The 57671-nt window shown below is 71.1% G+C and carries 37 protein-coding genes and 1 pseudogene (2 of these 38 cut by a window edge); 14 read left to right on the forward strand and 24 right to left on the reverse strand.

Features of this window, described 5'->3' with window-relative positions; translation table 11 throughout:
- A protein-coding gene (locus LZ198_RS30390) for a carbohydrate-binding family 9-like protein (RefSeq protein ID WP_253975605.1) crosses the window boundary here: on the reverse strand, nucleotides 1–1185 show its 5' portion. Its footprint begins 18 nt before the window's first position; the window shows 1185 of its 1203 coding nt (coding positions 1–1185); the start codon lies at nucleotides 1183–1185; the stop codon falls past the left edge of the window.
- Nucleotides 1186–1422: 237 nt separating this feature from the next.
- Here LZ198_RS30390 and LZ198_RS30395 point away from each other — a divergent pair, with 237 nt between their 5' ends.
- Together LZ198_RS30395 and LZ198_RS30400 are read left to right on the forward strand one after the other, a co-directional pair.
- Nucleotides 1423–2193: a YqjF family protein gene (locus LZ198_RS30395; protein WP_253975606.1), complete on the forward strand. Its 771-nt coding sequence runs from the start codon at nucleotides 1423–1425 to the stop codon at nucleotides 2191–2193.
- A 131-nt stretch (nucleotides 2194–2324) separates the two neighbouring features.
- The gene (locus LZ198_RS30400) at nucleotides 2325–3215 is read left to right on the forward strand and encodes an FHA domain-containing protein (protein WP_253975607.1); all 891 of its coding nucleotides are present in this window, start codon (nucleotides 2325–2327) and stop codon (nucleotides 3213–3215) included.
- A gap of 47 nt (nucleotides 3216–3262) precedes the next feature.
- Here the strand turns inward: LZ198_RS30400 and LZ198_RS30405 are convergent, their stop codons facing one another.
- Genes LZ198_RS30405 through LZ198_RS30420 form a run of 4 tightly spaced genes read right to left on the reverse strand, consistent with a single transcriptional unit; the run spans nucleotide 3263 to nucleotide 8300 of the window.
- Nucleotides 3263–5293: an NADPH-dependent 2,4-dienoyl-CoA reductase gene (locus tag LZ198_RS30405; RefSeq protein ID WP_253975608.1), complete on the reverse strand. Its 2031-nt coding sequence runs from the start codon at nucleotides 5291–5293 to the stop codon at nucleotides 3263–3265.
- Entirely contained in the window at nucleotides 5293–6048 is a 756-nt protein-coding gene (locus LZ198_RS30410; protein WP_253975609.1) for an SGNH/GDSL hydrolase family protein, read from the reverse strand. The genes LZ198_RS30405 and LZ198_RS30410 overlap by 1 nt, the downstream gene beginning before the upstream one ends.
- 54 nt (nucleotides 6049–6102) lie before the next feature.
- Nucleotides 6103–6534: a nuclear transport factor 2 family protein gene (locus LZ198_RS30415; RefSeq protein ID WP_253975610.1), complete on the reverse strand. Its 432-nt coding sequence runs from the start codon at nucleotides 6532–6534 to the stop codon at nucleotides 6103–6105.
- Between the two features lie 50 nt (nucleotides 6535–6584).
- Nucleotides 6585–8300, reverse strand: a complete 1716-nt coding sequence (locus LZ198_RS30420) for an AMP-binding protein (protein ID WP_253975611.1) — start codon at nucleotides 8298–8300, stop codon at nucleotides 6585–6587.
- 85 nt (nucleotides 8301–8385) lie between these two features.
- On the opposite strand from LZ198_RS30420, the gene LZ198_RS30425 reads away from it, so the two are divergent.
- Nucleotides 8386–8985, forward strand: coding sequence for a TetR/AcrR family transcriptional regulator (locus LZ198_RS30425; protein WP_256560047.1), 600 nt, complete (start codon nucleotides 8386–8388; stop codon nucleotides 8983–8985).
- 37 nt (nucleotides 8986–9022) lie between these two features.
- On the opposite strand, the gene LZ198_RS30430 is transcribed toward LZ198_RS30425, so the two are convergent.
- The 5 genes from LZ198_RS30430 to LZ198_RS30450 all read right to left on the reverse strand — a co-directional run bounded on the left by LZ198_RS30430 (nucleotide 9023) and on the right by LZ198_RS30450 (nucleotide 19542).
- Nucleotides 9023–9457, reverse strand: coding sequence for a PH domain-containing protein (locus tag LZ198_RS30430; RefSeq protein WP_253975613.1), 435 nt, complete (start codon nucleotides 9455–9457; stop codon nucleotides 9023–9025).
- A gap of 63 nt (nucleotides 9458–9520) precedes the next feature.
- Nucleotides 9521–11101 carry a tetratricopeptide repeat protein gene (locus LZ198_RS30435; RefSeq protein ID WP_253975614.1) on the reverse strand — a complete coding sequence of 527 codons (1581 nt, stop codon included), beginning with the start codon at nucleotides 11099–11101 and terminating at the stop codon, nucleotides 9521–9523.
- Nucleotides 11102–11305: 204 nt separating this feature from the next.
- Nucleotides 11306–12616, reverse strand: a complete 1311-nt coding sequence (locus LZ198_RS30440; protein WP_253975615.1) for an adenylosuccinate synthase — start codon at nucleotides 12614–12616, stop codon at nucleotides 11306–11308.
- Between the two features lie 12 nt (nucleotides 12617–12628).
- On the reverse strand, nucleotides 12629–16291 hold the full coding sequence (locus tag LZ198_RS30445) for a UvrD-helicase domain-containing protein (RefSeq protein WP_253975616.1): 3663 nt from the start codon (nucleotides 16289–16291) through the stop codon (nucleotides 12629–12631).
- Nucleotides 16288–19542: a PD-(D/E)XK nuclease family protein gene (locus LZ198_RS30450; protein ID WP_253975617.1), complete on the reverse strand. Its 3255-nt coding sequence runs from the start codon at nucleotides 19540–19542 to the stop codon at nucleotides 16288–16290. Before LZ198_RS30450 ends, LZ198_RS30445 begins: the two co-directional genes overlap by 4 nt.
- A 174-nt stretch (nucleotides 19543–19716) precedes the next feature.
- Here LZ198_RS30450 and LZ198_RS30455 point away from each other — a divergent pair, with 174 nt between their 5' ends.
- Nucleotides 19717–21264, forward strand: coding sequence for a J domain-containing protein (locus LZ198_RS30455; RefSeq protein ID WP_253975618.1), 1548 nt, complete (start codon nucleotides 19717–19719; stop codon nucleotides 21262–21264).
- On the forward strand, nucleotides 21261–22997 hold the full coding sequence (locus tag LZ198_RS30460; RefSeq protein ID WP_253975619.1) for an Hsp70 family protein: 1737 nt from the start codon (nucleotides 21261–21263) through the stop codon (nucleotides 22995–22997). The genes LZ198_RS30455 and LZ198_RS30460 overlap by 4 nt, the downstream gene beginning before the upstream one ends.
- Nucleotides 22998–23024: 27 nt before the next feature.
- Here LZ198_RS30460 and LZ198_RS30465 read toward each other — a convergent pair whose 3' ends face one another.
- A complete protein-coding gene (locus LZ198_RS30465; RefSeq protein ID WP_253975620.1) occupies nucleotides 23025–23939 on the reverse strand; it encodes a LysR family transcriptional regulator in 915 nt (304 codons plus the stop codon).
- Between the two features lie 88 nt (nucleotides 23940–24027).
- Here LZ198_RS30465 and LZ198_RS30470 point away from each other — a divergent pair, with 88 nt between their 5' ends.
- Entirely contained in the window at nucleotides 24028–25080 is a 1053-nt protein-coding gene (locus LZ198_RS30470; protein ID WP_253975621.1) for an alkene reductase, read from the forward strand.
- A 28-nt stretch (nucleotides 25081–25108) separates the two neighbouring features.
- Here the strand turns inward: LZ198_RS30470 and LZ198_RS30475 are convergent, their stop codons facing one another.
- The 5 genes from LZ198_RS30475 to LZ198_RS30495 form a co-directional block, all read right to left on the reverse strand.
- Nucleotides 25109–26584: a M48 family metallopeptidase gene (locus LZ198_RS30475; protein ID WP_253975622.1), complete on the reverse strand. Its 1476-nt coding sequence runs from the start codon at nucleotides 26582–26584 to the stop codon at nucleotides 25109–25111.
- The gene (locus LZ198_RS30480; RefSeq protein WP_253975623.1) at nucleotides 26572–28671 is read right to left on the reverse strand and encodes a hypothetical protein; all 2100 of its coding nucleotides are present in this window, start codon (nucleotides 28669–28671) and stop codon (nucleotides 26572–26574) included. Before LZ198_RS30480 ends, LZ198_RS30475 begins: the two co-directional genes overlap by 13 nt.
- Before the next feature lie 142 nt (nucleotides 28672–28813).
- Complete coding sequence (locus LZ198_RS30485; protein WP_253975624.1) at nucleotides 28814–29635, reverse strand: GNAT family N-acetyltransferase; 822 nt, start codon at nucleotides 29633–29635, stop codon at nucleotides 28814–28816.
- Nucleotides 29636–29850: 215 nt separating this feature from the next.
- Nucleotides 29851–31179: an FHA domain-containing protein gene (locus LZ198_RS30490; protein ID WP_253975625.1), complete on the reverse strand. Its 1329-nt coding sequence runs from the start codon at nucleotides 31177–31179 to the stop codon at nucleotides 29851–29853.
- Between the two features lie 3 nt (nucleotides 31180–31182).
- Nucleotides 31183–33489 (reverse strand): thioredoxin domain-containing protein, encoded by a 2307-nt coding sequence (locus LZ198_RS30495; RefSeq protein ID WP_253975626.1) that lies wholly within the window; start codon nucleotides 33487–33489, stop codon nucleotides 31183–31185.
- Between the two features lie 125 nt (nucleotides 33490–33614).
- Here LZ198_RS30495 and LZ198_RS30500 point away from each other — a divergent pair, with 125 nt between their 5' ends.
- Entirely contained in the window at nucleotides 33615–34535 is a 921-nt protein-coding gene (locus tag LZ198_RS30500) for a phosphatase PAP2 family protein (protein WP_253975627.1), read from the forward strand.
- Here the strand turns inward: LZ198_RS30500 and LZ198_RS30505 are convergent, their stop codons facing one another.
- The 3 genes from LZ198_RS30505 to LZ198_RS30520 form a co-directional block, all read right to left on the reverse strand.
- On the reverse strand, nucleotides 34536–35471 hold the full coding sequence (locus LZ198_RS30505; protein ID WP_253975628.1) for a metallophosphoesterase family protein: 936 nt from the start codon (nucleotides 35469–35471) through the stop codon (nucleotides 34536–34538).
- A 218-nt stretch (nucleotides 35472–35689) separates the two neighbouring features.
- Nucleotides 35690–38632 (reverse strand): choice-of-anchor D domain-containing protein, encoded by a 2943-nt coding sequence (locus LZ198_RS30510; RefSeq protein ID WP_267145493.1) that lies wholly within the window; start codon nucleotides 38630–38632, stop codon nucleotides 35690–35692.
- A 269-nt stretch (nucleotides 38633–38901) separates the two neighbouring features.
- Complete coding sequence (locus LZ198_RS30520) at nucleotides 38902–39807, reverse strand: DMT family transporter (RefSeq protein WP_253975629.1); 906 nt, start codon at nucleotides 39805–39807, stop codon at nucleotides 38902–38904.
- Nucleotides 39808–39994: 187 nt separating this feature from the next.
- Between LZ198_RS30520 and uvrA the strand changes: the two genes are divergently transcribed.
- Nucleotides 39995–42895 carry an excinuclease ABC subunit UvrA gene (uvrA, locus tag LZ198_RS30525; protein ID WP_253975630.1) on the forward strand — a complete coding sequence of 967 codons (2901 nt, stop codon included), beginning with the start codon at nucleotides 39995–39997 and terminating at the stop codon, nucleotides 42893–42895.
- 423 nt (nucleotides 42896–43318) lie between these two features.
- On the forward strand, nucleotides 43319–44764 hold the full coding sequence (locus LZ198_RS30530; protein ID WP_253975631.1) for a POT family MFS transporter: 1446 nt from the start codon (nucleotides 43319–43321) through the stop codon (nucleotides 44762–44764).
- A gap of 148 nt (nucleotides 44765–44912) precedes the next feature.
- Here LZ198_RS30530 and LZ198_RS30535 read toward each other — a convergent pair whose 3' ends face one another.
- From LZ198_RS30535 to LZ198_RS30550, 4 genes are all read right to left on the reverse strand, one after another.
- Nucleotides 44913–46310 carry a peptide MFS transporter gene (locus tag LZ198_RS30535; RefSeq protein ID WP_253975632.1) on the reverse strand — a complete coding sequence of 466 codons (1398 nt, stop codon included), beginning with the start codon at nucleotides 46308–46310 and terminating at the stop codon, nucleotides 44913–44915.
- Between the two features lie 159 nt (nucleotides 46311–46469).
- Nucleotides 46470–49388: a sensor histidine kinase gene (locus LZ198_RS30540; RefSeq protein ID WP_253975633.1), complete on the reverse strand. Its 2919-nt coding sequence runs from the start codon at nucleotides 49386–49388 to the stop codon at nucleotides 46470–46472.
- On the reverse strand, nucleotides 49385–50173 hold the full coding sequence (locus tag LZ198_RS30545) for a methyltransferase domain-containing protein (RefSeq protein WP_253975634.1): 789 nt from the start codon (nucleotides 50171–50173) through the stop codon (nucleotides 49385–49387). The genes LZ198_RS30540 and LZ198_RS30545 overlap by 4 nt, the downstream gene beginning before the upstream one ends.
- A complete protein-coding gene (locus LZ198_RS30550) occupies nucleotides 50170–52590 on the reverse strand; it encodes a PilZ domain-containing protein (RefSeq protein WP_253975635.1) in 2421 nt (806 codons plus the stop codon). The genes LZ198_RS30545 and LZ198_RS30550 overlap by 4 nt, the downstream gene beginning before the upstream one ends.
- 369 nt (nucleotides 52591–52959) lie before the next feature.
- Here LZ198_RS30550 and nadA point away from each other — a divergent pair, with 369 nt between their 5' ends.
- From nadA to LZ198_RS30565, 3 genes are all read left to right on the forward strand, one after another.
- The gene (gene nadA / locus LZ198_RS30555; RefSeq protein ID WP_253975636.1) at nucleotides 52960–53892 is read left to right on the forward strand and encodes a quinolinate synthase NadA; all 933 of its coding nucleotides are present in this window, start codon (nucleotides 52960–52962) and stop codon (nucleotides 53890–53892) included.
- 78 nt (nucleotides 53893–53970) lie between these two features.
- Nucleotides 53971–54570, forward strand: coding sequence for a zinc-ribbon domain-containing protein (locus LZ198_RS30560; protein WP_253975637.1), 600 nt, complete (start codon nucleotides 53971–53973; stop codon nucleotides 54568–54570).
- Between the two features lie 75 nt (nucleotides 54571–54645).
- Nucleotides 54646–55458, forward strand: a complete 813-nt coding sequence (locus tag LZ198_RS30565; protein ID WP_253975638.1) for a methyltransferase domain-containing protein — start codon at nucleotides 54646–54648, stop codon at nucleotides 55456–55458.
- On the opposite strand, the gene LZ198_RS30570 is transcribed toward LZ198_RS30565, so the two are convergent.
- Nucleotides 55451–55828: a metallothionein gene (locus LZ198_RS30570; protein WP_253975639.1), complete on the reverse strand. Its 378-nt coding sequence runs from the start codon at nucleotides 55826–55828 to the stop codon at nucleotides 55451–55453. The two genes, LZ198_RS30565 and LZ198_RS30570, sit on opposite strands and share 8 nt — an antisense overlap.
- A gap of 180 nt (nucleotides 55829–56008) precedes the next feature.
- On the opposite strand from LZ198_RS30570, the gene LZ198_RS30575 reads away from it, so the two are divergent.
- Together LZ198_RS30575 and LZ198_RS30580 are read left to right on the forward strand one after the other, a co-directional pair.
- A complete protein-coding gene (locus LZ198_RS30575; protein ID WP_253975640.1) occupies nucleotides 56009–57574 on the forward strand; it encodes a hypothetical protein in 1566 nt (521 codons plus the stop codon).
- An 88-nt stretch (nucleotides 57575–57662) separates the two neighbouring features.
- Nucleotides 57663–57671, forward strand: a pseudogene (locus tag LZ198_RS30580) (hypothetical protein); its annotated part runs 369 nt beyond the window's last position; the annotation flags it as partial.

Genomic DNA, 57671 nt, shown 5'->3' on the forward strand with positions numbered 1-57671 from the left:
GCCGAAGCGCGGCAGCGCGTGGAAGTCGCCGACGAAGAGCGGCGAGAACGACTGCCCCTCGACGTTGCGCCGGTCGAGGTGCTCCAGGCGGTACAGGTTGAAGCGCCACCGGTCTCCCGGGCGCGGCGGGATGTGCGGCACCTCGGCGAGCTTCGCGAAGGGGATGCGCATCTCCGCGGACCAGCCCTCGTCCTTGTCGGACGGGTCGTCCAGCGTGCCGCGGACCTTCACCGCCGTCGTCATCCCCGAGTCCCACGACAGGTCCATGCCCTGCCGACGCGCGGGGAAGTAGGCGTCGAAGATGACGTTGTGCGGAGACACCTGGAGCTCGTTGTAGGTGCGCCCGTCCGCGTTCGCGTCGAGGAAGACCTCCACCACCTCCTGCTCGTAGATGGGGTCGTCGCGCTTGCGCAGCGTGCCCCAGATGTCCGGGTCCTCGCTGTCGAAGGCGACGTAGAGGAACTCGTCGTCGCGGACGATGCGCGCCTCGGTGCGCAGCCGGGGCTCGCGACCGTCGAAGCTGCCGCGCAGCACCACCGGCGTCGCGGACTTCCACGCCGCGTCGTCGAGGGCCCCATCGATGGTGGGCGCCTTGTCGACCCGGTGGACGACGTACTCGGGCAGCTCCGGCGCGGCGCCTCCCAGACGGGGCCCCTGCATGCGATGGCTGCCGTCGTGCGCGTTCGGGTCATCCACCGGGAGCCGGTCGTCCCCCCGCCAGAAGCCGAGCACCACGCGGGCGGGCACGCTCGGCATGGGCACGGAGTGCACATCCTCGATGACCTTGCCCACCGGCCAGGTCGCCAGCGGCGCCGCGCCGTCCTGCACCTCGTGGTCGGCGTTGACGAGCATGCCCCCGGAGGCGGCATCCACCACGTGGACGAAGAACCCGAAGCCCTGCGGCGGCGTGCTCCTCGCCTGGAAGTAGTGCGCCAGCCGGACCTGGGTGCCGGGCGCGGCCTGGGCCGGCGTCACCTTCGACCCCAGATACACCACGGAGCCGCCCGCGAACGTCGCGCCGCTGCGGAAGGTGAGGTCCGTCGGCGCGGCGTCCAGCATCCGGGCCTGCGCGGGCGCGGGAACGCTGGAGACCCGGGGCTTGGGCCCCGCCTGTTCGTCTCGACACGAGACGGCGAGGCAGGAGAGCGTCAGCAGCGGAACGAGGACGGTGGCGGAGGTGCGCATCGAGGCCGGGCATCCTAGCGGGCTTCCTCGGGATTGGGCCATGCGCGGCATCCCGCCCCCGGCCATCCCTCCGTCCGCCCGCGCCCTCGCCGGGGGTGCCGACGACGCCGGAGCGCGCCAATCCCGAGAGAAGCAGCAGCCACCGGCACAACCCCCGCTACCAAGTCCCTTAAGCCGAGTTTCCAGCGCCCGCTCGTAAGCCCGACGTGCCGCGCAAAGCCACGTTACGAACCCACCATGCGCCCCTTCCTGACGGCGACGTGGCGGTACCTCGCGATGCTGAACTACGAGGTGGATCCAGAGGTGCTCAAGCCCCTGGTGCCCCGAGGCACCGAGCTCGACACCTGGCAGGGCAAGACGTTCGCCAGCATGGTGGGCTTCCGCTTCCTCGACACGAAGGTGAAGGGGCTCGTCGTCCCGTTCCACCAGAACTTCGACGAGGTGAACCTCCGCTACTACGTGCGCTTCCGCGGGCCGGAGGGCTGGCGGCGCGGCGTCGCCTTCGTGCGCGAGCTGGTCCCCCGCCGGGCCATCGCCACCGTGGCGCGGGTCGTCTACAACGAGCCGTACCTCGCGCTGCCCATGCGCCACAGCGTGCGGATGGACGACGCGGAGAAGGGCGCACCCGGACAGGTGGAGTACGCGTGGAAGTTCGGAGGGCGGTGGCATTCCCTGTCGGCGCGCACGCGCGGCGCCCCCGCCTCGAGCACGGAGGGCTCCCAGGAAGAGTTCATCACCGAGCACTACTGGGGCTACACGCCGCAGCGGGACGGCGGCTGCGCGGAGTACCGCGTGGAGCATCCCCGCTGGTCCGTCTGGCAGGTGGACGACATCGGCTTCGACTGCGACGTCGCGGGCCTCTACGGGGAGCGGTTCGCGCCGTTCCTCCGGGGGACGCCCGCCTCCGCGTTCGTCGCGGACGGCTCCACCGTCTCCGTGTACCCCGGCACGCGGCTCGTCCTCGACGGGCGCGCCCCCACCACACCGGACGTGTCTTCCGCGGCCTGAGGTTCCGTCCCGGGTAGGACGGCCGTCCCACGACCCGGATGGTCCGCTCGCGACCTGGGACACTCCGCCGGCATAACCGCGCGAAATGCGGTGTCCCACCGCGGGTCCGGGGGTTGCTCGCACGCGGGGGCATGCGCTTCGAATTCGAGCACCTCGGGACCACCACCCCCTTCGAGCTCTCCGAGGGTCACCATCAACTGGGCGGCGGCCCCGACGACCACGTCCGACTGGAGGCCCTGCCCCCGGGCCTGCTGAGCCTCCGCATCGAATCCCAGCGGCTGATGGTGGAGGCGACACGGACCTTCGCCGTCGACGGCGTGCTGGTGCCCCAGGGCGTGGCGAGGCTCGTCCTGCCCGGTGAAGTCCTCGGCCTCCCTGACGACATGTGCCTGCGGGTGCTGGCGGAGACGACGGAGGAGCGCACCCAGGGCACCCTGGCCATCCTCAAGGGCCTGCTCACGGGGCTGGAGGATTCCGCGCCATCCCGCGCGGCCACCCTCACCTGCCTCACCGGGCTGGACGTGGGGCGCGTCCATGCCCTCGCCGACGCGCGCACGCAACTGGGCCGCGGCAGCGAGGCGACGCTCCGACTCAGGGACCGGGCCGTCTCCCGCAATCACGCCTGCATCGTGCAGGACAGCGCCCGCTTCCTCCTGGAGGACCTGGGTAGCCCCAACGGCGTGTACCTCAACGGCCAGCGCCTCCAGGAGCCCACGGCCCTCTCGGACGGAGACGTCATCGAGTTGGGGAGGACCCTGCTTCGCTTCCAGGCGGCCCTCGAGGAGCCTCCACCGCCGCCACCCACGCCCGACGGAGGTGTCCTCCCGCCTCCCGACGGGGAGGTCAGCCCCGCCGAGCCCGCCGCTTCCGAACAGGAACCGTCATCGACGGCCCCCCGCGCGGACGCCGTCTCCACGCCGGCGGAGGCGCCTCGGACGAGGTTGGAGTGGTGGCTGCTGGGCCTGGGGGTCGCGGCGGCGCTGGTGGGCCTGCTCGTCACCTACGCGTTGGCGACGGCCTAGGAGGGAGTCCGGGCGGCGCGCCTCGGCGAGCACGAGGCGCCCATCGGTCAAAGGCTCGCGGCGAGGCGCGTTCCCTGATCGATGGCGCGCTTGGCATCGAGTTCGGCGGCGACGTCCGCGCCGCCGATGGCATGCACCTTCACGCCCGCCGCGACGAGCGGTTCGAACAACTCGCGCGCAGGCTCCTGCCCCGCGCAGATGACGACGGTGTCGACGGCGAGGACTCGCGGCACACCTGCGACACGGACGTGAAGGCCCTCGTCGTCAATCCGGGTGTACTCCACCGCGTTCAGCATCTCGACGCCCCGCCGCTGGAGCGTGGCCCGGTGAATCCAACCAGTCGTCTTGCCGAGCCCCTCACCGACCTTGGAGGCCTTGCGCTGCAGCAACGTCACCCTCCGTTCAGGGGGCTGCGTGGTCGCCGTCACGCCCTCGATACCTCCGCGGGCCTCGAGCTTCGGATCGATCCCCCAGGCTCGCCAGAACGCCTCGCTCGACAGGCTCGTGCTCGGCCCGGCGTGGGAGAGGAGCTCGGCGACGTCGAAGCCGATGCCGCCCGCGCCGATGATGGCGACGTGGGCACCAATCGGACGCGTCCCGAGAATGGCGTCGACGTAGCCCACGACCATCGGGTGGTCGATGCCGGGAATGTCCGGCCGGCGCGGCGCGACACCTGTCGCGATGATGACTTCGTCGAACCCACCGTGTTTCACCTCGTCGAGCGTCGCGCGTGAGCCCAACCGCAACGCGACCCCCGTCGCGGCGAGCCTCCGTTCGAAGTACCGCAGCGTCTCGGCGAACTCCTCCTTGCCAGGGATGCGCCTGGCGAGGTTGAACTGGCCGCCGATCTCCGAGGCCGCCTCGTAGAGCGTCACGCGGTGACCTCGCTCGGCGAGCGTCGTCGCTGCCGCGAGCCCCGCGGGCCCCGCGCCGATGACGGCCACCCGCTTCACGGTCGTCGCGGGCTCGATGCGCAGCTCCGTCTCGTGGCATGCGCGAGGGTTGACGAGGCAGCTCGTGATCTGGAGCTGGAACGTGTGGTCGAGGCAGGCCTGGTTGCAGCCGATGCACGTGTTGATCTGATCGGCCCGTCCATCGCGGGCCTTCTGGACGAAGTCCGCGTCCGCCAGGAAGGGGCGCGCCATCGACACCAGGTCCGCGTCGCCCTCGGAGAGGATGCGCTCGGCGAGTTCGGGGGTGTTGATGCGGTTGGTGGCCACCAGCGGAATCGTCACCGCGCCGCGCAGCTTCGCCGTGACCTTGCTGAACGCGCCACGGGGAACCCTCGTGGCGATCGTCGGGATTCGCGCTTCGTGCCAGCCGATGCCGGTGTTGAGAATGTTCGCGCCGGCCGCCTCGATGGCCTTCGCCAGCGTCACGATCTCGTCCCAGGTGCTCCCTCCCTCGACGAGGTCGAGCATCGACAGTCGATAGATGATGATGAAGTCACGCCCCACCGCCTCGCGAATCCGACGCACCACCTCGACGGCGAGCCGCATGCGGTTCTCGTAGGGACCGCCCCAGCGGTCGCTGCGTTGGTTGACGCGCGCGACGAGGAACTGGTTGATGAAGTACCCCTCCGAGCCCATCACCTCGACGCCGTCGTAACCCGCGCGCTGCGCCAGCTTCGCGCACCGCGCGAAGTCGGCGATCTGCTTCTCGATGCCTTCCTCGTCGAGGGCGCGGGGCGTGAAGGGGTTGATGGGCGCCTTCACCGCGCTCGCGGAGACAGACTCCGGGTTGTACGCGTAGCGACCCGCGTGGAGGATCTGCATGCAGATCTTCCCGCCCGCCTCGTGCACGGCCCGTGTGACGACCGTGTGCTCCTCGGCCTCGGCCTCGGTCGTGAGCTTCGCCGCGCCCAGCGCGACGGCGCCTTCTTCGTTCGGCCCGACGCCGCCCGTGACGATGAGGCCCACGCCGCCACGCGCTCTCTCGGCGAAGAAGGCCGCCAGTCGCGCGAAGCCACCGGGCGCCTCCTCGAGCCCGGTATGCATGGACCCCATGAGCGTGCGGGTTCGGAGCGTCGTGAAGCCGAGGTCGAGGGGCGCGAGGAGATGGGGATACGGCGCGTTCATCAGGAGGCTCCCAGGGTCAGGGCCGACGGTGGGTGCAGCAGTTGGATCTCCGAGGCCGCGCACTCGGCCCAGGCGGCGTAGACAGGCGCGCCTGGATGGAAACCATCGGACGCCATGGCACTCCGAGCGTCGAGGCCGGGCGTGCCCGACGCGAAAGGCGAATCGAGCAGCGTGCAGTCCCGGCGCCCCTCGGAGAACGCCGCGAGGGCGGCGTTGTAGACGGCGGCGCGTCGCCCCACGAACCCACGCAGTGGCTCCGGCAGCGCCGGGAACTCCTGGAATGGCGGCAGGGGCGAGAGCACCGTATGGGCGATGCCGAAGCGCGTCCCCAGCACATCCACCAGCCGATGGAGCGCGCGGATCCACCGCTCGATGGGGATGCGCTGCGTGAGGTCGTTCGCTCCCGCGGCCACCACCGCCACGTCGAATGCGCTCGGGTTGCTCTGTTCGACCAGCTCGACGATCTCCGCCGTCGTGAGCCCGCTCCTGGCCACGAGGCGCCAGCCCACGGTGCGCCGTTGCCCGAGGCGCGAGACGAGCTGCCCGGTGAGCGCGTCAGCCTGCGTGCCCACGCCGACGCCCGCGGCCGAGGAGTCGCCCACGACGAGCAACCGCAAGGGCGCCCCCTCGCCGAAGAGCCCCTCGCGAGGGCCCTCCGGTTCGGGGAGGCGGGGGGTCGTCCTTCGTACGCGCAGGCTCTGCATCCAGTACAGCGGCAGGAGCGTGGCGTCGGCAATCCACTGGAGGTGGGTCATCACGATCTCCCCGTCACGAGGCGCACCCGTCCCCTGGACCGGTGCGCAGCCCTGTCACTTCGCCTTCTGTGCTTCGAGATATGGGGCGAGCCGCTGGGCCATCTGCTCGCCCAGCGCCTGGAGGCCGCTCATCGGGCGCACCATCACCTCGAAGTCGACGATCTTCCCCTGCTCGTCGAAGCGGATGAAGTCGATCCCCTTGAGCTGCCGCTTGCCGACGTGGGCGCTGAACTCGAGCACGACGCTCGTCCCGTCCGCCGTCACCAGTTGTCGGTGGTACGCGAAGTCCTCGAAGACCGTCAGCACCGTGTTCAGGATCACCGAGACCACCGGCGGCGAGGGATACGGGTGGTAGGCCATGGGGGAGCGGAAGACGACCTCTGGCGCGAGGAGCTCTGACACCGCGCCGAGGTCCTTGTGCTCCACCATGTCGTGCCATCGGCGGAGGGTGAGTGCGGCCTGGGGAGGGAGCTTCAGTTCGGACATGGGCGTGCTCCTGTCGGTGGGTCATTTCGCCGGACGTCGAAGCCGTGGCGTCACGGGCTCTCTCTCAACGCGCGCCGCAGCACCTTGCCGACGTTGCTCTTCGGCAGCGCAGCGCGGAACACGATCTCCTTGGGTCGCTTGTAGCCCGTGAGGTGCTCTCTCAGGTACGCGAGCAGCTCTTCAGCCGTGAGCGATTCATCCCGCTTGACGACGAAGAGCCTGGGAGCCTCCCCTGACTTCTCGTCCCGCACGCCGATCGCACCGGCCTCGGCGACCTTCGGGTGGCGCATGGCCACGTCCTCCAGCTCGCTGGGGTACACGTTGAAGCCCGAGACGACGATGATCTCCTTCTTGCGATCGACGATCTGGATGTACCCGTCGGCGTCGACCCTCGCGATGTCTCCGGTCAGCAGCCACCCCTCCGGGGTGATGACCTTCGCGGTCTCCGCGGGCTGCTTCCAGTAGCCCTGCATCACCTGCGGGCCGCGGACCGCCAGCTCACCGGATTCGCCGGCGGGGACCGGCTTCAGCGCGTCGTCGAGGATCCGCACCTCGGTGCCCGGGAGCGGGACGCCGATGGTGCCGACACGCGGAGGCAGATGCGGAGGATTGACGGAGACGACCGGTGACGCCTCCGTGAGGCCGTAGCCCTCGAGGATGTCCTTGCCCGTCACCTCGCGCCAACGTCGAGCGACGCTCGTGCGGAGCGCCATGCCGCCGGCGACGGTGACCTTCAGGTCGCGCAGGTCGAGGGCCCTGAACTCCGGATGCTCGAGCAGCGCCCCGGCCAGGGTGCTGACCACGGTCAACGCCGCCGGGCGCGTCGCCGCGAGCGTCTTGATGAAACCGGAGACGTCGCGTGGGTCCGTGACGAGGACGTTGTGGACTCCGAAGCGGAAGAAGCCGAGGCAATTCACGGTCAACGAGAACACGTGATAGAGCGGCAGCGCGGCGATCGCGGTCGCGTGGCCATCTCCCAGCACCGAGCGGATGAGCCCCATGAACTGCGCCTGGTTCGCGAGCAGGTTGCCGTGCGTGAGGGTCGCCGCCTTGGTGCCGCCCGTCGTGCCGCCGGTGTACTGGAGGAACGCGACGTCTCGAGGACTCAACGCGGGGGGCTTGAACCCCTGGGCGCCGCCACGAGCCAGGGCGCGGCGGAAGTCGATCGCCGCCGGCAGGGTGTAGCGGGGGACGAGCTTCTTCACCTTCGCCGTCACGAAGTCGACGAGCTGCCGCTTTCCGAACGGGAGGAGGTCCCCGACGTGGGTCACGACCACATGCGAGACGGTCGAGCCCTCGAGTGCCCGCTCGACCTTGTCGGCGAAGTTGGCGAGGACGACGAGCGCGCGCGGCTCCGCGTCGGCGAGGACCTTCTTCATCTCGTCGACCGTGTAGAGCGGGTTCATGTTCACGACGACGAGCCCCGCCTTGAGCGCGCCGAACATCGCCACCGGGTACTGCAACAGGTTCGGCATCTGGATGACGATGCGGTCGCCCTTCTCCAGCCCCAGGTGCTGCAGGAAACTCGCGAACCGGGTCGAGAGCGTGTCGACCTCGCGGAACGAGAGCGCCGTCCCCAGGTTGGAGAACGCGGCTCGCGCACCGAAGCGGGCAGCCGCGGAGGTGACCATCTCCGCGAGCGATGCCTCCGCGACGGCCTCGACCGCGCCCGTCACGCCCGGGGGATAGAACCTGACCCAAGGCCTCGCGTCACCCGCAGCCTCGCTCGCCGGGCCGCCCACGAGGTTGTCGTCCGACTGGGACATGCCTTCGACTCCAAATGTTGACACGAGCAACATATGGCCCGATGTTTCTCTTGTCAATATCGTGCACCGGTGTGAAGTTGCCGGGATGACTCGCCGGCCCCAGAAGAAGCCGTACCACCACGGCGACCTGAGGCGAGTGCTCGTCGAGACCGCGGAGACGATGCTGCGCGAGGACGGGCGGTTTCAGTTCACGCTGCGCGAGGTCGCCAGGCGCGCGGAGGTCAGCCACGCGGCCCCCTACAATCACTTTCCGGACAAGAGCGCCCTGCTGGCCGAGCTCGGAATGGTCGGCTTCGACCGGCTCCGCGAGGCGCTCGTCGCATCGCGCCCGAAGAAGGTCCCCACGCTGCGCGAAGAGTTCGTCGAGATGTCTCGCGCCTACGTCTCCTTCGGCGTCGAGAACCCAGCACTCTATCGGCTGATGTTCAGTCCCGACGTGGGCAGCGACGTCCACCTCAGCGAGCGCGCGGTCAGCGCCTTCAGGGTGCTGGTGGAGCTCCTCGAGCGCGGACAACAGGACGGCGTCGTGAGGAAGGGCGCGGCGCGCACGCTGTCCGCCGCGTGCTGGGCCCAGGTCCACGGCATCACGATGCTGACGATCGACGGCCTCTTCATGCCCGAGACGGTCGGGGCCGGGGCTCTCGAGACAGCGCTGGCGGTGTTGTTCGAGGGCCTCGAGCGCTGACGGCTCGACCGTCGTCGCGGGGGCCGCGAACGCGCCGCTAGCCCCCCGTCAGCGGTCCCAGTCCGGCCCGTTCGATGAGGATCCGCGCGAGGCGCTGGTGGTGGCGGAAGAAGCTGGTGAAGTGGACGAAGCCCCACTTGCCCCGGATGGCGTACACGGTGACGGGGCCAGGCAGCACGTCCACGTTGCGGATGTCCGCGAAGGAGAAGCGCCGCGTGCGCACCATGCCCCGGTAGGTGATGCCCCGGGCGTCCACGACGATGAGGGTGCGCGCGTAGTACGCGAGCGACACCGCGAAGAAGAGGACGAAGAAGCCCGCCGACAGGAACGTCTTGAGGGGTACCCCTTCGAACTTGAAGAGGTAAAGGAGCACCGCTACCCACAAGAGGCCCGCCACCGCCATCGCGGCCGCCAGCCCCTGGCGGGGGCGGAAGACCTGCCGTCCGTCCACATCCGCGTCGCGCCCGGTCATGCCTCCAAATTAATGCCTGGGGCTGACAGGGTCCACCCGACCTCGTGGCCGCCTGGCAGGCGGTCAACGCAGCTTCGCGGCCTTCTGTCGGGATTCCTCCTGGAGCTGCGAGCGGACGTCCGCGGCGGACGAGGCGGCATAGCGCTCGTAGAGGATCCGGGCCTCCGCGTTGCGGCCCAGGGCCCGGTAGGACTCCGCGAGGCCATAGAGCGGAGAGGCGGACCCTGGCTCGAGCTCGAGCGCGTACTGGTAGTCCGCAGCGGCCTCCGCGTAGCGGCGCAGTCCGATGTTGGCGCTGCCGCGGGCCGTGTAGGCGACGGCCAGCATGGGCTCCAGTTGGATGGCCTGGGTGAGGTGGGTGAGCGCGCCGGTGAAGTCCTTGGCGCCGATGCGCTGTACGCCCTGCTCGTACGCGCGCCGCGCCTGGACTCGCGTCGTGTCCGCCACCGGTCCCGACCCGGGAGGTTGTCCCGCGGCCTGGGGCGAGCCCCCCGCCTGCGCCAGCTTCCCGCGGGCGCGGGCGATGTTGTCCTGCGCGCTCTGGCGGATGGCGGCGTCCTGCGTGAGGCGCGCCGCCTCCTCCCACTTGGCGATGGACTGCCCGTAGTACCCGAGCACCGCCAGCGCGTTGCCCAGCTTGAAGAGCGCCTCCACGTGGCCCGGGTCGGCGTGCGACGCGTCGAGGAACGCGAAGGCCGCCTCGCGGTAGCGGCGCTCCTTCATCAGCAGGTCGCCGTCGCGGATGCGCGCCGCCGCCAGCGCGGGGTTCGGAGAGCGGTCCGAGTCCGTCTGGGACGAGGCCCGGGTCGAGGGGAACGGCAGCACGCCCTCCCCCGCCGCCTGCGCGTCTCCGGGCGCGGGACGCGCGTCCTGCGTCTCCTTGTTCGCCACCATGGGCGCGGCGCTGGACTCCGACACCGCGCCCTTCGCGCGGGCCGCCTCCACCGGGGCCGGGGCTCCGCCGCTCGTCGCGACCTCCGCGGGAGAGGTGCCGACCGCCCCCGTGGAGGCTCCACCCGCCACGGTCGCGACCGCAGGGGCAGGCACGCTCGGGACATTGCCCTCCGTCACGCGGGACTCCGCCGAAGGCAGGCCGCGCAGCGTGTCCCCGCCGAGCGACTTCACGTGCTCCCGGGCCCGCTGCACCCAGGCCTGCTCCGAGGGGCGCTTCTCCCGGGCGATGTAGTCACGGTAGGCGGCGACGGCGCGCTCGTTCTGCCCGAGCTGCCGGTAGCTCTCCGCCAGCCCGTAGTAGCCGTCCGCGTCCTCCGGCTGGAGCTGGACGTAGCGCTCGTATGCGCGGACCGCGGTGGAGTAGTCGCTCGTGCGGCGCGCGGCGTAGCCCAGGTTGAAGAAGGCCATCTTGAAGGAGGGGTCCGCCTCCGTGGCCTGGCGGAAGCGCGCGATGGCGTCCTTGAGGTCCCCCTTGCGGAACAGCGCGCTGCCCAGCCCGTTGAGCGCCGGGGCATAGCCGGGCGCGAGCTCCAGCGCGTCCAGGTACGCGGCCGACGCCTCGTCCAGGCGCCCCGCCGAAAGCGCCACCTCGCCCCGCGTGAAGGCGCGCCGGGCGGGCTCGGAGGGCTCGGCGGCTCCCAACAACAGGGCCGAGCCCAGGGCGATGAAGAACCTGCGCATGACAACCATGACGTCCCCCTGGGGGTGGCTCCAACGTGCCGTACCAGAAAACCCGGGGCGGCGTCAGCCCGCCTCCTGGCCTCCCTGGATGGGAAGTGGAACACCACGGCCCCGGCGCGGTGACACCGCGAGGATGGCGGTGCGCGTGTCCGTGGACGACGAGGTGCGTCATGAGGCGGGCCGGAACCGACCCGCCTCGGGCCTTCCGGCGATTCAGCTCCGGAAGGGGTTCTGCATCAGGACCGTCTCGCCGCGGTCCGCGCCGACGGAGACACACACCACGGGCACGCCGCTGATCTCCTCCACGCGGCGGACGTAGCGCTTCGCGTTCTCCGGCAGCTCGTCGAAGCTGCGCACGCCGGCGAGCTTCTCGTCCCAACCGGGCAGCGTCTCGTACAGCGGCTTGACGCGCGCCAGGTCCTCGTAGTCGCCGGGCAGCTCGGTGACGCGCTGGCCGTCCAGCTCGTACGCGTTGCACAACTGGAGGGACTTCAGGCCGCTGAGCACGTCCAGCTTGGTGAGCGCCAGGCCCCACAGGCCGTTGACGCGCACCGCGTAGCGCAGCACCACGCCGTCCAGCCAACCGCAGCGGCGCGGGCGCCCCGTGGTGGCCCCGAACTCGTCGCCGATCTTGCGCAGCTGGTCGCCGATGGCGTCGTTCAGCTCCGTGGGGAACGGGCCACCGCCGACGCGCGTGGTGTACGCCTTGCTGATGCCCATCACCTTGTCGATGGCCGTGGGCCCCAGGCCCGAGCCCACCGCCGCGTTGCCCGCGACGCAGTTGGACGAGGTGACGAAGGGATAGGTGCCGTGGTCCACGTCCAGCAGCGTGCCCTGCGCGCCCTCGAAGAGGATGCGGGCGCCGCGGCGCACCTGCTCGGAGAGGAAGAGGGACGCGTCGTGCACGTAGGGCTTGAGGCGCTCACCCAGTGCGGAGAACTCGGCGAGGATCTGCGGCACCTCGAGCTGCGGCACGGGCGCGCCGGCCTGGGAGCTCAGGTCCTTGAGCTCCTCGAGCGCCTTGGGCAGCCGCTCCTCGATGCGCTTGCGCAGCCGCTCCGGGTTGAGCAGGTCGCGCATGCGGATGCCGCGACGGGCGACCTTGTCCTCGTACGACGGACCGATGCCGCGCCCCGTGGTGCCGATGGCGCCGCCCCCGCGCGCCTTCTCGCGGAAGCTGTCCAGCAGCTTGTGCCAGGGGAAGATGACGTGGGCATTGTCGGAGATGAGCAGCTGCGAGTCCTCCTTGAGGAAGCCGCGCACGCGAAGCGCGTCGATCTCCCCCACGAGGACCGCCGGGTCCACCACCACTCCGTTGCCAATGACACACGTCTTGCCCGGGTGGAGGATTCCGGACGGAATCAGGTGGAGCACCGTCTTCTGCCCACCCACGACGAGCGTGTGCCCCGCGTTGTTGCCGCCCTGGAAGCGGACGACCACCTGGGCGTGCTCGGTGAGCAGGTCGACGACCTTGCCCTTTCCCTCATCTCCCCACTGCGCTCCGATGACGACGACGTTCGGCATGGTGCCCGCCGCTTAGCACGCGGAAGGGGCCGGGTGACAGTGTTCCGAGAAGCCACAATGCAGGGCCTGGCAGGTCGCTCTCTCACGTCCCGTCCAAGAGCCCTTGACCTCGCCCCGGGCGAGTGACCTCGCCGCCTCCGCCAGGCGCCCGGCCGCGTCCCCGGCCCGCTCGGGCGAGGGCAGCCACTCGGGCTCCGCGTGGGGTTCTCCCAGGAACACCACGCCTGTCCGGATGGGTGTTCCCGGCCGCACCATCCGCTCGGCGGCCAGGGCGAGCGCGGCCAGTTCGTGCGCGTGCGCCACCGCGCCGAGCGGGTGCCGCCCGCCGGCCTTGAACGACACGAGCACCGCCTCCGCGCGCGGTGACTCCCACAGGACATCGACCCCGCCCTCCAGGGTCACCCCGCCTTCCAGTACCAGCGAGAAGGACAGGCCGCGGTGAACACTGCGTGACGGTGACGCCGCGAGCGCCCGGGCGAAGGGGGTGTCCAGGAAGCGCTCCGCGGTGGACAGCACCGCCTCCATGCCTTCGTCGTCCGGGAGCGCGCCCGCGTCCCGCAGCAGCACCTCCAGGTGCGCCCTGCGCTCGGTGGCGTCCGCGTCCGCCGCGGAGGTGAGCTTCAGGTCGGCGTGGCGCAGCAGGTGGCGGACGAGCGCCTCCGGGGTCGCCTGGGGCAGCCAGCCGTCCGGCTCCACGAGCGGCGCGGCGCCCACGGGCGGCGACTCCCAGGGCCACGGCGCGCCCCGCAGGCCGAGCCGGTGGCGGTAGTGGAAGCGCCGCGGACAGGCGATGAAGTCCCCCACCGCGCCCACGGACACGGTGACGGGCGCATCGGACGCGAGCGCCTCGACACGCGAGCCACGTACGCGCAGGAGCGCCTGCTCCACGCGAGCCGAGGCACGCGCGAGCGCCTCCGGTCCCGGCGGCTCCGGATCCGCGGGCGGCGGCAGCTCGTCCACGTCGAGGTCCTCGACGAGTTCGCGCGTGCGCACGTCCTCCAGACGCGCGTCCACCAGGTGCCACCAGGAGTCCTTCCCTCCGCGAGGCTCCTCGCCACCAGCCAGGATGAGCATGTCCCGGGCGCGCGTGAGCGCCACGTAGAGCAGGCGGCGGTACTCCGCGTCCTCGCGGGCCTTGAGCTCCTGGCGCACGGCCTCGAAGCGCGTGGAGGTGAAGCCCTCCAGCGAGTCGGGGACCCACGGACGCAGCGCGATGCCGTGCGAGCGCTCGAAGTGCGCTCGACCGGAGGTGCTCCGCCGCCGTCCGCCCATGCCCGGCACGACGACGATGGGCCACTCCAGGCCCTTCGCCCGGTGGATGGTGAGCAACTGCACCGCGCGCGGGTCTCCCGCGTCCAGCAGGTCCGCCTGGGCCTCGTTCGGAGAGGACTCGGCCAGCATGCGCAGCTCCCGGGCGAACGCCACGCAGCCGCCGGTGCCGCGCTCGTCCCGGCGCGAGGCCAGCGCGAGCAGCTTCTCCACGTTCGCCGTGGCCTGCTCCGCGTAGGGCGAGCCCGCCAGCGCCTCGCGATAGCCCGTCATGTCCAGCGCGGACAGCAGGAGCTCCCGCACGCCCAGCCGGTCCCGCTCTCGCCGCAGGGAGGGAAGCGCGGCCAGGAAGCGCTCCAGCGACAGCCGCTCCCGGTCGGGGAGCTGCGCCAGCACCGCCGCGTCCCGCAGCCGGGGCGCCAGCAACGACAAGGGCTGCTCTCCCGCGAGGAGGAACAGCGAGGCGTCCGTCAGCCCCACGAGCGGCGAGCGCAGCACGGCGGCGAAGGCGAGCGAGTCCTCCGAGTCCGCCAGCAGCGCCAGCAACGACGCGAGGTCCAGCACCTCCTGGGCGCCGTAGAAGCCACGGCCACGCAGCACCCGGTGCGGGACGCCGTGCCGGATGAGGGCCTGCCGGTACACCTCCAGGTGCGTGAAGGTCCGGAAGAGCATGGCCACGTCGCCGCCCCGCGCCGGCCGCGCCCCCTCCCCGTCCTCGCGCATCACCGTGGGCGGCGCGCCCGGAGCGAGCAGCAGGCGCAGTCGCCGCGCCACGCAGTCCGCGTCCAGCCAGCGCAGGTCCCCCGCCGTCTCCTGCTCCTCCAGGGCCAACCGCTCCACCACCGCCGACTCGCTCAGCGAGCCACGCACCGGCGCGAGGTCGTCCTCCTCCGGGACGTAGACGACCTCGAACGGACGAGGCGCGCCCGGGTCCACGGCCGAGAGCACGCCTGCGAACGCATGGTTGAAGAAGGAGAGCAGGCCGGGCACCGAGCGGCGGTTGTGCTGGAGGAACCCGCGCGTGCCTCCCTCCTCCTCCACCTTCTTCGCCAGCACCGCGAAGACGGAGACGTCCGCGCCGCGGAACTCGTAGATGGACTGCTTGCGGTCACCCACCGCGCAGAGGAACGCGGGCTCCAGCGGCAACACCGTCACGAGGTCCACGTCGGGCGCAAGCTCGCGCGGTCCCTCCTCGCGCTTCTCCGCCAGGAGCAGCACCAGCTCCAACTGGAGGCGGTTGGTGTCCTGGAACTCGTCCACCAGCAGGGCGCCCACGCGCTCCTGCACCTGGCGGCGGAAGTCGGCGTGGTCCCGCAGCAGGTCGCGCGCCTTCACCAGCAGCGAGGTGAAGTCGAACACGTTGCGCCGGGAGAACTCCTGCTCGTGCCGGTCCTCCACGCGCCCGAGCAGCTCGCGGAACGTCGCCTCGAAGGGCGCGGTGTGCCACGCGGCCCACGCGTCCTCCAACGTGCGGATGGACTTGTCGCTCTTGCCGAAGACGCGCCAGTACAGCTCGCGCACGGGCCCCGCGGCCCCCTTGCTCAGCCGCGCGAAGTTGCGCCCGTCCGCGGAGAAGCTCGCGCGCAGCCACGCGTAGCGGTCCCCCAGGCGGAAGTTCTCCGGCGTCATCCCGTCGAGCCCACGCTCCAGCGCGCCCAGGAGCCGCCCCCACTCCCCCTTCGCGTCCAGCCCTCGCGCCTCGCCGCACAGGCGCCGGCCGTCCGACAGCAGCGCCTCCAGTTCGGCGCGCGCCTCGGCGGCGTCCCCCACCGCGGCGGAGGCCGCGCGCAGCCCCTCCTCGCGGAGCTTCCCGTAGACGGACACCAGCGCCGCCACCAGCCCGTCGGAGAAACCCGAGCCGGAGAAGCCCAGCTCCTGGCACAGCTCCCGCACCTGCGCGTCGCCCGCCTCCAGCGCGTCGAGCACCACGCGCTCGCAGACGTCCTGCACCAGGCTGGAGGCCTCCAGTTCGTCGAGCACCTCGAAGTTCGGGTCGATGCCCACCGCGGGGGGCGCGCGACGCAGGAGCTGGCCGCAGAGCGAGTGGAACGTGCCCACCGTGGCCGAGCCCAGCTCCTCGCGAATCTGCCGCCACGCGTCCGGCAGCGGGAACGGCCGCCCCAGCCGCTCCAGCGACTGGCGCAGCTCCGTCTCCTGGTCCAACCGCGCCTCGCCCTGCGCGAGCCCATCCAACCGCTGGCGCACGCGCGAGCGCATCTCCGCCGCGGCCTTGTCCGTGAAGGTGAGCATGCACAACCGCGACGGACGCACGGCGGCGCCCGCCTCGCGCGCGCCGGCGAACAGGTGCAGCGTCATCGTCACCAGGCTGTACGTCTTTCCCGCGCCGGCGCCCGCCATCAGGGCGAGGTTTCGCTCCAGCGCGAGCGAGGAGGGCTCGCCGCTCATCCGCCCTCCTCCGTCAAGCGGCGCTCGGTGATGCGGCACACGGCGCGGAAGCCACACGCGCCACAGTCCTGGGGACGCGCCGCGAACTGGCCCGCGCGCAGCGTGCTCACCAGCGACTCCACCGCGTTGGGCAGGTTGCGGCCGCCCTCCTTCTCCGCCACCTTCGCGCGCACCTCCGGGTCGGTGGACAGCAGCTCCTCCAGCTCCGGCGCGGGGATGATGTCCGTCAGGTGGATGGTGGCCCCCGTGCGCAGGGAGAACCACGCCGCCTGGCGCGCGCCACGGTGTCCGCTCGCGCGCGCCGCGTAGAGGTACAGCGGGAGCTGGAAGTCGGACGTGAGCAGGCGCTTCTTCAGCTCCCCCTTGTCCAGCTTGCCGGACTTGTAGTCGATGACGCCCACGTCGGAGCCCGAGCCGTCGAGCCGGTCGATCTTCCCCTCGAAGAAGATGGCGTCACCGTCGATGGGCAGGAAGACGTTGCGCCACTTGTCGTCCTCCGCCGCCGGGCCGAACTCGAGCTCGAAGCCCTCCGGCACCATGCGGTCGAACGGCAGCCCGCGCCGCTCGTCCACGAGGATGCGACGGGCCATCGCCCTGGCGCGCTCCATCGCCAGCTTCCACAGCTCCGGGTGGCCCACGTGGTACAGCTTCTCGAAGTGCGCCGCCGCCGACTTGAGCGCGACGTCGAGCACCTCCTCGGGCACCTCCTCTGGCGCCTTGCCCAACAGGTCGTTCTTCTTCAGCGCGTCGAACACCTTCTCCACCACGTAGTGCCAGAAGGTGCCGCGCCCGCGCGCGTCGAACTCCTCGCCCGGCCGGTCCGGCTCCGTCACCTTGAGCCCGTACGTGAGGAACCCCTGGAAGCCGCAGTTGCCGAAGCGCGCCAACGCCGAGGCGGACAACGGCCGGGTGAGGTCGAACCGGAACGCCTCGCGCAAGGAGGCGCGCAGCGTGTTCGCGTCCACCGACCCCGTGTAGGGCCCGGGCTTGCGGTTCGGGTCGCCGAAGAAGAACAGGCGCTCCACCTCCACCAGCGACAGCTCGCGGGCCCCCGAGTACCACGCCTCCTTGTCGAAGTGCCGCTTGAGCAGCGGCGCCGCCGCGTCCGGTTCGGTGACGCGCAGCTTCGGCTGGGCCAGCGCCTCCAACGCCACGCAGCGGCGCAGCTCGGACTCGGTGAGCACCTCGTCCAGCGGCGGGATGGGCGGCAACGAGCGAGGCAGCCACTTCAGCGCGGTGAGCCGACGCACCTCCTCCAGGAAGCTCGACGGCACCTGCTCCTGCCCTCCCGCGCCCTCCATGGCGAAGGACAGGCTCAACGTCTCCTCGGAGGCCGCGAGCGCGCTGGCGAACAACAGCCGGTCCTCCGTCAGGCGCCAGGGCGCGCGGTCCTCGAACTCGCCGCCCGTCAGGCGGAACACGTCCCGGCCCAGGTGCTGGTTGAGCGCCGAGCGCTCCGCGTCGCTCAACAGCGGCGACGGCGCGTCTCGCCCCGGGAAGCGGCCCTCCGTGAGCCCCGCGAGGAACAGATGGCGGAACGAACGACCCGGCACCTCGGCTGCGTCGAGCACCTCCACGGCCGCGCTCCGGGGACCACGCGGCGGGAGGAAGGCGTCCGCCATCGCGTCCTTGAGCCACCGGCCGAACGTGCGCCGCCGCAGCTCCGGCCCCCCCCCCACGGCCTTCAGCGTCCGCAAGAGGCCCTGGACCCGCGTCCGCAACGCCTGCCGCGCCGCCTCGTCGCGGGCCCGCGCGTCGAGCACGCGCTCCGCCAGCGCCCCCTCCTCGCGCGCCTCCAAAGGCCCTTCGGAGTCCGTCAGCCCCAAGGCCTCGACCACGTGCCACCACGTCCCGAGCAGCTCCGCGAGCGGCCCCTTCTCCGGGATGCGGCGGCAGGACTCGACCAGCTTGAGGCAGCGCTCACGCAGCTTGCGCACCGCGTGGACACGCGCGGCGTTGTCGGGCCGCGAGCCCTGGAGCGCCTGGAGCCGCCGCGCGAGCCCCTCGAGGCGCACGTCGTACGCTCCCCGGGCCTGCTGCGCGCCGCGCCTGCGCACCGCGCCCAGTCGGTCATCGCGCACGGCGGCGAGGGCGAAGAGGCTCGCGGGCGCCTCGGGTGCATCCCTGGACAACGTGGGGGCGTAGCGGCTGGCCAGCAGCTCCGCGACGCGCTCGGACGGGAAGCCATCCTCCACCAGCAGGGGCAGGTCGAGCGCCAGCCGCACCGGGCCGGCCAACGCGAGCGGCTCGCCCCAGGGCAGTCGCACGGGCACGCCCAGCTCTCCCAGCGACTCCGCCAACCAGCCCGCCTCCGCGCCCAGCTCGCGGTACGCGATGGCGATGTCGCCCGGCGGCACGCCCTCCGAGATGAGCCTGCGCACGTCGCGCGCCACCAGCCGCGCCTCGTCCCGGGCCGTGGCCGCGCTCCAGACGCGGGGCTGGACGTCCGCGCCCGCGAGCAGCTCGCGTTCGGCGCGGGGAGAGAAGAGGTGGCGCCCCAGGTCGATGAAGGGCCGCGCCTCGAAGGTGACGTCGGCCTTGAAGAGGTCCACGTGCGGCATGGACTCACCCCGGTTCTCGAAGGCGCGGAACAGCGAGGCCAGGGCCGCGTCCGCCACCGGCGAGCCACCCACCGGCGTCTCCACCCGCAGGGCCACGCGCCGCGACTCGCACGCCGCCGCGAGCGCCAGCAGCAGCTCCAGCCCCGAGGGCCGCACGTCGTAGACGCCATGGAGGACCAGCGCCCCCACGCCGTCCCAACTGACCGGCCACGCCCCCCGCCCCAGCGCCTCACGCGCGCCGCGCAGCACGTCCTCGGCGTCCGCGAGCCCCAGCTCGGCCAGCTTCTGCTCGTAGAGGTGGAACAGGCGGGCGAGCACCCGCACGCGCTTCTGCCGCTCCGGAGGGAGGACCTCCACCGCGTCCTGGAGTTCGCGTGGCGACAGGCGGCCGGCCTTGAGGTCCAGCACCACGTCCAGCGCCGCCCGGGCGAAGGCGGGTTCACGCACGAAGTCGCCGAACGACGCGTCCTCGACCTTCGCGCCCAGGGCCGCCATCACCGCGCGCGCCGCCACCGCGGGACACGGGCGACGGTTCAGCTCCCGGGCACCGCCCAGGACGTGCAGCAGTTCGTCCCAGGTGAGCAGGTCCGTCCCCACCGCCAGCCCTCGCACGTCTCCTTGCGCGCGCAAGGCGGCCTGCCGCCGCCCGGCGTCGGGGAACACGTGGAGGGTACGAGAGGGACGCGCCATGAACGGGTGGACTCTAGAACGACCGAGCGGGTCGCTTTCATGCTCCATTCCGGGTCTGACGCCCAGCAGCTTCCGCGCCCGCCTGCCTGCCGCCCTGTTTCCCGGGTTGTCTCGCGAAACCGCTTCCCCTTGCCACTAGGTGGGGCCGGACGCGCGGTGTAGCGTCCTGGACGAATGACCCTCGAAGAGGCGCGCAGTGAGCTGGGGGTGAGCCCGGACGCGGCGCCCGACCTCGTCCGCCGGAGCTACCTGCGGCTGTTGAAGACACGCAAGCCGGAGGTCGACCCGGCGGGCTTCGCCCGGCTCCGCGCCGCCTACGAAGTCCTCGAGGCCGCGAAGAACGGGGTGGCGCCACCTCGCACCCAGCCGGCGCCGGCCCCGCCGCGCGACGAGCAGCCCGCCACCTCGGCCGCCGCGCCTCCGCCCGAGGAGACCGTCCCCTCCGAACCGACGGCGCGGAGCGCGACGACCCACGAGCAACGCCTCGACGCCTTCCGGGAGCGGTTCAGTCGGCTCCCTCACGACGCCCCGGTGGGCGCGCCCGTGGACATCGCCCGCGAGGCCGTCGAGGCCCTGCCCGACGCCCTCGAGGCCCGCAAGTGGCTCGTCCAGGCGCTGCTCGCGGCGGAGCGCGCGGACGAAGCGGCCCAGGCCTACCGGGACGCCTTCTATCAGGGCCACTCCGCGCTGCTCCTGGAGTTCGCCCGGAACTTCCCGGAACGGTTGACCGAGGAGGAACTCCGCCTGCTGAGCACCGTCGCGCGGCCCTCCTTCCTCTGGGGTTTCGCGGAGCACCTGCTGGAGGCGGAGGAGTGGACGCAGCTCGGCAGGGTCATGAAGGTCGCGTTCGAGACGTTCCAACGCACACCGGACGAGGCCCCACCCCGCCCCCAGTTCTTCGTCTTCGTCCTGCTCCGACTCCACGAGCACGGACACGCGCCCGCCGCCCGCGCCGTGACGGAGCTGTACGCGTCATGGCTGAAGGCCGAGGACCTGATGGAGGCCTTCGAGGGCGAACAGATGACCGCGACCTGGGCGATGCTCCAGGAGCTGGCGGCGCTCGACGACACGTTCCCGTCCGCGGTGCGCATGGTGCTCGCGCGGCTGCCGCTCCGAGGCAGCCAACTGCCGACGCTCCACGAATCACTCCGGGCCTACAGGCGAAGGGAGCCCGCCCTCGCCGCGTCGGCGCTCGCGAGCCTCCAGCAGCGATGCCCGCTCTACCTCTCCGTGTTCGGGGAGGACCTCGCGGCGGATACACGACCGGGACACGATGCCACCGGACAGACGGGCGCCACGCCCGGCCGGGCGTCCTCCTTCTCGCGGACCGGGAGCCTCCGGCAGGTGGGGCTCATCGCCCTCATCCTCGTGACCGTCTTCGGCGGGGTCGCGGTGATGGGGGTGGTCGTGGAGTACTCCCAGCGGAGCCTGCGCGAGCATCGCCTGGAGGTCGCCGGTGAGGCCGCGACGGCGCTCTGCTCCGTCCTGCCCGAGTCCGACCGCGAGGCCACCTGCGCCGCGTTCCAACGGATGGTCACCCAGGCGGCGGCGCGAGACTGCCTCCCGTTCGTCGGGGGATTCACGAAGCTGCGCGTCCAGCTCCATCAACGCATCACCCGCGACACAGCTCCCGGGAAGGACTCGGCCGAGTCCTGGTCCCGGATGACGCAGCACCTGGCCGACTTCGAGGCCGCGCTCCGGCCCCTCTGTCATCAGTCATGACCACCGCCTCCAAGCCCCCCATCCTCGGCATCGACCTGGGCACCACGTACTCGCTGGTGTCCGTGTTCCAGGACGGCCGCCCCGTCCTCATCCCCAATGCGTTGGGTGAGTACCTGACCCCCAGCGCCGTCGCGCTCGACGAGCAGGGGGCCTATCTCGTAGGCGCCTCGGCGCGCGCGCGGGGCATCCTCCACCCCGAGCTCGCCGCCGTCGCCTTCAAGCGCGACATGGGCACCGACCGCGCCTACCGGTTGGGCGACCGGACGTTCTCGCCGCAGGAGCTCTCCTCGCTGGTGCTCGCGGGGCTCAAGCGCGACGCGGAGGCCTTCCTGGGCACCCCGGTCGAGGAGGCGGTCATCACCGTCCCCGCGTACTTCGGAGACCCCCAGCGGCAGGCCACGAAGGACGCGGGGGCCATCGCCGGCCTGAAGGTCGAGCGCATCATCAACGAGCCCACCGCCGCGGCGCTCGCCTATGGACTCCACGAGCGACAGCGCGAGCTGAAGGCCGTCGTGCTGGACCTGGGCGGCGGGACGTTCGACGTCACCGTGCTGGAGATCATCGAGGGCGTCGTCGAGATCCAGGCGTCCGCGGGCGATGCGCGGCTGGGCGGCGAGGACTTCGACACCCTGCTGGCGCGGCACCTCGCGGCCCGCCTGCAAGCGACGAAGGGAGTGGACGTGGAGGCGCACCCCGCGGGCTGGGCGCGCCTGCGCGAGGCGTGCGAGGTGGCCAAGCGCCGCCTGTCCCTGGCGGAGACGACCCGCGTCAGCCTCCCCGGCCTCCCCGTCGCTGAGGACCGTCGAGTGGGCGTCGACGTCGAGCTGACGCGGGAGGAGGCCGAGCGGGCCTGGTCCCCCGCGCTCGAGCGCATGCGCGGGCCCATCCATCGCGCGTTGCAGGACGCGTCGCTCCGGCCCCAGGACATCGACGAGGTGCTGCTCGTCGGAGGCTCCACCCGGATGCCGTGTATCGCGGCGTTCGCGGCCCAGGTCTTCGGCCGCCTGCCGCTGCGCAAGCTCCCGCCCGACGAGGCCGTCGCCATGGGCGCCGCCGTCCAGGCCGCCATGAAGGCCGGCGACCAGGCCGTGGACGACATGGTCGTCACCGACGTCGCGCCCTTCACGCTCGGGGTCAGCACCGCGGCCCAGGCGGGCCACCGGCACATCAGCGGCATCTTCAGCCCCATCCTGGAGCGCGGCACGGTGATTCCCGCCAGCCGCGTCGAGCGCTACCGGACGATGAGCGACTTCCAGCGCGAAATCGAGGTGGAGGTCTACCAGGGCGAACACGCCATGTGCGGCGACAACGTGAAGCTGGGTCAGTTCTCGTTCGCGGGCCTGCCTCCCGCACCGGCCGGGGAACAGGCCCTCGACGTGCGCTTCACCTACGACCTCAACGGCATCCTCGAGGTCGAGGTGACCGCCGTGTCCAGTGGCCGCAAGGAGGCGTTCGTCATCGAGCAGCGCCCCGGGAAGCTGTCCCCCGAGCAGATCGCCGAGGCGCGCAGGCAGATGGCGGCGCTGAAGCTGCATCCGCAGGACGCGCTGCCGAACACGACGGCCCTGGCGCGCGCGGACGCGCTGCACGTCCAGCTCACCGGACTGCCTCGCGAGGCGCTGTCGGCGGCCATCGCGCGCTTCCGGCTCGCGCTCGAGACCCAGGACCCCGGCGTCATCACTCCCGCGAGGGAGCACCTCGTCGCGCTCACCACCCGGCTGCGCGAACGCTGAGGCCGCAGGCCCGACGGGGCGCGGGACTCACGCCCAGGGCGCCGAGGAGAAGTACTCGGTGAGCAGCTCCACCATCGCGCGCACCGCGGGCGACAGGTGGCGGGCGCTGGGATAGAGGGCGAACAAGTGGATCGGCGGCGGGGCGTACGCCTGGAGCACCTCGCGCAACCGCCCCTTGGCGACCTCCGGGGCGGCATGGATGGGCGAGAGGCGCGCGAGGCCCATGTCCGCGACCGCCAGCGACACCAGCACCTGGAGGCTGTTCACCGACACGCTCGGGACGATGGCGACGTTGCGCCCCCGCTTGCCCCCCTGGAACGTCCAGGTCGTCGGTGTGCTGGAGCCCGTCATCGCCAGGCAGTGGTGGTGGACGAGGTCCCTGGGCACCTTCGGGACACCCGCGCGGCGCAGATATGCCGGGCTGGCGTAGACACCGATCCGCTGGGGGCCGCCCAGACGTCGAGCGATGAGACGGGAGTCGTCGAGGTGGCCCATCCGCACCGCGAGGTCGAAGCCCTCCTCGATGAGGTTCGCTCGGCGGTCCATCAACTCCGCCTCGAGCTTCACGTCCGGATAGCGCGCCGAGTACCTCGCGAACACCTCCCCGAGGGTGCGCTGACCCAGCTCGAACGGCAGGGTCATCCGGAGCTGTCCACTGGGGCGCGACTGGAGGTGACCGATGAGCGCCTCGGCGTCCCGCAGGGCCGCGATGGCGGGCGCCACCTCGCGCTGGTAGCTGGCGCCGATGTCGGTGAGCGTCACGCTGCGAGTGGTGCGAGAGAGCAAACGCACCCCCAGGTGCGCCTCGAGCGTCGCGACGCGCTGGCTCACCGTCGAACGCGGGATGCCGAGCCGTCGGGAGGCTCCTCGGAAGCTGCGCTGCTCGGCGACCTCCAGGAAGGCGATGACGGTGTTCGGATCGGCCTGGGAGATTGTCCGCATGGTTGGACAGTACTTCCAGAATCGAGTCATTGGCGGTGAATCGCTCGGGGCGCAGTCTTTCCCGCATCACCCATCGCGGGGAACACACATGAATCTCTTCACTCCTTTTCGTCTGGGAAACGTCGATCTGGCCAACCGCGTCGTCATGGCGCCCATGTCACGCAGCCGCGCGCTCGGGGGTCTCGCGAACGCGCTGATCCGGGACTACTACACACAGCGCGCCACGGCGGGCCTCATCATCAGCGAGGGCTTCGCGCCCTCCGCCAACGGGATGGGCTACTCGCGGATCCCCGGGCTGTACACGCAAGCGCAGGTGGAGGGCTGGAAGGAGGTCACCGCGAGCGTTCGCGAGGCGGGCGGGCACATGTTCGCGCAGCTCATGCATGTGGGGCGCATCGCGCACAGGCTCAACCTCCCCGAGGGCGCGCGAATCGTGGCCCCGAGCGCCATCCGTGCCGAGGGAACCATCTACACGGACCAGGAGGGCCTCCTGCCGCTCCCCGAGCCGGAGGCGATGAGCGAGGCGGACGTGAGCGCGGCCCGGGACGAGTTCGTCCTGAGCGCGCGCAACGCCATCGCCGCGGGCTTCGACGGCGTCGAGTTGCACGGCGCGAACGGCTACCTGCTCGAGCAGTTCCTCCACCCGCACAGCAACCGGCGCGAGGACCGGTACGGCGGGAACACGGAGAACCGCTCGCGCTTCGTGGTGGAGGTGGCGAAGGCGGTCGCGGGAGCGATCGGCCCCGAGCACGTGGGCATCCGGCTGTCCCCCTTCAGCACGATCAACGACCTGCCGGAGAGGTCGGGCGTGTTGGAGCAGTACGAAGCCCTCGCGCACGAGCTGCGGGGGCTCGCGTACGTGCATCTGATCGCGAATCCCCACGAGGGCTTCCCGGCGACGGAGACGGCCATCCGGCGGGCCTTCGGCGGCCCCCTCATCCTCAACGGGGGCATGTCGCGCGACAGCGCCCAGGCTGCCCTCGACGCGGGGCGCGCCGAGCTCATCTCCTTCGGTCGGCCGTTCGTCGCCAATCCGGACCTCGTCGCCCGCCTGAAGCAGGGCGCGGAGCTGGCCCCGCTCCAGCCCCAGACGCTCTTCACGCCGGGCGCCGAGGGGTACGTGGACTACCCCTCTCGCTGAGGGGCCCCCGCCCCAGCGAGACGTCACCTCACGAGGAACGCTCCCGCCCCGCGGACTCGAGGACCTCACAGGCCTCGACGTACGCCTCCTCGGTCAACTCCCCCGAGAGGAGCCTGCGGATGATGGACGCGGGCTCCACCGAGATGTCGCCGCACACCAGCCGGAGATTCGCTCCCGGGCGGACCTCCGGCGCGAAGCCCCGGTGCATCAGCGCCGTCCCCAGCCATCCGACCAGCATCCTCCGGACCTGCTGGCGCTTCCCCTCCGGCGACAGCATGTCCAGCCCCTGGGGACGCACGCGGTTCCACAGGCCCTCTCCCTCCTTCAACAACCCGGGCAGGGCGTCCAGGGGCGTGCGCTTGGGGTCGAGGTTCGAACCCGCCCAGTGCTTCTGCATCTCCGGCGAGACGACCTTCTCCGCGATCTCATCCCAGCGCAGCGCCACGAGCGCCCCGCTGATGGAGCGGTCGACCCACGCCGCCTCCGCCGCCTGCTCTCCGCCCAGCAGCTCCACGCACCCGGACAACGGCAGGAACTCGGCGACCGAGGCCTCCGTCGCGCCCGAGTACCCCACCGAGCGCAGCCGCTCCGCGACCACGGGGTGCGAGTCCCAGGGAGACGGAGGTCGCTCCAACTCCTCCTGGATGCCCTGTTCCACCTCCACGCGCCGACTCGGCTCCGCGAGGAACCTCCGGAAGCCCTCCAGCATCGGCACGCCGACCCGCTCCTCGAACAGCGGCAGCAGCTCTTGCGACAGGTACGCCTGCCAGTACGGCGCCAAGGCATGCACCTTCCTCAGCGCCGCCGCTGTCGGGCCCACGCCACACACCGACGCGGCGAGGGCATCCGCCGCCAGCTCCTGGCTCCGCGACACCGCGCTGGAGGTGCGAAGGAAGAAGCGGCCATACAACTGGAACGGGACGTCGAGGAAGAAGGCAGAGTCCTCCAGCGCATCCACCGCCAGCGCGATGGACCGCCGCGTGCGATACACCCACGGCCCCAGGGACAGGTCCCCACCCTGATGATGGCCGTACTCGTGCGCGAGGACCGACGCCAGCTCCTGCCGCTCCAGGAACGCGAACAGCGGCAGACCGATGCCCACCACCGGCTCGCGCCGCAACCCGAACCAGCGGCGCTCCATGCCGATGAAGGCCGTGGCCTCGACGGAGAGATAGACCTTCTTGGGCACCCTCGCCTTCGCGCGGTCGGCCACCTCGTCCAGCAGCCTGAAGAGCGCCGGGAACTCCTCCCGCGACAACGGCCGGACATCGCTCTTCTCCTGGCCGGAGAACCATCCGCGCGGCCGCAGCGCCCAGAGCACCGTCACCGCGCCCGCGCCCGACACGAGGCCGGACAACCCCACGGACCCGGAGTAGTGGGCCTCCATGAACGGCAGCCAGAGCAGCGCGCCCGCGACTGCCAGGCCGAGCAGCCAGAACCCACCCCACAGGACGACCGTGAGCACCGCGCGGCCCCCGACTCCCGGACGATTCACAGAGTCCATGACGTGATTGCCTCGCTGACCACTCCGTGGAACCAATCCGCCTTGCGCGCCTGTTCGACCCAGCGCTTTCGCTCCGCCTCCGGAAGCTTCGCGTCCCGTGAACGGACGAACGCCGCGGCGGCGCGGATCTCCCACGACAGCTCACTCGATTCGAGCGACGCCAGCTCCCCCTGGATGAAGCGCTGCAGGTCCGCCCGCTGTGACGGGGCGATGAGCGGGAAACGCTCGAGGGAGCGTTGACACTCCGAGGCCCCGATGCGCACGGACTCCGTATACGCCAGCGCCCACGCGCCCTCGGAGAGGATCGACATCTCGAGGTCGGACACCGACTCGGCCGCGCGCAGCGCGTCCGTCGGGGAGCGGCCCACCACGGCCATCAACCGGACGCCGCTCGTGGCCGAGTCCGAGGTCACCTGCAGGTGCGCCCGTGCGCGAAGCCAGTCGAGGCGCTCGCCCTTCTCCTCCGCCTCGAACTTCGCGACGAGCGCGTCCGCGTCCCGCCGCCCCGTTCGCGCCGCGACCAGGGCGTATACCTCCGCGATCTGCGAGCGGACCCGCGCCTCCCGCGCGCCATCGAACATCCGGGTCAGCCGCGCCAACGCCTCGGCCTCCCTCCCGAGCGCCACGAACGCGGTCATCGCCTCCTCGAGCACCTCGAGCGCGGCCGTCTCGTCGAGGGCGACGAGCCGCTCCCAGCCCTCCCGGGTCCCCTCCCAGCTCCCAGCCAGGTAGCGGCGATGCACCACGCTGCGGAGCAGCTCCGCGTGCTCCGGGAAGCGCTTCGCCATCATCTCGGTCGCCAGGCTCCCCTCGGGGCCCCGCTTCAAGCGGACATACAGGTACTGGGCATCCGGCGATTCAGGCGCCTTCGAGGCACGCGACTCGTATTCGGAGAGGAGCGCCTCCCGCCCACCGTCCATCTCGACGGCCCATTGGTAGGTGCGATGCCAGTCCAGCGCCTCCGGCTTCGCATCCCGCATGGCGCGCGAGATCCGCACCGCCTCCCCACTGCTCCTGGAGGACGCGGCCCTCACCGCGCGCTGGGACTCCGACTCTGCCCACCCGGAGAGCCGGGCCGCGGCTTCCGTGAACGGGAGGGCTTCACCCAACCGGTTCCACGCCCCCAGGTAGACGAAGCACGTGGAGAGCAGATCGCCCTCCTTCCGGGCCACCTTCACGAGGCTCTTCACCATCCGCCCCTGATCCTCCCGCATGGAGAGGCTCTCCGGCGGGTCCGTGAACAGGTAGTCCACGTCCCCCAATTGGATGACCTGCTGGCCACAGAACACCGTGGGCGCAGGGCCGTCCTCCTTCAACTCCTCCGGCGACGCATAGAGCACCTGGGCCAGCAGGACCGGCATACCGCCCGCGATGTTCCACATCAGCAGGCCACCGCCGGGCTGGACGTCCAGGTCCACCACGTCCACCTCCATGCCGGATTGGGAGACGGCGCGCCCGTGCTGGCGCCCCACGGGCACCGTGAGCGTCGTCACCGCGCCCGCCGCGACCGTCCTCGACACGCCCCCCAGCGTCACCTCCAGGGGCTGCGCGAAGGCGTTGCCGAGGTGGACCTCCCGATACCGCGACGCATGGAGGGCCTGACCCGCGCCGCCCACCACCAGCGCCATGACGGCCAAGGACACCAACCGGGTCCACAACCACGACAGCGTCCCCAGGGGGACACGCGCGAAGACCGTCCACCCGGAGTCGTGCCTCCGGACCACATACGCGCCCAGGGGAAACAACGGGACGAAGAACAGGCCGACCACCGAATGCGTCACGATGACCGTGCCGTCGACCGCGTCAGGCTCCGCGCCGCCCAGCAACGCGGCGCCAAAGCCATTCAGCGTCCCCAACTGCGGGCCATTGCCCTTCAAGGGACGCGCGAAGAGCCGCCGCTGCCCCAACAGGACCTTCAGCACCTGCCGATGCGAGCGCAGCCGCCCCAACCACCGCGCCCACTTCAACGTCCGATACAGCTTGAACGGGTCCCCCCGCTCCACCGCTCGACGCACGCGCGCGTCCTCACACAGCACGCGCAGCTCGGGAATCCGATGCAGCAAGCCCGCCGGGTCTCGAATGAACATTCAATGACAGCCTATCCGGAATGGCGACACCGCCACGAGGCCTCGTCGCAAGTTCGCCACACGCCCGCGCCCGGACGAGCGGCGCCCCAACGACTGACAAGGCTGTCTTGAATTCGCCGCGCCGACGGGGGACGCTTCGGCGTCAGCCCATGGGGTCCGGGGCGAAATCGACCGCCATCTCGAGCTGTGACAGCGCGGGGTACGCGAACCCGGCGCCCAGGAAGAAGCGGTCGCAGAGGCCCTCGGGCACGACGGCGCTGACGACCAGGGCCTTTCCAGGATGTGCCGCGGCCAGGGCGCGGAGGAGCCGGCGCCCTTCCCCGCGTCCTCGCTGGGACGGGGCCACGGCGATGGAGCGCAACACCAGCGCGGGCGCGGACACGTCGGCGACCACGGCGACGGCGTCACCGAGCCGGAACGCGCGGGTGGGGAGCGCCGATCCCAGCACCGTGGCCGGGGCGAGCTGCCACGGCAGGCCCTCGGGGAGCAGTGCGGCACAGGTCGAGAGGGGGACCTCCCGAAGGACACCCGGCTCGGGCGTCGGCGTGCCCGTGAAGCCGACCAGTCGACGCACGCGGCGGAATCCCAGACGTTCGTAGAGCTTCACCGCCGGAGCGTTCTGTTCGATGACCTCCAACACCATCCTGCAATCACCGCGCGACCGGGCCTCCTCCATCAATGGCTTCAACATCTCCGCGCCCAGTCCCCGTCCACGCCACGCGGGGACGATGCCCATGCCCGCGACGCGACTCACCCGCCCCCGGCGAGCCATCAACACCAGCCCCGCCGGCGCGCCATCGACGAGCGCCACCCGACTCTCGACCAACGAGATGTGCTCGCTCCGGACGCGCGCGTCGAAGAGGTGGGGCACATCCGGGACGTTGACGAAGTAGCCCTCGAACGACCGGGCGAACAGCGTGGAGAGCGCGAGCAGCGAGGACTCGGACGCGGGAACGAGGTTCATCCCGGCGGTGTAACCGAATGACCCGTTGGCGCGCACCCCGGGAGTCGAGGGTGTCCTCGGAAGAGGGTCGGGACTCGCGCCCCGGGTCCTGCGCGCGTCGCGGTACCGGGCCCCCTCCGAGTCCTCCTGGAAGACGGCCCTGGACCTGAAAAGGTGACGGCCTCCCCCCGACGCGACTCGCGCGCACCAGGAAGGGAAGCCGTCACCCGAGGCGCTCAGCTCAGGGAGAAGGTGATGCGAATGCCTCCGAGGAGGAACTCGTCACCGTCCGACACCTTCTGGCGCGTGATGCGGTTGTTGTCGAACCACGTGCCGTTCGAGGAGCGCAGGTCCTCGATGAACAACTCCTCGCCCTCGCGAAGAATCGCCGCGTGTTCTCGTGAGACTCGCGCGGACTTCACCATGAGGTCGCAGTTGGGGCCTCTCCCGATGATGAACCGCTCGCGATTGACGAGGATCGGCTCCCCGTCGTCGAGCTTCACGTAGGCCGTCATCTCGGGAGGCTTCGGGACGATGATCGTCTTGTCCGGTCGCGGCCCCGAGCGCTTGTCGTCCTTCGCCTGCGTCACGACGTCGGACGCATCCTCGTCCTCGACGTCGGAGTGTGCGTCGACGGGAGGCGCCGATGCGGCCCCGTCATCCAGGGGCTCGGCCTTCACGTTGTCCAGGGTGTCCGGCTCGTTGGCGTCCGAGTCCTCGTCGTCCGCCGCGCCGCCAGCGCCCCGCGCCGCCACCGCCTCGTCGTCCTCCGACTCGTCGGCGTCATCGTCCGAGTCCGCCCCGTCCGAGTCCTCCTCATCGGCGTCGTCGGAGTCCTCGTCATCGGCGTCGTCGGAGCCCGCTTCGTCCTCCGACTCATCGGAGTCCTCGTCATCGGCGTCGTCGGAGTCCGCTTCGTCCTCCGACTCATCGGAGTCCTCGTCATCCGCCGAGTCATCCTCATCGTCGGAGTCCTCCGCATCGGACTCCTCTTCGTCCTCCGAGTCATCTTCCTCCTCGGAGACCGGCTCGACGAGGCGATCCACGTCCGCGACGAGCGTGAGGATGCGCGCGGACACCGCTTCCCGAAGGGCGGCGTCATCCACCTGGGACTCCTGGGTGGTGGGCTCGGCCTCTTCGCCCTTGGACTCGACCGGAGGCTCGGCTTCAGCGGACTCCGAGGGGACCGCTCCGGCAACCTCGTCCAGGGAAGCGGGCTTCTCCGCCGCGACCTCGACAGGCCGCGCTGGCGCCTCGGCAGGGACGACAGGCGTCGCCGCCGGCCCCGTGGGCTGCGCCGGTGCGACCTGTTGCACCGGAACAACCGAGTGAGCCACGACCGCGGGCGCAGCCGTGACGGCCGGCGCCGCGACCGTGTTCGAGGCCGGGGCCGTCATCTCCGAGAGGCTGACCGGCGTGGGTTGGATGAACCCGAACTGACGCGCGAGCGCGAAGATGGCCTGGTTGACCAGGACGTCCCGGTCCACGCCCATCTCACGGCTCATCGTCTCCAGCGCATGCCAGAGCGGGTCCGCCACTTCGACCTTACGAGGCGTGCGGTTCATGGTTCAGCTCCCCCTCAGGTTGTCCTGCCAGGGCGACACATTGCTGGCATCCACCAGCCAATAGAACATCGCCTGCATCTCGCCATACTGCTGTTCGACGATGCCCACCAGGTTCGACGGGAGCGCGTCGATGTCCACGCCCTCGAAGTCGAAGCCGGCGGCACCGGAGGCCTTCGCGCCCCTGCCGTTCATCACGCGTCGATCCCTCGCCCGCCACAGCCGCTGACTGGACATGCCGGCCGCGTGGCCGAAGTCCGACGGCGGCGACACCTTCTTCGGCATCGTCACCTCGTTCTCGCCACACGCCCACAACAGCCACGTCAGGGCCGCCCAATCCGCGCGCGCCATCCGCGCGATGTCCGGCAGGCCCAGGCTCCGAGGCGACACGGTCTCGTCGACGCCGATGGACTCCTCCCCGATCTCCACGTCGTCCTCGACCAGCTCCACCGGTCCGTCCGGCAGCAGGGCCGACAGGTCCGGCGGCAGCCACGGCAGGTCCGCGCCCGGCTTGAAGCGCCGCTGCAACTCCGAGCGAACGGTCTGCAACCGCGTCGCGTACTTCTTCACCAGCCCCTGGATGGCCTCGAGCGACTGCGCGGGCTTCTCCGGCAGGTCGTTGTACGTGGAATGGGGCGTCTGCGCCGACGGCCAGAACTCGAAGCGCGGATACAGGCTGCGCGTGTAGATGCGCAGGAAGTCCGCCGTGTCCGGCTCCGCCTTCGCCAGGCCCTCCGCGTCCACCAGCGCGTGCTCGTCCAGGCCCATGTTGAGCAGGATGAGGCCGCGCGTGAACAGGAAGGCCGTGCGCTCGGGCGCCAGCAGCATCGCCGCGTGGACGAAGTCCAGGGCCGCGCGCGGACGGTCCTGCTGGTCCATCAGCACCGCGTATCCCCGCAGCAGCATCGCCGCGTCACCGCCGCGCAGGAGCGTCTCGGCCAGGGCCGCGAAGGACTGTCCCGCGTTCTGCAGCGTCTCCCCCGCGGTGCCCCGCGCGTTCTCCGCCGTGCGCGGCAGGGCCACCCGGTCGATGAGCTCCTTCAGCGGCGTCACCTCCGCGGTCTGCGCCACTGCGCGGGCCATCGCGAGCACCCCGACCATGTGGTCGCGCTCCGCGAGGCACCGGTCGACCACCTCCCGCCACGACTCCTCGGACCGGGGCAGGTTCGAGAAGACCTCCGACGCGGCCATGTGCTCTTCGTCACGCGACACGCCCAGGTCGCGCGTGAGCACCACCTTCCGGTCCGCGTCGAGCAGCTTCCACGTGCCGCAGGCGAGGTCGTTGTCGTATTCACCCTCGTCGTACGCGACGCGCGGGTCCTGGTACTCGTCCTTGGCCAGCGAGCGGTACGCGCCCTTGCGCGAGCCCTCGACGAACTCGCCCTCCCAGAGCAGATCACCGTCCTTCAGCCAGAACCGCGCCGGGCCGTGCCGCTCACCGGCCTTGTTCAACTGGACGAGCGACCACTGCCCCAGGTCCTCGCGGAACTCCGCCTGCTCGGGCAGGCTCGCGGGGCGCTCCGGATACAGCTCGCCGGTGGAGGGGAGCAGTCGGCGTCCCTGGGCGTCGAAGTGCCGCACGCTCACGACCCGACCGTGCTCGTAGAGCATGGTCGTCTTGCGGACGACCTCCGAGACGCCGTTCTCGTGCATCCGCTCCGTGGTGACGGTGTCCGTCGCGTACCACGTGCGGGGCCCGTGCAGCTCGCCCTCCGCGAACTCGCCGTCCTGGGAGACCTCGCCGCTCTCGTGGAAGCGCTTGAAGGGGCCGTGGGGCTTGCCGTGCACGAAGATGCACTCGTTGCAGAGCGTGCCGTCCGCGCGCCAGTACTTGTAGGGCCCGTGGTTGCGGCCCTTGGAGTCCTTGGGACCGTGGACCCACTCACTGTCCCCATCATCCCAGACGGCGTCGGGGTGGACCCCCGGCGGGACGATGCCCTGCTCGGTGAGCTTCTTGTTCTCCTCGGCCTGCTTCGCCTGGGCGACGTCCAGCCCCTTCAGCGAGCGCACCAGCGTGTCCAGCCGCGCGGCGGACAGCGCGCCGCTCGAGCGGTGCACCACCACGCCGTCCTTGAAGGCCATGAGCGTGGGAATCGACTGGATGTCGAACTGCCCGGACAGCGCCTCGTGCGCTTCGGTGTCGACCTTGCCGAAGACGACGTCCGGGTGCTTCGCGGCGGTGGCCGCGTAGGTGGGCGCGAAGGCGCGACACGGGCCACACCACTCCGCCCAGAAATCCACCAGGACCAACCCCGGCCCGCCAGTCGTCTTCTCGAAGGTCTCGGCCGTCAGGTCGACGGGATGCTCACTCAAGATGATGCCTCGGATGCAGTGGAAGTCGGGAGCTTGTAGTCGAGCCCTCCGCCACATGCCAGCGCAGCGTGGGACGCCGGACACCCCGCGATTCCCCCAGTAGAACGGGAATACGCGACCCCTCTATGCTGCGCGCCGTGCGCTCCTCATCCCACTGCCTCGCGATGACCCTGGTGCTGTTCCTGGCTCCCCTGACGCCGGTCATGGCCCAGCAGGCGGAGGACCGTCCTCGCAACCACGAGCTGCGCTTCGACTGGACCCGGGACGGCATCATCGCCGGGTCCGCCGCCGCCCTGTGGATCTCCAGCGAGGCCCTGTTCAAGGGCGACCTCGCCCCGGTGCATTGCCGCTGGTGCGACCGGGCCCCGGACGGGAGTGACCGGCTCAACAGCGTGGACCGCTGGGGCCGGGGGCTCGCGGGTTCGACGGAGGCGTCCCGCAACCGGGCGGGGACGTGGAGCAACATCATCGGCTTCGGGGTGCTGCCCGCGGGTGTCATCGGCATGCAGCTCGCGGTGGGCCGCGCCTCCGACAGCCCGCACCACTACTTCCCCCAGGACACCGCCATCATCCTGGAGAGCGCCCTCATCGCGACGCTCGCCAACCAGACGGTGAAGTTCATCGCGGGGCGCGAGCGTCCCTTCGTCCACGTCCTCCCCGAGGACCAGAAGCGGCTGACCGCGCACCCGGACGACAACAACCTCTCCTTCTACAGTGGCCACACCAGCCTCGCGTTCTCGCTGGTGGTGTCCGCGGGCACGGTGGCCGCGCTGCGTGGCTACGACCACCAGGCGTGGATCTGGGCCGTGGGCCTCCCCGTGGCCACGAGCGTGGGACTGTTGCGCATGGGCGCGGACAAGCACTACCTGACGGACGTGGCCACCGGCGCCGTGCTCGGCTCGGCGTTCGGCGTGGCCGTGCCCCTGCTGCTGCACGGCCGCACGGACCCGGGCGACAAGGCCGCGAGAGCGCGCCGCGCGGGTTCCGGGGTGCGGGCCATGCCCGTGGCCGGCGCGCGCATGGCGGGCATCTCCGGGACGTTCTAGCTAACCGGGCACCGGGGACAGGCCCGCCCCCGCGGGCGAGCCGTCCCCTTCCCCGTCGCGACCGAGCGCGTGGACGGGGAGCGCCCCCATGTCCCAGCGCTGACCGGGGACCCAGGCCACCTCGCCGGACGTGCCCCAGCCCACGCGGACCGCGGCGCGCTCCTCGAACTCCAGCCAGAAGACGGACTCCTCCGGACGCGCCGCCTGGTCCAGGCACGCGATGCGCGTGGGGCTCCGGCCCGGCTCCTCCAGCGCCACCGCGAACGCCTTGTGGGAGTGGCCGCACAAAAGCCACTTCGGCTGCACCGTGTCCACCAGCTTGCGCGTCACCGGGTTGCCAATCCAATACGACGGCAAGGGACGCGGCGGCGCGGGGTTCTCCTCCCGGGCGCGCTGGACGATGCCGCGCGGCCACTCGTGGACCAGCATCACGTCCACGTCGCGCGCGGACATCACCCGCTCGACCTCCGCGGCGCGGAAGTAGCCGGCCTGCTTGAGCGTTTCCTGCGTGGAGGGGCGCTTGAGCGGCTGGTCGATGAAGCGCGGCGCGTGGATGCCCGACAGGAAGGCCACCCGGAGTCCGCCCAGCTCGCACAGGCCGGAGCGCCCCAGGTACGTCACGCCCGGCGCCAGCTCGCCGCCGCCCTGGAGGTCGTGCAGGGCGTCGAAGTCCTCGTTGTTGCCCCCGATGAAATACAGGGGCCGCTTCACCCGCCGCACGCCGTCCGCGTATTCGGCGAACTCGGCGGGCATCGTCCGCTTGGCGGCCTTGCGGCGGTGGTCGTCCGCGCGCCGGAAGGCCTCCACGTCCCCCACCGCGAGCACGAGGGAGACGCGGCGCCGGCGCGCCTGCTCCAACACATCCAGCCAGGCCTCCACACGGTGGAAGCGACCATGGATGTCACCCAGGGCTGCGACCAGCAGGGGTTCCGCCATCGTGACCCCAGGGTGCTCCCCGCTGCGCATCCTGTCGAGTCATCCCTCCCCCCGGAGGGATGGTGGCTGATGGAAAAGCCACAGATTCACGGCAAAGCGCTGCGGGCCAGGAGCCGACCCGCGGCCAATCACAGCCACAATCACAGCCCCTGCCCCGCGCCCCGGGAATACACAGACTCCCCTGCCCCGGCATCCCGGGTGCGGGCTCGCTCCCGGTATCAGTTGCAGCCGAGCGGATAGGTGATTTCGACCAGGGAGCCGGGCGCGGGCGCCGCCTCGCGGTCGAAGACGACGGTGTTGGTGCGCGCGTCGTAGCGCCAGCCGCTCGTCACCCCGACGCCGTCCACCTCGACGACGATGCGCGACGCGTCCGCGGGCAGCTCGGAGAGCGGGAAGTTGCGGTTCGGACCGAAGGCGCTGTTGGAGAGCTTCTCCAGCGACGCGGCCCAGTTGGGCGTGCAGATGCTGTCCACCACGCCGCCGGTGGAGCTCGCCAGTTGCATGTAGCGGCTGCCGGAGCTGCTGGAGGTGGGGCAGGTGGCCAGGTCCATGGGGCCGACGATGGCGTTGATGCTCAGCTTCGCCTTGTCGTTGCCCTTGAGCGCCAGGAAGTACGTCTCGTAGAAGGAGACCGGCTGCGAGCTGAAGTCCTCCTCGTCCGACAGGAAGATGATGGCCAGCTTCGCCTCCGGGCGCAGGAAGCCGCCGTTGCCGTCGCCCAGTTGCGGCGTGCGCGGATCATCCTCGCTGTAGATGAGCGGGTCCGACAGCGCGCGGTGCGCCGCGTCCAGCCCCTGCTCGTTCCAATGACAGACGCCCACGCGGGTGTTGTTGGCGAAGACCGTGGCGGCGTCCGGCGTGTTGGGGGTGATGATGCGCGGGCGCGAGCCGTCCACGGGGAACAGCCGCCCGTTCTCCCCGCCCTGGGCCCCGCCCGGGCACTCGGACCAGCCGCCCGGCGAGGGCTCCAGCCCCGTCGTGGTGACGCCGATGCGGTAGTCCACCGCCGCCGCGTTGGCCGCGCTCAGGAAGGCGGCGAAGTTCTGCCCCAGGCTCTGCTGCTCCTCCATCATCGACCCGGAGTTGTCGACCACGAACAGCACGTCCACCTTCGCCTGGGACTCCTGGAGGAAGCGGTCGGTCTGCTCCGCCTTGGACGCGCCCCGCCCCACCAGGCCCGCCGTGTACTCCGCGCCGTCGGCCAGGCGGAAGCGCACCGCCGCCGTGTCGTCCCCGTCGTCCTCGGGCGTGTACGACGCCGTCAGCCGCACCCGCCCCCGGGGCGGAACCTCCGCGGGGAACGCCCCCGCGGGCCCCACCGAGAACTCGGTGCCCGTCTGCTCCACCACCAGCCCGGACACCTTCTGCGGCCCGAGGCACTCGTTGACGACCACCAGCTCCCGCGCGCGCGGCCCGCACCCCAGCTTCGTCACGCCGAAGTCCACGGTGGTGGGCTGCACCGCGAAGCACCCGTTGACGCCCTCGCCCATCAGCGCCACCAGCGGGTGGCCCAGCGAGGGGTGGTTCACCCACGCCTCCGCGAGCCCCGCGAAGCTGCCCTCCGCCTCCGGCTTGAAGCGCACCACCAACGTGGCCCGCTGCCCCGGCCGCAGCACGCCGTTCTCCCGCGGCTTCGCGGAGAAGGCCTCGTCCGAACCCGCCGCCAGTTGCATGGAGGCCAGGTAGCAGGACTCCGCGCCGGTGTTGCGCAGGGAGACGCCCAGCGACACCTCCGCCCCCACCGGCACCTTCCCGAAGTCCAGCGTCGACGGCAGCACGTACTCACACGGCCGGAAGGCCTGGCCCTCGCCCTTCAACGACACGGACTCCGTGGAGGTGGTGCCCCCCGCGCGCACCGTCACCGCGAGCTGGCCCTCGCTGGCGCCCACCACGCCCGCGCGCGGGCTGAAGGTGACGCCCACGAACGACGACTGGCCGGAGGGCACGGTGATGCTCGCCGGCGCCTGGGCCAGGGTGAAGTAGCCGCCCGTCAGGGTGCTGAGCTGCAGGTTGTTGACGAGCACGCTGTCGCGGCAGCGGTTGACCACCTCCACGTCCCGCGTGGCCGTCATCCCCTCCGCCACCACGCCGAAGTCCAGCTTGCGCGGCAGCACCGCCACGCACGACGTGCCGCCCTCGCCCGTGAGCGACACCTTGGGCCCCGGCGCGCTGGAGCCCTGCTCCCGCACCCCCAGCTCCACCCGGCCCTCGCCCGCGCGCCCCAGCACCGCCGGGGTGAAGGCCATGCGCACCTCCACCACCGCGCCCGGCGCCAGCACGCCCCCCACGAGCACCGGCGCGCTCACCACGCGGTAGACGCCGCCGGGGTTGTCCTGCAGCTCCACGCCGCTCCACTTCAACGGTTCGGAGCCCTGGTTGCGCACGGTGATGGACTGCTCCGCGCTGGCCCCCAGCGCCACGCGCCCGAAGTCCAGCCGCAGCGGCGTCACCTCCAGCTTCGACGCGATGCCCATGCCCTTGAGCGGCACCACCGCCGGCTCGCACCCGTCGCACACCACCACGCGCAGCTCCGCCGCCGCCGCGCCCAGCCTGCGCGGCGCGAACGCCACCGACAGCACGCGCTGCTCCCCGGGCGCCAGCATGTCGCTGTCCCCGTGCTTCGCGGTGAACTGATCCGCGTCCGCGCCCTGCACGGACAGCCCCAGCGGCGTCTCCACCGCGGAGGTGTTGCGCACCGTCACCTCCCGCATCTCCACCAGGCCCATGGCCACGTTGCCGAAGTCCAGCTCCGTCTCCGGCACCTCCAGGAAGGCCTTCACCCCCAGGCCCCGCACCGGCACCGCGCCCTTCGACTCCGAGTCGGTGAGCAGCTCGATGGCGCCCTGGACCGCGCCCTCCACGTCCGGCGTGAAGCGCACCTCGATTTCACGCTCGGCGCCCGCGCCCAGCGAGAAGGGCTCGAAGGGCGGCACCGTCACGTTGGGGATGCTCGAGGTGGCGCCCTCCACGCGGTACGAGGCGCGCCCTCCGTTCGACACCTTCAACTTGAACGCCTTGGTGCGGCCGAGCGCCGCGGGGCCGAAGTCGATGGTCTCCGGGCGCACGACGAAGGCGCTCTTCGCCTTCTGGGACGATGGCCGCTCACAGCCCACTCCCACCCCCACCATCAGCGCCACCGCCACCCACAGAGCACTTCGCATACGGTCCTCCCCGCACTCCCGGACCCGGACCCCAGGCAGCCTTCGCTCCCGCGAATCCGGCGGAGGGGCCGCTCTGCAACCCGAGTGCCTGAACCGAGGAGGGGGCGGAAGTCCAACGCCCGACGTGGCAAGCCTCCGGTGAGCCAGGGAAACGCCGTTCTCCTGGATGGGAACGGCATTTCCCACCCGGGGGCACGGACTGGAATTCCTTCAGGGCATCTGGTCGACAGTCGGGCGAAACGCGTGGGCCGTGTGAACAGAAGGGCTGCTCAAGCGGCGGGGGGCGCCACCGGCGCGCGCAGCCGCGCCACCACGCCCGTTCCCCAGAGCACACCCGCGATGCACACCAAGGCCCCCGTCACCGCCACCGGGGAGACGGCCTCACCCAACAGCAGCGCGCCCATCACCCACGAGAAGACGGGCGTCAACTGCGTGGCCACGCCGCCGGCCACCGCGGTGACGTAACCGAACGCATACGTGAAGGTCATCTGTCCGACCACGGAGGACACGCCCACACCCAGCAGGGGAAGCGCGACATCCCAGCCGAGCGGCCTCCAGTCCTGGAGCGCGAACGGGAGGCTGAACAAGAGGCCGAACAGACAGAAGGAGAGGAACACGGTGGCCGCGTCCGTCTCGTGGCGCAGCGCGCGGATGACCACCACCGCCGCGCCCCCGAGCACCGCCGACGCCATGCCCGCCCACGCGCCCAGGCCCATGGACACGGACGTGCCCTCCCCCATCGTGCTCCACATCACGAGCCCGGCCCCGAGCGTGGTGAGCACCAACCCGCCGAACAGCGTCCCGGTCACCCGCTCGCGCAGGAAGAGCCAGCCGATGATGGCGGCGTAGATGGGCCAGCAGGCGTTGAGCAGCACCGCCGGCCCCACCGTCATCCGGTCGATGGCGATGAAGTACAGATAGACGGCCGAGCCTCCGAAGATGCCGCGCAGCGCCCACAACGGCACGCGGCCGAAGCGCGGCCTGCGGCGCATCAGCGGGAAGTAGCAGGCGAGGAACAGGAGCCCCAGGGCGAAGCGCCCCGCCGCCACCTGCCCTGGAGAGAGGCGGCCAGCCAGCAGCCGCGCGCACAACGCCATCACCGCGAACGCCATGCTGGAGAAGACCAGCAACGGCGTACCGCGGTACCGCTCGGGGAGCACCCACGGGTGTGTCATGGATGGGGCGGCCGTATAGCGCGAAATCGCGCGGGGCGCTCCGGCGGCGCGCCGCCCGCCCGTCCGCCCGGAGCCCCACCTCATGTGGGATGGACGGAGCGACGCGGGACGTTGACCACCATCCATCCACCGTTCCAGGTTTTTCCACTACCGGAACACCCATTCAGTGGTAGACAGCCCGCCCATCATGTCCGAGCCCGACGTCATCTCCCTCCGCGGCGCCAAGGAGCACAACCTCAAGAACGTCTCCCTGGACATCCCCAAGAAGAAGCTCGTGGTCTTCACGGGCGTCTCGGGGTCCGGGAAGAGCTCGCTGGCCTTCGACACGCTCTACGCCGAGGGGCAACGCCGCTACGTGGAGAGCCTCTCCGCGTACGCCCGGCAGTTCCTCGGGCAGATGGAGAAGCCCAAGTACGACACCATCCGGGGCCTTTCGCCCACCATCTCCATCGAGCAGAAGGCGGCGAGCAACAACCCTCGCTCGACGGTGGGCACGGTGACGGAGGTGCACGACTACCTGCGCGTGCTCTACGCCTCCATCGGCGTGCAGCACTGCCCGCAGTGCGGGCGCAAGGTGGGCAAGCAGAGCGCGCAGCAGATCGTCGACGAAATCCTGAAGATGCCCAACGGCTCCAAGGTGCAGGTGCTCGCGCCGCTCGTGAGCAACCGCAAGGGCGAGCACAAGGACCTGCTGGCGGAGGCGCAGAAGCGCGGCTTCTCCCGCGCGCGCATCGACGGGAAGCTCAAGAGCCTGGAGGACCGCGTCGAGCTGGACAAGAAGTCCAAGCACGACATCGAGCTGGTCATCGACCGGCTGGTGCTCAAGGCGGACGTGCGCACGCGCCTGACGGACTCCGTGGAGACGGCGCTGCGCGAGGGCAAGGGCACCCTCATCATCACCGACGAGACGGGCGCGCAGGCCGCGGACCGGGTGATGAGCGAACTGAACGCGTGCCCCGCGTGTGGCCTGTCCTTCGGCGACCTGACGCCCGCGTCGTTCTCCTTCAACAACCCGCTGGGCATGTGCACGGACTGCAACGGCCTGGGCACCCGCCCGGAGATGGACCCGGACCTCATCGTGCCGGACCCGTCGCGCAGCATCCGCGACGGCGCCATCGAGCCGTGGGCCAGCGGCATGAACCGCGGCGAGGGCTGGACGGCCGACTTCGTGGAGAGCCTGTCGAAGGCGTTCAAGATCGACCTCGACGTGCCCTACGGGAAGCTGTCCAAGCGCGAGCGCGAGACGCTGATGTACGGCGCCAAGGGCAAGAGCTTCACCGTCGAGTGGGGCGACAGCGGCAAGTACAAGATGGAGTGGGAGGGCCTGGTCGAGCGCCTGATGCGCAACTTCAAGTCGACCACCTCCGAGTCGCGTCGCACCGAGCTGCAGAAGTACTTCAGCGACAAGCCCTGCCCCACGTGCAAGGGCGAGCGCCTGCGGCCGGAGAGCCGCGCGGTGAAGGTCCACGGCCAGTCCATCGTCGAGCTGAACCGGCTGACCATCTCCGACGCGCTGACCTTCCTGGGCGCCATGGCCCTGTCCGAGCACGAGCGGAAGATCGCCACGGAGCTGCTCAAGGAGATCCGCAGCCGCCTGTCCTTCCTGGTCGACGTGGGCCTGGGCTACCTGATGCTGGACCGCACCGCGTCCACGCTCTCCGGCGGCGAGAGCCAGCGCATCCGGCTGGCGTCGCAGATGGGCAGCGAGCTGACGGGCGTCATCTACATCCTCGACGAGCCCTCCATCGGCCTGCACCAGCGCGACAACGGCAAGCTCCTGACGACGCTCAAGCGCCTGCGCGACCTGGGCAACTCCGTCATCGTCGTGGAGCACGACGAGGAGACGATGGAGGAGGCGGACTGGCTGGTGGACTTCGGTCCCGGCGCCGGCGAGCTGGGCGGTCAGGTCGTGTCCCAGGGCACGCCCCGGCAGGTGATGGCGGACGAGGGCAGCGTCACCGGCGGCTACCTGTCCGGGCGGCTGGAGATCGAGGTGCCGGAGGAGCGCCGCGCGCTCAACCCCAAGCACCAGATCGTCATCCAGGGGGCGAAGGAGAACAACCTGCGCGACGTGGACGTGGTGGTGCCGCTGGGCATCTTCACCGCCGTCACCGGCGTGTCCGGCGCGGGCAAGTCCACGCTCATCAACGAAATCCTGTACCCGGCGCTCGCGCGGCACCTGTACGACAGCCGCGAGGCGCCCGGGAAGCACAAGGCCGTGCTGGGCGTGGAGCACCTGGACAAGGTCATCGACATCGACCAGCGCCCCATCGGGCGGACGCCGCGCAGCAACCCCGCGACGTACACCAAGGTGTTCGACACCATCCGCGAGGTGTTCGCGATGACGCCGGAGGCGCGCGCGTTCGGCTACGGGCCGGGCCGGTTCAGCTTCAACATCAAGGGCGGCCGCTGCGAGTCGTGCGAGGGCGACGGCGTCAAGCTGGTGGAGATGCACTTCCTGGCGGACGTGTACGTGCCCTGCGAGGTCTGCCAGGGCAAGCGCTTCAACGAGGCGACGCTGCGCGTGCGCTACAAGGGCAAGAACATCGCGGAGACGCTCGACATGAGCGTGCGCGAGGCGATGGAGCACTTCGCCACGCACAAGGACATCATGCGCGTGCTCCAGACGCTGGGCGACGTGGGCCTGGGCTACATCCGCCTGGGCCAGCCGTCCCCCACCCTGTCCGGCGGCGAGGCCCAGCGCATCAAGCTGGCGCGCGAGCTGGCGCGCGTGGCCACCGGCCGCACGCTCTACATCCTCGACGAGCCCACCACGGGCCTGCACTTCGAGGACATCCGCAAGCTCCTGTCCGTGCTCAACCGCCTGGTCGCCGCCGGCAACAGCGTGCTCGTCATCGAGCACAACCTGGACGTCATCAAGAGCGCGGACTGGCTCATCGACATGGGGCCGGAGGGCGGCGCGGGCGGCGGCCAGGTGCTCGCCGTGGGCACGCCCGAGCAGGTCGCCAGGGCCAAGGGCAGCCACACCGGCCGCTACCTGGCGCACGTGCTGGGCAAGGCGCGCCGCGCGCGCGTCGGAGTCCGCGTGGACGGGCCCGCTCCCGAGCCGACCGGCGCCGCGCTCTGACCACTCGCACCACTCCGAAACATGGAGCGGGGGGCGGGGGTGCCTTCATTCACCCCCAGCCCCCCGTCCACCTTGGAGGAAGACTTCGCAGGTGGGGTGTGAGTCATGAATCCAACCAACAGCCGCGTGTCACATGATAGGCCGCGCCCAATCCCTGTCAAACACGCGCACCCGGCTTAAAGGCTCAGCATCCGAGACGCACTGTCATCAAAAATGACAGCCTGCGTCGTCAGGGATTCGGGCGCGGGCCGGGCTCGAGGGGTCGGCGCGTGTGCCCCGCTCCATGCCGGGGTGGTGGCCGGGCGTGGGCCTCCCGCCGTGCCCCTGGGGGCCCCGGTGGAGTCCCGGCGGCGTGTTGGGTAGGGTGGCGCTCCTTGCCTTCCAGGCGCCCCCACCTTTCTCCACCAGGGAGCACCCCGACTCATGGCTGAGAGTCCCACCGCCACGCAGAACGCCCGGTTCCCGGCGCAGATCCCGTTCATCATCGGTAACGAAGCGTGTGAACGCTTCAGCTTCTACGGGATGAGGAACATCCTCACGGTGTTCCTCATCGACTACCTGCTGCGCAACGCGGTGCCGGACAACGGGCTGCGCGAGTCCCAGGCGAAGAGCCTGATGCACACGTTCATGGCGGGGGTGTACTTCTTCCCGCTCATCGGCGGGTACCTCGCGGACCGCTTCTTCGGGAAGTACCGCACCATCCTCTGGCTGAGCCTGGTGTACTGCGCGGGCCACGCGTGCCTGGCGGTGTTCGAGAACAACCCCACGGGCTTCTACACGGGGCTCGGGCTCATCGCGGTGGGCAGCGGCGGCATCAAGCCGTGTGTCGCGGCCATGGTGGGGGACCAGTTCAACGAGTCGAACAGCCACCTGGTGAAGAAGGTCTTCGCCATCTTCTACTGGACCATCAACTTCGGCTCGTTCTTCGCGTCGCTGTTCATCCCGTTGCTGTTGAAGAGCTCCGGGCCGGCCGTCGCGTTCGGCATCCCCGGGGTGCTGATGTTCCTGGCCACGCTCATCTTCTGGTCGGGCCGCAAGCACTACGTCCTGGTGCCGCCCACGGGCGAGAACCCGCACTCGTTCCTGAAGGTGGTGACCAGCGCCCTGAAGAACCGCCAGCCTGGACAGGGCTCGTGGCTGGACGGGGCCAAGGCCCGGCACCCGGCGGAGGCGGTGGAGGGCGTGAAGGCGGTGTTCCGCGTCAGCGCGTTGACGCTGCCGTTCGTGCCCTTCTTCTGGATGCTGTTCGACCAGAAGGCGTCCACGTGGGTGGTGCAGGCGCGCTCCATGGACCCGCACATCGGCGCGTTCACCTTCCAGCCCAGCCAGATGCAGTTCGTCAACCCGATGCTGGTGATGCTGCTCATCCCGTTCCTGACGGGCGTGGTGTACCCGCTGTTCCAGCGCTCCGGGTGGGAGCTGACGCCGCTGCGGCGCATGCCGCTGGGGCTGGTGTTCGGCGCGGTGTCCTTCATCATCGCCGGCTTCTTCCAGGTGGCGATGGAGGGCGGCACCCCGCTGAACATCGCGTGGCAGATCCTCCCGTACGTGGTGCTGACGCTGGGTGAGATCCTCATGTCCACCACGGGCCTGGAGTTCGCGTACACGCAGGCGCCCCGGGAGATGAAGGGCACCATCCAGAGCGTGTGGCTGGTGACGAACACGCTGGCGAACGTGGCGGTGGCCATCGCCGCGGCGCTCAACGTCTTCTCCGGCTCCGGCCAGTTCTTCTTCTACGCGGGCATGGCGCTGGTGGCCGCCGTGGGCATGGCGCTCGTCGCCCGCCGCTACGTCGTGCGCGACTACTACCAGGTCGCGGCCCCCGTCCCCACCGAGGAGCGGAGCGCGGCGGGCGTCACGCCGGCCTGACCCGGGCGGACGAGGCCGCGAGCGCGGCCTCCCCGCCTTCGTGCTGGAACGAGGAACGCCGGAGTCCCTGGACGAGGGGCTCCGGCGTTCGTGCTTCAGGGGCCCGGCGCCGCCCCGTGGGGACGGCGCCCGGGCCTGCCTCGTCGGCTCAGGCCGCGGCCACGGAGGAGCTGCCCTGCGTGGACGACGAGGGCGGCGCCGCGGGCTTCACCTCGTCGGTGCCGTGCATCATCCGCTTCAGGATGGGCGCCACGCCAAGCAGGATGAGTCCGGAGATGCCCGTGCCGATGACGATGTAGAGGAACACGTCGAACTCACCGAGCTTCGACGAGTAGCCGCCGATGACGCCCGAGAGCTTGTTGGCCGCAGCGTTGGCGAGGAACCACACGCCCATCATCGCGGAGACGACGCGCGTGGGGGCGACCTTGCTCACCATGGACAGGCCCACCGGCGACAGACACAGCTCGCCCATGGTGTGGAACAGATAGGCCATGATGACCCACCACATGGACGCCTTGCCCACGGCAGCGCTCTGCGCCGAGGCGCCCAGCATGAAGACGAAGCCGATGGCGAGGAACAGGAGCCCCATGCCCATCTTCACCGGGATGCTCGGGTCCTTGCCGCGCATGGACAGCCAACCCCATAGCCCCGCGAACAGCGGCGCCAGGCCCACGATGAAGATGGAGTTGAAGCTCTGGAACCAGGTGGTGGGAATCTCCTTGCCGAAGACGGTCTTGTCGACCTTCGCGTTCGTGTAGAGGTTCATCAGGCCACCCGCCTGCTCGAAGCCCGTCCAGAACGCCACGACGAACGCCGCGATGATGAAGATGACGACGATGCGGTCGATCTCATCCCGCGTGAACGCCAGACTCTTGGCCTGGTTCCTGCGCAACAGTTCCTTGACCTCTCCACGCTTCTCCGGCGCGAGCCCCACCTTCCCCAACAACCGCTGCTGCAGCGCCATGAAGGCGATGAGCCCCAGGAGCATGCCGACGCCCGCGGAGCCGAAGCCCCAGTGCCAGCCATAGACCTCACCCAGGGTGCCGCAGATGAAGTTACCCAGCATCGCGCCCAGGTTGATGCCCATGTAGAAGATGGTGAAGGCGCTGTCCCGCCGCCCGTCGCCCGCCTCGTACAGACCGCCCACCATGGTGGAGATGTTCGGCTTGAAGAAGCCGTTGCCGACGATGAGGAAGGCCAGGCCCGTGTAGAACATCGTCACGCTGGGGAGCGCGAGGACGAGGTGGCCGATCATCATCAGCGTGCCACCGAGCACCACCGCCTTGCGCTGGCCGATGAAGCGGTCCGCAATGAAGCCCCCGACGATGGGCGTCAGGTACACGAGGCCCGTATAGGTCCCGTAGAGACTGAGGGCCTGGTCATCCGTCCACCCGAATCCACCGTTGACCTTACTCGTAAGGAAGAGGACGAGCAGGCCGCGCATGCCGTAGTACGACATGCGCTCCCACATCTCGGTGAAGAACAGCAGGTACAACCCGGGCGGGTGCCCCTTGCGGGCGGCGCCCGCGGCAACGGTTCCTTGCATGCCGTGGTTTCCTTCAGTGGCAGTGGTGGATTGTGACGGACAAAGCGCTTGACTGTAGCAGACGCCCCGCGTGGCGCGCCCCGAAGGAAGACGAGGCGGGTTGGATTTCCCCCGCCTCCCGGCCCGCCCTCCCGCCACCCGTGCGCTGACGCGCCGCGCTCAGGCCCAGCGACCCACGCGGGGTTCGCCGTCCGGCCGCGCGGCTTCACCCGAAGCGTGAGCCGGCGTCCCGAGCGGCAGGCGGACCTCCACCTGGGTGCCCTGCCCCGGCTCGCTGGAGAGCTGGATGCGCCCCCCGTGTCGCACGACGATGCGCCGGCTGAGCGCCAGCCCCAACCCCGTCCCCTCCCCCGCGGCGCGCGTGGAGAAGAACGGTTGGAACAGCCGCTCCATGTCTTCCTTCCGGATGCCCTCGCCGTTGTCGCTGATGGTGATGACGGCCTCGTCGCCGTCGCGCGCGGTGGACACCCGGACCCAGCCCCGCTCGCCCACCGCGCGCAGCGCGTTGTCGAGCAGGTTGAGCCACACCTGGTTGAGCAGCCCCGGGTCACCCTGCACGGGCGCCGTGCACTCGTAGGAGCGCTCCACCGTGACGCCCCCGGGCACGCGCCAGGTCAGCACGCTCAGCGTGGAGTCCAGCATCTCGTCGAGCGCCAGCGACACGGGCGTGTCCGAGCCGCGGGTGAACGACAGCAGCGACTCGGCGAGGTGGCGGATGCGCTGGCCACACTCCTCCACCACCTCCACCATGGCCCGGCTCACCTCCGCGTCCGGTGAGCTGCCGGAGAGCACCTCCTTGAGGGGCAACAGCGCGTTCATCAGCCCGTTGAGCGGGTTGCGCACCTCGTGGGCGAAGCCGGACGACAGGAGGCCCACGGCGGCCAGGCGCTCGTTCTCCGCGGCGCGCACCGCCGCCTCGCGCAGGCGCAACTGCGTCTCGATGCGCGCCAGCAGCTCGCGCGGGCTGAAGGGCTTGCCCAGGTAGTCGTTGGCGCCGGAGCCCAGGGCCTCCACCTTCGCGGACACCTCCTGCCGCGCGGTGAGCAGGATGACCGGGATGTCCACGGCGACCGGATGCATGCGCAGCGCCGCCAGCATCTGCAGGCCGGACATCACCGGCATCATCACGTCCGACACGATGAGGTCGGGCCGCTCCACGATGGCGCGCTGGCGCCCCTCCTCGCCGTTGACGGCCTCCAGCACCTGGTAGTGCTGCTTGAGCAGCCCCGCGATGAAGGCGCGGATCTCCGCGTCGTCCTCCACCACCAGGATGCGCGGCGAGTCCGGATCCGGGCCGGCGTGGTCGCGGGCCTGCACCACCACGCCGGGCGACTCCTGGCTCCCCGACTCCAGCGAGGGGAACGAGCCCGACCCGCGCCGCTCCCGGCGCACCGGCATGTCCGCGCGGCGCCGCTCGCGCAGCTCCTCGCGGATGTGCGCGCGCCCCTTGGGCAGCCGCACGCGGAAGATGGAGCCCTTGCCCAGCTCGCTCGTCACGGCGATGCCGCCCTCGTGCAGCTCCAGCGTCTCCTTCACCAGCGCCAGCCCGATGCCCGTGCCGCCGAAGCGGCGCGTGCCGCTGTTGTCCGCCTGCGCGAAGCGGTCGAAGATGACCTGCAGGTCCTGCGTGGCGATGCCCGGCCCGGTGTCCTCCACCTCCACGACGACGTCGTGCTCCTCCTCGCGCACCCGCACCGTCACGCCGCCCATCACCGTGAACTTGAGCGCGTTGGACAGGAGGTTCTGGAACACGATGTCGATGCGCTCGTGGTCCACCTCCACGGGCGTCACCGCCGAGCCCTCCAGCCGCAGCCACACGGCCTGGCGGTCCGCCATGGCGTTGAACGGCGGCAGCACCGTGCGCAGGAACGCGTGCAGCTCCAGCGGCTGGTAGCGCAGGCGCGCCTTGCCGGACTCCAACTGCGCCAGCTCCAGCAGGTTGTTGATGAGCCGCAGGAGGCGCTGGGCGCTGCGCTGCATGGTGGCCACGTGGTGCTCCACCACCTGCGGCTCGCTCTCCTTGCCCTGGTGCTCCAGCGACTCGAGCGCCAGCAGGATGAGCGTGAGGGGCGTGCGCAGCTCGTGGCTGACGTTGTCGAAGAACTCGCTCTTGAGCCGGTCCAGCTCCTGCTGGCGGGCGAGCGCCGTCTCCAGCTTGCCGTTGGCGTCCTTGAGCGCCAGGGTGCGCTCGGCCACGCGGTCCTCGAGGGCCACGTTGGCGCGGAAGATCTCGTCGTAGCGCTGCTGCAGTTCGGAGAGCGACCCGGTGATGGCCTGGTCCTGGGCGCGCAGCGCCTCGTCCTTGCCCCGCATCTCCCGGCGCCCGTCCAGCCAGCCGCCCACCGCGAAGCCCGTGGCGGCCAGGGACGCGACGCAGAACATGGGGTTGCCCAGGCCCATGGCGCTGGCGCCCAGGCCGCAGACGGTGCCCAGCACGAGGCCCATGTGGTGGCCCCACAGCGACGGCGGGTCCGTCCACGTCAGGTGGTAGCGGCACACCGGCGCGCCGAGCACCTGGCACTCCGACTCACGCACCTCCGCGGACGGCAGTCCCCAGATGGTGGGGATGGAGGCGAACTGCCCCATGCGCAGCTCGCAGATGTCGCGGTTGCTCTCCGGGACCTTGCTCGTGTACGCCAGCCGCAACTGCTTGCGGTCCAGCAGCTCCACCTTGAAGGTGCCCACCCGGTTGTAGCTGGGCGCCAGCTCGATGGTCTTCACGTAGCACATGCGCGGCGAACCGAAGGCGCGCAGCAGGTAGTACGCGAAGCCCATCGCCTCCGGCGCGGCGAGGAACAGCCCCGCGTTGCGCATGAACCGCGGGTCCCCCGACTCCTGCATCAACAGCGCGGACAGCCGCTCCAGGAAGCGCAGGGAGATGTAGTTGGCGTGCGTGCGCAGGTAGTCGAGCGACAGCGACAGGTCATGCCGTTCCCAGAGACTCCGCAGCCGCTGCGCGCCATACGTGCGCTCGAAGTACAACAGGAGCGTGGACGTCGTGCGGACGCTGACCTCGGGGGCATTGTCCGGCGTGTCCTGACCCGCGTCTTCCAGGCCTACCGCTGTCGCTTCGCTCAAGCGCGAACTCCCTCAGTGACCACCAGCACCGAATACTTGAGCGTATCCGGATCGCTCAGCATTCGCAGGTAGGCCTGACAGAACTCCCGATAGGCGACTTCGGAGCCGAAAGCCGGGGATACCGCGGGCGCGAGCGCCTCGAAGCGCGTGCGCCAATCCGCCATGAAGCGCTCGTCCGCCGTGCCGGCCACGACGTATTGCGGCACGACGTGGACCCGCACGTCGCGCAGGCCCACCTTGCGGAACCCCTGGAAGAGCTTGCGCCCCACGAACAGGTCGAACCCGTGGGCGGACAGGCCCTGGGCGAAGCGCTGGGCCCCGTCCTCGAGCTCCTTGGGGAGCGGCCAGTTGTTCATGCCCTGACCGTCGATTTCGGACACCACGACCCGGCCCCCGGGGCGCGTGACGCGGACGAACTCCGCGAGGGCGGCGTCCCAGTCGGAGAGGTACTCGAGCACATACTGGCTCCAGGTGTAGTCGAAGGAGGCATCCGGCAGCCCCGTGTCGCGGATGTCGCGGCGGAGGAAGCGGGCCTGGGGCAGGTCCGCGCAGCGGCGGGTCGCCTCGGCCAGGCGGGCCTCGCTCATGTCGATGCCGGTGACGCGCCCCTCGACTCCGACCAGGTGGGCCAACGTCTGGGAAATCTCCCCCGGACCACAGCCTGCGTCGAGCACCCGGGCACCGCGGACGAGCCCGGTGGCTCGCAACAACGGTCGGATGTCATCGGCTTGCGCCTGCAGTTGCAGCCGGCGCGACTCCTCCGAGGACTCCATGATGTAGGTCACGCAGACCTCCGGGACGCCGCACCCCGGGAGCCCGCCGCGCTCCCCACGCGCTGGACCCGCTCGAAGATGGAGCGGAACAACTCCACCCAGCGGCGGACCATGGTGCGGTGGAAGAACCACTCGGAGAAGCGCCCCAGCTTCTGGAACCCGGCCGCCTCCAGCGCGGCGACGTCCTCGTCCGCGGCGAGCGCCACCGCGGCGGCGCGCCCCTTGGAGCGCGCGTGCTCCGCGCAGCGCTCGATGAGGGCCCGCACCGCGGCGGCGGCCCCGGGGTGGCCCGGGTCCAACACCACGAACCAGAAGGCGCTCGTCTTCTCGATGAGGTTGATGCCGGGGCTGCCCTCCTCCTGGAGCGCCATGGCCACCGGGCCGTTCTCCGAGCGCACGCAGAAGACCTGACGCGCCCGGTGCAGCCCGTGCGCGGCGTAGCGCTCCGCCAGCCCCTCCAGGCGGATGCGCCCCACCTGGAGGTCCTCGGCGAGCACCCGCACCACCTCGCCGCGCTCGCGCAGGAAGAACTCCAGCCGCTCGCAGTCCGCGTCGCTCGCCTCGTCGACGGGAGGCAACCCCTCGGGAGGAGGCGGCGCGGAGTCCAGCTCCCGCCGCATGTACTCGAAGTGGCGCAGCCAGCTCAGGCCCCGGCTGTCCATGACGCGCAGCAGCCACGTGCCCAGCCGGCTCGGCCACCGGTTGTCCTCGCGCCACGAGAAGCGGATGAAGTCCACGTCCTCGTGCGCCTCACCCAGCTCGATGGCCAGCGCCGACAGCTCGTGGGCGATCTGGTCCTGCCGGTGGAAGCCCGGCCGCACCGCCAGGTGCTGCACCAGCCAGCTGCGCGAGTGGATGCGCAGCCCCGCCACGTGCCCCTGCACGCCGTCCGCGTCCTTGTAGACGAGCGAGCTGCCCAGCTCCCCCGACGCGGCCAGCCGCTGATGCATCCGCTCCAGCGCGCCCATGTACGTGGGCTCGCGTCCGAAGGGATAGTCGGGGTGGAAGCCGTAGTGGGCGGCCTCCATCATCCGCCAGATGGCCTGGAAGTCCGAGCGGGCGCCGTCCTCCACCGTCTGGCTGCGCGCGGCGACGAAGGCGGCGTGGACCGCGTTGCGGACCTGGGGCGGCACGTCCAGGAAGCGGATGCCGCAGCGGTACGGGCGCAGCGGGTTCTCCGGGCCGCCGTCCGGCGAGACGCCGTCCACCGAGCGCACCTCCGCGCGGCACGCGGCCTCCGTGCCGTCCGGCAGGAGCAGCGAGACGTCGAGGAGCGAGCCCGCCGGGAGGACCTCGTACGAGGCGTCGAAGGAGAACGACAGGCCGCGCGTGCTCAGGTCGAGCACCGAGCGCGTCACGCTCTTGCCGCTGAAGGGCGCCGTGAAGGAGACGAGGAAGCGGTGGTCCTGCCCCGGACGGAAGCGCTGCAGGCCGCGGCGGTTCTTCATGCCCAGCGTGCGCGGGACGCTCAGCGTCATGCCCGGGCCCACGCGCAGCACGCTCGTCACGCCGGAGTAGCTCTGGCCGCCGACCTCGAAGGAGAGGTTGAGCACGTCGCCCGCGGACACCGCGCCGCAGTCCGCGAGGTCGCCGCGCAGCACGGAGCGTCCGGACAGCTGGTCCAGCACGGGCGCGTCCAGCACGAACTGTTCGGAGGGCGAGTCCGGGTACGTGAGCCAGACGCCCGAGCCGCGGCGCACGGCCTTGCGCAGCATGGCCAGCACCGCCACCGGATCCCTCACCACCGTCAGCGGCACGCCGGACCCGTCCTCCTGCGCGTTGCCCCAGGAGATGCCCACGCGCAGCGAGTGCTCCGCGCCCAGGCGGACCGGCTGCACGTGGCGCACGAGCGCGCGCCGCACCTGCAGCACGCGCCGTCCCTCGCGCTCGACGCGGAGGTCCTCCAGCACCGCGCCCGGCAGGAACGCCGCCACCGCGGCGTCGAGCGGCACCTGCAGCGCGGCGCCGAAGTTGCCCACGTCCAGGCAGCGCGAGGCGTAGGCGCGGCCCTGGAGCCGGAACTCCGCCTCCATGCGCGCGCTGAGCATCACCCGCGCGGAGGCGCGCAACTGGAGGATGTTGCTGATGCGCCGCCCCAGCTCCGACACGGTGAGGCTGTCGTCGAGCGTGCTGAAGACGTGGCCCTCCGCGGCCGTCTCCACCAGCTCCTCCAGTCCCTGACGGTCCGACTGGGCACAGACGAACACGCGCACCGCCTCCGGGGCAGCTCTGTCGACATGTCTCAAGAAGCGCCGCGCATTGTCCGGTGGTGCAATGATGAGCGTGGGCGCCGAGACCTCCATGCGCCGGGTGGCCTCCATCTGCGACTCCACCGCGACGACCCGGTGGACTCCCAGCACCTCCGCCAGGGCCGCGCGACGGCCCTCGTTCGGATGAACAATCAGGACGTCCTGAGTGGGGACACTCATGCTCTCTCCTCGACGGGAAAGGCGTTCATTTGGAAGGGGGACGGACAGGGCGTTCGCCCACGGCTCCGGCACTGGCATCGTCCCTCCCGCCAGCCGTTCACGTCTTTTCGACTTCGAATGTGCGGCTCGTCCAAGCGTGACAGCAAGGCGACTGCCTCCTCCCGGCCCGACCCGGGGGATTGCGTGCATTCTACCCACACTCCGCCGTCAGGTGACGCCATCCGTGCAGGCCTCCGCAAGCGCACGAGTGACGGTGGCAGGGCAGACCCGGGGAACGCCAGTGTCGGGCACCCATCCGCCTGGCTGGTGAGCACGGGTGTGGCCCCGCCCCCGGGACCGGGTTAATTGTCGGCTACCCAAGGAGGCGCCGTGGCAACCGAGGTCGATTACGCGCGGGAAATCCTGGAGCTCAAGCGCTCCATGAATGCCGTGATACTGGCTCACTACTACCAGGAGAGTGAGGTCCAGGACGTGGCGGACTTCGTCGGCGACAGCCTCGCGCTCGCGCAGGCGGCCGAGCGCACCCAGGCGGACGTCATCGTCTTCTGTGGCGTCCACTTCATGGCGGAAACAGCGAAAATCCTGAATCCCACACGGCAGGTCCTGCTGCCGGACCTGAAGGCGGGGTGCTCGCTGTCGGACCGGTGTCCGCCGGGGGCGTTCAAGGCCTTCAAGGAGAAGCATCCGGGCGCGTTCGTGGTGAGCTACGTGAACAGCTCCGCGGCGGTGAAGGCGATGAGCGACGTCATCTGCACCTCGTCGAACGCGGTGAAGATCGTCAACCAGGCCCCGAAGGATCGCCAGTTGCTCTTCGCGCCGGACCAGCACCTGGGGCGTCACGTCATGAAACAGACCGGCCGTGACATGGTGCTGTGGCCGGGCAGCTGCATCGTGCATGAGATCTTCAGCGAGAAGAAGCTGGTGGAGCTGAAGGTGGAACACCCGGACGCCGAGGTGGTGGCGCATCCCGAGTGCGAGGAGTCCGTGCTGAGACACGCGGACTTCATCGGTTCGACGAAGGGACTGCTGGACTACGTCCTCAAGAGCCCGAAGGCGAAGTTCATCGTGGTGACGGAGGCGGGCATTCTCCACCAGATGAAGAAGGGCGCGCCAGACAAGACCTTCATCCCCGCGCCGCCGGACAACGGCTGCGCGTGCAACGAATGTCCGTTCATGCGGCTCAACACGCTGGAGAAGCTCTGGCGCTGCATGAAGGACCGGACGCCGGAGCTGACGATGCCGGAGGACTTGCGGGAGGCCGCCCGGGCGCCGTTGCAGCGGATGCTGGAGTGGTCCAGATAGGGCGGAATCTGTCGTCGCAGCGGACATTTGCCAACTCGCGCCTTGCGCTGGCGGGGCCAGGGTGCAATGGAGGCATCCGTGGCCTTCCGATTTCTCGCAGTGCCCGCGCACCGGCTGGTGGACCACCCCCAGTCGCTGCCGACCGATGAGCGCCTCGAGCCGGACCTGCCTCCGGTCCCCGAGGCCGTGGAGCGAGCCCTGGCGGGCGCGGAGTTCCGCGACGTGCGCGCCCGGGATCGCATGCGCGCCCTGCTCCAGGGGGACCGCCCCCCCACCCTGGGCGCCGCCGAGTCGGGCCAGGGGCCCTCGGCCGTCTTCGCGCAGCCGCCCCAGGACCTGCCCGCGCTGCTCCGGCTGGCGGACGAGCTGGAAGGCCTGGCCCGGCGCGAGGCCGGCGAGCGCGCGCTGGTGTGGAAGTGCGGGGACTGCGGTGCCCGCTACGCGGTGCCCGTGGCGCTGGTGCGCCAGGTGTCCATCCGCTGCGAGCGGTGTGGCACGCCGGTGGAGCTCAACGCCACCCGCAGCCTGGGCGAAGAGGCCCTCATCGACCCGTTCCAGGGCGCGGTGAACCACAGCCGCAAGGCGCTGGCCGCCTTCTTCCGCGAGGCCATGGCCCGGGGCTGGCCGGTGCTGGTGGCCGAGGACCGCCGCATCCCGCTCGAGACGCCCACGGCCTGAAGGCCGTCCGCGCCGCCCCGGCGGCGCACAAAGCGGTTCTCGGCGTGGGGCCGGGACGGTAGCCTCCGCTGTTCCATGCGGCACGCGCTCCTCCAGCTCCTTCGCTGTCCCCGGTGCCGCCGGGGCCCGCTCCACCCCGAGTCCCCCGCGCCCGTCGTCCTCTTCGGCCCGCTGCGCTGCCCGGAGTGTCGCGCCAGCCACCCGGTGGCGGAGGGCGTGGCGGACCTGGTGGTGACGCCCACGTCGTCCGGCGCGGTGCAGCGCGGGCTGGAGAACCGCTGGGTGGCGCGCTCGTACGAGCGGTACGTCCGCCCCGCCCTCCAGCGCGCCCTCGCGCGGCGCCCGCTGGACGGCGACAGCGAGTACCTCCTCTACCGCAGCCTGCTGGGCCAGCCCGACGGCCCGGTGCTCGACGTGGGCTGCGGCACGGGCCTGGTCGCGCGGCGGCTGGCGCGGGAGCCGGACTTCCCGCCCGTGGCCGGCATGGACGTGTCCCCCGCCATGCTGGAGGAAGGCGTCGCCCAGGCGCGCGAGGCGGGCGCGACGGTGGACTTCCTGCGCGCGGACGCGCCCTACCTGCCCTTCCAGGACGCGTCGCTGGGCGCGGTGCTCATGGCGGACACGCTGCCCTTCGTCGAGGACCTGGGCCGGCTGCTCCTGGAGGTGGCCCGGGTGCTGCGGCCCGGGGGGCGCTGGGTGGCGAGCACGTACGCGCCCCCGGGGCTCGCGCGGGGCCTGCTCCACCGGCGCCTGGGCCTGCACCCGCGAGCGGAGGACGCCCTGCGCGCGGAGGTCGCCGCGGCGGGGCTGGTGCGCTTCGAGCGGGTGGCGCTGTCGCCGGTGTTCGTCGTCAAGGCGGAGAAGGGCTCCGCCCGGACACCTAGATGAAGATGCCGGCGGAGGCGTCGTAGCGGGCCTCCTCCAGCTTCAGCTCCGCGGGCTGGCCGCGCAGCGCGTCCATCACCTGGCGCTTCGGCTTGCACTTGGAGCACTCGCACGAGCCCTTCTTGCACGTGCAGTCCGCCTTGCTGCCGCACTGGCACTTGCCGGCGATGAGCGAGTCCAGCGACTCCAGCGGGCGCTCCGCTTCGTCCTTCCCCGGCGCCACCGCCTTCGCGTCCGCCTCACCCGGAGCGGCGGCCTTCGCGTCCGCCGCCGCGTGCGCATGGGCCTCGCAAGCCCGCGCCGTGCCAGGCGCGAACACCCACAGTCCGCCCACGAGCAGCCCCACGGCCACCCTCGTCGCGTTGCGTGTCATGTCCGCTCTCCTCCGAGGGGCCGCCACCGCGGCGCCCACCTCGAAACGCGCCTATAGCGCAGGCCCTTCCCACTGCCAAGGTCGACCGCCACACCTTTACCTACCCGCGACACGCGAGGCGGGGGATGACGCGCGGCTGCTCGCCGGACAGGGAGGCGGCGCATACAGTCCGGCCCCTCCGTGACGAACGACAACGACCGCCTCGTGTACGTCGCCGCCCTGGTGCTGGGCGCGCTCCCCCTGTGGGTGTCGAGCCAGCTCCCCATGGTGGACCTGCCGCAGCACCTGTACCTCATCTCCGTGCTGCACCGGCTGGACGACCCCACCACGGTGTACCCGCAGCTGTTCGCGGCGCGCCACGCGCTGACGCCGTACCTGGGCTACTACTACCTCGTCAGCGCGCTCAACTGGCTCCTGCCGCTGGACGTCGCCAACCGCGTCTTCCTCAGCGCGTACGTGGTGGGCCTGCCGCTGTCGCTCGGCTTCCTCCTGCGGTCGCAGAAGCGGCCGACGTGGCCGTCGCTCCTGGCCATCCCCTTCGCCTACGGGGACAGCTTCGGCTGGGGCTTCATCAACTACTGCGCCGCGCTGCCGCTGACGCTGCTGTGCTGCGGCTTCTTCGTGCGCGCGCTCGAGGACGCGCCCCGCCGCCGCGCGTGGGCCGGCGCGCTGGCCGCGTGCCTCGTCGCGGTGCTGCTGTTCCACGTCCAGGCCTTCGGGTTCCTCGCCTTCGGCCTACCGTGGCTGCTGCTCACCACCGCCGTGCCGGAGGACGCCACGGCCCGGGGACTGGGGGCGCGGCTGCGCCCCCGGGCGTGGGCGCTCGCGGGCGTCGTGCCCGGGGTGGCCCTCTTCCTGGGCTGGGTGGTGCTGCGCTTCGGCGAGCCGCCCGACATCCAGCCCGGCGTGCCGTGGAAGGCGTGGGGCCCCACGTTCTCCCCCCAGAACCTGGCGTGGAAGAGCTTCGCGCAGAACCGCGCGGAGCTGTTCGACGTGCTGGCCAACACCCTGCGGGACGGCTCGGACCGCTGGGCCCTGTACGGCGTGGGCGCGGTGGCGCTCGCGGCGTGGGTGGCGGGCCTGGCGCGGCCGGGCAAGGCGTCCGGCGTGGGCGTGGTGGGCGCGGCGCGGCTCGTGGGCCTGGGCGCGCTGGCGCTCGCGCTCTACTTCCTCTTGCCCTTCGACATCCGCGGCTACGTCTACTACCTCAACACCCGCTACGCGCACCTGGCCGCCGCGCTGCTGGTGGCCACCGCGCCCGCCACGGTGCCGGCGCTGCGCAGGCCGCTGTCGTGGGCCGCGGCGGCGTGCGCGCTGGTGCTCGCCTTCGCGCTGGGCCGGGGCTTCCGGGAGTTCTCCAAGGAGGCCGGCGAGTGGCGCGGACTCGTCGCCGCCACGCCCCCGCGCGCCCGCGTCATGGGGCTCGTCTACGACCCGGGCTCGCGGGTGGTGCGCTTCCCCGTCTTCATCCACACCGCGGCGGTGCTGGCGCGCGAGCGCGGCGGCGTGCCCAACTTCACCTTCGCCTCCACGCCCCACTCGCCCCTGCGCTACCGCGACGAGGTGCCCCCCACCTTCCCCTCCGAGTGGCGGCCCCAGGAGATGGACTTCCGGACGCAGGGCGCCTGGTACGACACCTTCGTGGTGCGGGGCGTCCACCCGGCGCAGGTGTTCGGCCCCCGACTCCAGTCGGAGTTCGCCGTGGTGGCGCAGTCCGGCCGGAGCTGGCTGGTGCGCCGCCGCTGACACGCCCGGGCCCCGAGTGTGCCGCAGTGGGCGGGCCCCGCGCGCATCCCCTGCCCCGGGGCGCGCGGCGCGGGGTACAAGGCGCGGCATGAAATCC

The sequence above is a fragment of the Myxococcus dinghuensis genome (genome assembly GCF_024198235.1).
GTDB lineage: Bacteria > Myxococcota > Myxococcia > Myxococcales > Myxococcaceae > Myxococcus > Myxococcus dinghuensis.

What these genes read in the sequence shown, in the direction of transcription:
- LZ198_RS30395 (WP_253975606.1), top strand. Translation starts at nt 1,423, where the DNA reads ATGCGCCCCTTCCTGACGGCGACGTGGCGGTACCTCGCGATGCTGAAC.
- LZ198_RS30400 (WP_253975607.1), top strand. Translation starts at nt 2,325, where the DNA reads ATGCGCTTCGAATTCGAGCACCTCGGGACCACCACCCCCTTCGAGCTC.
- LZ198_RS30405 (WP_253975608.1), bottom strand. Translation starts at nt 5,293, where the DNA reads ATGAACGCGCCGTATCCCCATCTCCTCGCGCCCCTCGACCTCGGCTTC.
- LZ198_RS30410 (WP_253975609.1), bottom strand. Translation starts at nt 6,048, where the DNA reads ATGACCCACCTCCAGTGGATTGCCGACGCCACGCTCCTGCCGCTGTAC.
- LZ198_RS30415 (WP_253975610.1), bottom strand. Translation starts at nt 6,534, where the DNA reads ATGTCCGAACTGAAGCTCCCTCCCCAGGCCGCACTCACCCTCCGCCGA.
- LZ198_RS30420 (WP_253975611.1), bottom strand. Translation starts at nt 8,300, where the DNA reads ATGTCCCAGTCGGACGACAACCTCGTGGGCGGCCCGGCGAGCGAGGCT.
- LZ198_RS30425 (WP_256560047.1), top strand. Translation starts at nt 8,386, where the DNA reads ATGACTCGCCGGCCCCAGAAGAAGCCGTACCACCACGGCGACCTGAGG.
- LZ198_RS30430 (WP_253975613.1), bottom strand. Translation starts at nt 9,457, where the DNA reads ATGACCGGGCGCGACGCGGATGTGGACGGACGGCAGGTCTTCCGCCCC.
- LZ198_RS30435 (WP_253975614.1), bottom strand. Translation starts at nt 11,101, where the DNA reads ATGGTTGTCATGCGCAGGTTCTTCATCGCCCTGGGCTCGGCCCTGTTG.
- LZ198_RS30440 (WP_253975615.1), bottom strand. Translation starts at nt 12,616, where the DNA reads ATGCCGAACGTCGTCGTCATCGGAGCGCAGTGGGGAGATGAGGGAAAG.
- LZ198_RS30445 (WP_253975616.1), bottom strand. Translation starts at nt 16,291, where the DNA reads ATGAGCGGCGAGCCCTCCTCGCTCGCGCTGGAGCGAAACCTCGCCCTG.
- LZ198_RS30450 (WP_253975617.1), bottom strand. Translation starts at nt 19,542, where the DNA reads ATGGCGCGTCCCTCTCGTACCCTCCACGTGTTCCCCGACGCCGGGCGG.
- LZ198_RS30455 (WP_253975618.1), top strand. Translation starts at nt 19,717, where the DNA reads ATGACCCTCGAAGAGGCGCGCAGTGAGCTGGGGGTGAGCCCGGACGCG.
- LZ198_RS30460 (WP_253975619.1), top strand. Translation starts at nt 21,261, where the DNA reads ATGACCACCGCCTCCAAGCCCCCCATCCTCGGCATCGACCTGGGCACC.
- LZ198_RS30465 (WP_253975620.1), bottom strand. Translation starts at nt 23,939, where the DNA reads ATGCGGACAATCTCCCAGGCCGATCCGAACACCGTCATCGCCTTCCTG.
- LZ198_RS30470 (WP_253975621.1), top strand. Translation starts at nt 24,028, where the DNA reads ATGAATCTCTTCACTCCTTTTCGTCTGGGAAACGTCGATCTGGCCAAC.
- LZ198_RS30475 (WP_253975622.1), bottom strand. Translation starts at nt 26,584, where the DNA reads ATGGACTCTGTGAATCGTCCGGGAGTCGGGGGCCGCGCGGTGCTCACG.
- LZ198_RS30480 (WP_253975623.1), bottom strand. Translation starts at nt 28,671, where the DNA reads ATGTTCATTCGAGACCCGGCGGGCTTGCTGCATCGGATTCCCGAGCTG.
- LZ198_RS30485 (WP_253975624.1), bottom strand. Translation starts at nt 29,635, where the DNA reads ATGAACCTCGTTCCCGCGTCCGAGTCCTCGCTGCTCGCGCTCTCCACG.
- LZ198_RS30490 (WP_253975625.1), bottom strand. Translation starts at nt 31,179, where the DNA reads ATGAACCGCACGCCTCGTAAGGTCGAAGTGGCGGACCCGCTCTGGCAT.
- LZ198_RS30500 (WP_253975627.1), top strand. Translation starts at nt 33,615, where the DNA reads ATGCTGCGCGCCGTGCGCTCCTCATCCCACTGCCTCGCGATGACCCTG.
- LZ198_RS30505 (WP_253975628.1), bottom strand. Translation starts at nt 35,471, where the DNA reads ATGGCGGAACCCCTGCTGGTCGCAGCCCTGGGTGACATCCATGGTCGC.
- LZ198_RS30510 (WP_267145493.1), bottom strand. Translation starts at nt 38,632, where the DNA reads ATGCGAAGTGCTCTGTGGGTGGCGGTGGCGCTGATGGTGGGGGTGGGA.
- LZ198_RS30520 (WP_253975629.1), bottom strand. Translation starts at nt 39,807, where the DNA reads ATGACACACCCGTGGGTGCTCCCCGAGCGGTACCGCGGTACGCCGTTG.
- uvrA (WP_253975630.1), top strand. Translation starts at nt 39,995, where the DNA reads ATGTCCGAGCCCGACGTCATCTCCCTCCGCGGCGCCAAGGAGCACAAC.
- LZ198_RS30530 (WP_253975631.1), top strand. Translation starts at nt 43,319, where the DNA reads ATGGCTGAGAGTCCCACCGCCACGCAGAACGCCCGGTTCCCGGCGCAG.
- LZ198_RS30535 (WP_253975632.1), bottom strand. Translation starts at nt 46,310, where the DNA reads ATGCAAGGAACCGTTGCCGCGGGCGCCGCCCGCAAGGGGCACCCGCCC.
- LZ198_RS30550 (WP_253975635.1), bottom strand. Translation starts at nt 52,590, where the DNA reads ATGAGTGTCCCCACTCAGGACGTCCTGATTGTTCATCCGAACGAGGGC.
- LZ198_RS30565 (WP_253975638.1), top strand. Translation starts at nt 54,646, where the DNA reads ATGCGGCACGCGCTCCTCCAGCTCCTTCGCTGTCCCCGGTGCCGCCGG.
- LZ198_RS30570 (WP_253975639.1), bottom strand. Translation starts at nt 55,828, where the DNA reads ATGACACGCAACGCGACGAGGGTGGCCGTGGGGCTGCTCGTGGGCGGA.